The sequence below is a fragment of the Limosilactobacillus portuensis genome, from assembly GCF_014838735.1.
Lineage (GTDB): Bacteria > Bacillota > Bacilli > Lactobacillales > Lactobacillaceae > Limosilactobacillus > Limosilactobacillus portuensis.
In genome coordinates, this window is the sequence record NZ_JABUXQ010000013.1 from 1 (window position 1) to 57671 (window position 57671).

The 57671-nt window shown below is 40.5% G+C and carries 59 protein-coding genes and 2 pseudogenes (1 of these 61 running past the window's edge); 3 read left to right on the forward strand and 58 right to left on the reverse strand.

What is annotated here, in order from left to right:
• Positions 1 to 549: 549 nt before the first annotated feature.
• On the reverse strand, positions 550 to 1776 hold the full coding sequence (locus tag HUK49_RS05490) for a DUF389 domain-containing protein (RefSeq protein WP_191912975.1): 1227 nt from the start codon (positions 1774 to 1776) through the stop codon (positions 550 to 552).
• Positions 1777 to 1973: 197 nt separating this feature from the next.
• Between HUK49_RS05490 and HUK49_RS05495 the strand changes: the two are divergent.
• Positions 1974 to 2681 (forward strand): annotated as a pseudogene (locus HUK49_RS05495) (MFS transporter); the annotation flags it as partial.
• Positions 2682 to 3187: 506 nt separating this feature from the next.
• On the opposite strand, the gene rlmD reads toward HUK49_RS05495, so the two are convergent.
• From rlmD to rpsJ, 47 genes are all read right to left on the reverse strand, one after another.
• Entirely contained in the window at positions 3188 to 4564 is a 1377-nt protein-coding gene (gene rlmD, locus HUK49_RS05500; protein ID WP_191912977.1) for a 23S rRNA (uracil(1939)-C(5))-methyltransferase RlmD, read from the reverse strand.
• 97 nt (positions 4565 to 4661) lie between these two features.
• Positions 4662 to 5681, reverse strand: coding sequence for a diacylglycerol kinase (locus HUK49_RS05505; protein ID WP_191912978.1), 1020 nt, complete (start codon positions 5679 to 5681; stop codon positions 4662 to 4664).
• 9 nt (positions 5682 to 5690) lie between these two features.
• Positions 5691 to 7115, reverse strand: coding sequence for an Asp-tRNA(Asn)/Glu-tRNA(Gln) amidotransferase subunit GatB (gene gatB / locus HUK49_RS05510; RefSeq protein ID WP_191912979.1), 1425 nt, complete (start codon positions 7113 to 7115; stop codon positions 5691 to 5693).
• 1 nt (position 7116) lies between these two features.
• Positions 7117 to 8589: an Asp-tRNA(Asn)/Glu-tRNA(Gln) amidotransferase subunit GatA gene (gatA, locus tag HUK49_RS05515; RefSeq protein ID WP_191912980.1), complete on the reverse strand. Its 1473-nt coding sequence runs from the start codon at positions 8587 to 8589 to the stop codon at positions 7117 to 7119.
• Positions 8589 to 8906 carry an Asp-tRNA(Asn)/Glu-tRNA(Gln) amidotransferase subunit GatC gene (gene gatC / locus HUK49_RS05520; RefSeq protein WP_003716693.1) on the reverse strand — a complete coding sequence of 106 codons (318 nt, stop codon included), beginning with the start codon at positions 8904 to 8906 and terminating at the stop codon, positions 8589 to 8591. The genes gatA and gatC overlap by 1 nt, the downstream gene beginning before the upstream one ends.
• A 393-nt stretch (positions 8907 to 9299) precedes the next feature.
• Positions 9300 to 10415, reverse strand: coding sequence for a CamS family sex pheromone protein (locus HUK49_RS05525; protein WP_191912981.1), 1116 nt, complete (start codon positions 10413 to 10415; stop codon positions 9300 to 9302).
• A 3-nt stretch (positions 10416 to 10418) separates the two neighbouring features.
• On the reverse strand, positions 10419 to 12461 hold the full coding sequence (gene ligA / locus HUK49_RS05530) for an NAD-dependent DNA ligase LigA (RefSeq protein ID WP_102168770.1): 2043 nt from the start codon (positions 12459 to 12461) through the stop codon (positions 10419 to 10421).
• A 19-nt stretch (positions 12462 to 12480) separates the two neighbouring features.
• The gene (gene pcrA, locus HUK49_RS05535) at positions 12481 to 14766 is read right to left on the reverse strand and encodes a DNA helicase PcrA (RefSeq protein WP_191912982.1); all 2286 of its coding nucleotides are present in this window, start codon (positions 14764 to 14766) and stop codon (positions 12481 to 12483) included.
• A gap of 128 nt (positions 14767 to 14894) precedes the next feature.
• The gene (locus HUK49_RS05540; RefSeq protein ID WP_191912983.1) at positions 14895 to 16064 is read right to left on the reverse strand and encodes an ATP-grasp domain-containing protein; all 1170 of its coding nucleotides are present in this window, start codon (positions 16062 to 16064) and stop codon (positions 14895 to 14897) included.
• 24 nt (positions 16065 to 16088) lie between these two features.
• Entirely contained in the window at positions 16089 to 16664 is a 576-nt protein-coding gene (locus tag HUK49_RS05545) for a xanthine phosphoribosyltransferase (protein WP_102168773.1), read from the reverse strand.
• 18 nt (positions 16665 to 16682) lie between these two features.
• Positions 16683 to 17312, reverse strand: coding sequence for a glycoside hydrolase family 73 protein (locus tag HUK49_RS05550; protein ID WP_040530818.1), 630 nt, complete (start codon positions 17310 to 17312; stop codon positions 16683 to 16685).
• 205 nt (positions 17313 to 17517) lie between these two features.
• Entirely contained in the window at positions 17518 to 18291 is a 774-nt protein-coding gene (locus HUK49_RS05555; protein ID WP_003716686.1) for a (S)-acetoin forming diacetyl reductase, read from the reverse strand.
• 149 nt (positions 18292 to 18440) lie between these two features.
• Positions 18441 to 18842 (reverse strand): 30S ribosomal protein S9, encoded by a 402-nt coding sequence (rpsI, locus tag HUK49_RS05560; protein ID WP_191912984.1) that lies wholly within the window; start codon positions 18840 to 18842, stop codon positions 18441 to 18443.
• A 7-nt stretch (positions 18843 to 18849) separates the two neighbouring features.
• A complete protein-coding gene (rplM, locus tag HUK49_RS05565) occupies positions 18850 to 19293 on the reverse strand; it encodes a 50S ribosomal protein L13 (protein WP_040530816.1) in 444 nt (147 codons plus the stop codon).
• A 105-nt stretch (positions 19294 to 19398) separates the two neighbouring features.
• A complete protein-coding gene (truA, locus tag HUK49_RS05570) occupies positions 19399 to 20169 on the reverse strand; it encodes a tRNA pseudouridine(38-40) synthase TruA (RefSeq protein ID WP_191912985.1) in 771 nt (256 codons plus the stop codon).
• 17 nt (positions 20170 to 20186) lie between these two features.
• On the reverse strand, positions 20187 to 20987 hold the full coding sequence (locus HUK49_RS05575; RefSeq protein WP_191912986.1) for an energy-coupling factor transporter transmembrane component T family protein: 801 nt from the start codon (positions 20985 to 20987) through the stop codon (positions 20187 to 20189).
• Complete coding sequence (locus HUK49_RS05580) at positions 20980 to 21843, reverse strand: ATP-binding cassette domain-containing protein (protein ID WP_191336939.1); 864 nt, start codon at positions 21841 to 21843, stop codon at positions 20980 to 20982. Before HUK49_RS05580 ends, HUK49_RS05575 begins: the two co-directional genes overlap by 8 nt.
• Positions 21819 to 22646, reverse strand: a complete 828-nt coding sequence (locus HUK49_RS05585) for an energy-coupling factor transporter ATPase (protein WP_191912987.1) — start codon at positions 22644 to 22646, stop codon at positions 21819 to 21821. Before HUK49_RS05585 ends, HUK49_RS05580 begins: the two co-directional genes overlap by 25 nt.
• A gap of 200 nt (positions 22647 to 22846) precedes the next feature.
• Positions 22847 to 23230 carry a 50S ribosomal protein L17 gene (gene rplQ / locus HUK49_RS05590; protein WP_191912988.1) on the reverse strand — a complete coding sequence of 128 codons (384 nt, stop codon included), beginning with the start codon at positions 23228 to 23230 and terminating at the stop codon, positions 22847 to 22849.
• Between the two features lie 34 nt (positions 23231 to 23264).
• Positions 23265 to 24209, reverse strand: coding sequence for a DNA-directed RNA polymerase subunit alpha (locus HUK49_RS05595; protein WP_191912989.1), 945 nt, complete (start codon positions 24207 to 24209; stop codon positions 23265 to 23267).
• Between the two features lie 82 nt (positions 24210 to 24291).
• Positions 24292 to 24681: a 30S ribosomal protein S11 gene (rpsK, locus tag HUK49_RS05600; RefSeq protein ID WP_003716676.1), complete on the reverse strand. Its 390-nt coding sequence runs from the start codon at positions 24679 to 24681 to the stop codon at positions 24292 to 24294.
• A 33-nt stretch (positions 24682 to 24714) separates the two neighbouring features.
• The gene (gene rpsM / locus HUK49_RS05605) at positions 24715 to 25080 is read right to left on the reverse strand and encodes a 30S ribosomal protein S13 (RefSeq protein WP_003716675.1); all 366 of its coding nucleotides are present in this window, start codon (positions 25078 to 25080) and stop codon (positions 24715 to 24717) included.
• Positions 25081 to 25111: 31 nt separating this feature from the next.
• Entirely contained in the window at positions 25112 to 25231 is a 120-nt protein-coding gene (gene rpmJ / locus HUK49_RS05610) for a 50S ribosomal protein L36 (protein ID WP_003714521.1), read from the reverse strand.
• A 35-nt stretch (positions 25232 to 25266) separates the two neighbouring features.
• The gene (infA, locus tag HUK49_RS05615; protein WP_040530804.1) at positions 25267 to 25485 is read right to left on the reverse strand and encodes a translation initiation factor IF-1; all 219 of its coding nucleotides are present in this window, start codon (positions 25483 to 25485) and stop codon (positions 25267 to 25269) included.
• A gap of 129 nt (positions 25486 to 25614) precedes the next feature.
• The gene (locus HUK49_RS05620) at positions 25615 to 26265 is read right to left on the reverse strand and encodes an adenylate kinase (protein ID WP_278557020.1); all 651 of its coding nucleotides are present in this window, start codon (positions 26263 to 26265) and stop codon (positions 25615 to 25617) included.
• A gap of 5 nt (positions 26266 to 26270) precedes the next feature.
• Entirely contained in the window at positions 26271 to 27593 is a 1323-nt protein-coding gene (secY, locus tag HUK49_RS05625) for a preprotein translocase subunit SecY (RefSeq protein WP_003716672.1), read from the reverse strand.
• Positions 27594 to 28028: a 50S ribosomal protein L15 gene (rplO, locus tag HUK49_RS05630; RefSeq protein ID WP_003716671.1), complete on the reverse strand. Its 435-nt coding sequence runs from the start codon at positions 28026 to 28028 to the stop codon at positions 27594 to 27596.
• 32 nt (positions 28029 to 28060) lie between these two features.
• Positions 28061 to 28243: a 50S ribosomal protein L30 gene (rpmD, locus tag HUK49_RS05635; protein ID WP_003716670.1), complete on the reverse strand. Its 183-nt coding sequence runs from the start codon at positions 28241 to 28243 to the stop codon at positions 28061 to 28063.
• A gap of 14 nt (positions 28244 to 28257) precedes the next feature.
• Positions 28258 to 28767, reverse strand: a complete 510-nt coding sequence (gene rpsE, locus HUK49_RS05640; RefSeq protein WP_003716669.1) for a 30S ribosomal protein S5 — start codon at positions 28765 to 28767, stop codon at positions 28258 to 28260.
• Between the two features lie 22 nt (positions 28768 to 28789).
• Entirely contained in the window at positions 28790 to 29146 is a 357-nt protein-coding gene (gene rplR, locus HUK49_RS05645) for a 50S ribosomal protein L18 (RefSeq protein WP_191912990.1), read from the reverse strand.
• Between the two features lie 65 nt (positions 29147 to 29211).
• Positions 29212 to 29748 (reverse strand): 50S ribosomal protein L6, encoded by a 537-nt coding sequence (rplF, locus tag HUK49_RS05650; protein ID WP_191912991.1) that lies wholly within the window; start codon positions 29746 to 29748, stop codon positions 29212 to 29214.
• Positions 29749 to 29777: 29 nt separating this feature from the next.
• Positions 29778 to 30176 carry a 30S ribosomal protein S8 gene (gene rpsH, locus HUK49_RS05655; RefSeq protein ID WP_040530800.1) on the reverse strand — a complete coding sequence of 133 codons (399 nt, stop codon included), beginning with the start codon at positions 30174 to 30176 and terminating at the stop codon, positions 29778 to 29780.
• Positions 30177 to 30206: 30 nt separating this feature from the next.
• Positions 30207 to 30392, reverse strand: a complete 186-nt coding sequence (locus HUK49_RS05660) for a type Z 30S ribosomal protein S14 (RefSeq protein ID WP_003716665.1) — start codon at positions 30390 to 30392, stop codon at positions 30207 to 30209.
• A 15-nt stretch (positions 30393 to 30407) separates the two neighbouring features.
• Positions 30408 to 30950, reverse strand: a complete 543-nt coding sequence (gene rplE, locus HUK49_RS05665) for a 50S ribosomal protein L5 (RefSeq protein ID WP_003716664.1) — start codon at positions 30948 to 30950, stop codon at positions 30408 to 30410.
• A 30-nt stretch (positions 30951 to 30980) separates the two neighbouring features.
• The gene (rplX, locus tag HUK49_RS05670; RefSeq protein ID WP_003716663.1) at positions 30981 to 31289 is read right to left on the reverse strand and encodes a 50S ribosomal protein L24; all 309 of its coding nucleotides are present in this window, start codon (positions 31287 to 31289) and stop codon (positions 30981 to 30983) included.
• Between the two features lie 34 nt (positions 31290 to 31323).
• On the reverse strand, positions 31324 to 31692 hold the full coding sequence (gene rplN, locus HUK49_RS05675) for a 50S ribosomal protein L14 (protein WP_003716662.1): 369 nt from the start codon (positions 31690 to 31692) through the stop codon (positions 31324 to 31326).
• Positions 31693 to 31756: 64 nt separating this feature from the next.
• Positions 31757 to 32023 (reverse strand): 30S ribosomal protein S17, encoded by a 267-nt coding sequence (gene rpsQ, locus HUK49_RS05680; protein WP_003716661.1) that lies wholly within the window; start codon positions 32021 to 32023, stop codon positions 31757 to 31759.
• A 25-nt stretch (positions 32024 to 32048) separates the two neighbouring features.
• Complete coding sequence (rpmC, locus tag HUK49_RS05685) at positions 32049 to 32255, reverse strand: 50S ribosomal protein L29 (protein ID WP_191912992.1); 207 nt, start codon at positions 32253 to 32255, stop codon at positions 32049 to 32051.
• The gene (gene rplP / locus HUK49_RS05690; RefSeq protein WP_003716659.1) at positions 32245 to 32679 is read right to left on the reverse strand and encodes a 50S ribosomal protein L16; all 435 of its coding nucleotides are present in this window, start codon (positions 32677 to 32679) and stop codon (positions 32245 to 32247) included. The genes rpmC and rplP overlap by 11 nt, the downstream gene beginning before the upstream one ends.
• A gap of 2 nt (positions 32680 to 32681) precedes the next feature.
• Entirely contained in the window at positions 32682 to 33341 is a 660-nt protein-coding gene (rpsC, locus tag HUK49_RS05695; protein WP_003716658.1) for a 30S ribosomal protein S3, read from the reverse strand.
• Between the two features lie 12 nt (positions 33342 to 33353).
• Positions 33354 to 33701: a 50S ribosomal protein L22 gene (gene rplV / locus HUK49_RS05700; RefSeq protein ID WP_003716657.1), complete on the reverse strand. Its 348-nt coding sequence runs from the start codon at positions 33699 to 33701 to the stop codon at positions 33354 to 33356.
• 18 nt (positions 33702 to 33719) lie between these two features.
• Entirely contained in the window at positions 33720 to 33995 is a 276-nt protein-coding gene (rpsS, locus tag HUK49_RS05705) for a 30S ribosomal protein S19 (protein ID WP_003716656.1), read from the reverse strand.
• A 40-nt stretch (positions 33996 to 34035) separates the two neighbouring features.
• Entirely contained in the window at positions 34036 to 34881 is an 846-nt protein-coding gene (rplB, locus tag HUK49_RS05710) for a 50S ribosomal protein L2 (protein ID WP_191912993.1), read from the reverse strand.
• A 25-nt stretch (positions 34882 to 34906) separates the two neighbouring features.
• Positions 34907 to 35200, reverse strand: a complete 294-nt coding sequence (gene rplW, locus HUK49_RS05715) for a 50S ribosomal protein L23 (protein ID WP_003716654.1) — start codon at positions 35198 to 35200, stop codon at positions 34907 to 34909.
• On the reverse strand, positions 35200 to 35823 hold the full coding sequence (gene rplD, locus HUK49_RS05720) for a 50S ribosomal protein L4 (RefSeq protein ID WP_191912994.1): 624 nt from the start codon (positions 35821 to 35823) through the stop codon (positions 35200 to 35202). Before rplD ends, rplW begins: the two co-directional genes overlap by 1 nt.
• Before the next feature lie 22 nt (positions 35824 to 35845).
• Positions 35846 to 36508, reverse strand: a complete 663-nt coding sequence (rplC, locus tag HUK49_RS05725; RefSeq protein WP_191912995.1) for a 50S ribosomal protein L3 — start codon at positions 36506 to 36508, stop codon at positions 35846 to 35848.
• A 37-nt stretch (positions 36509 to 36545) separates the two neighbouring features.
• On the reverse strand, positions 36546 to 36854 hold the full coding sequence (gene rpsJ, locus HUK49_RS05730; RefSeq protein ID WP_003716651.1) for a 30S ribosomal protein S10: 309 nt from the start codon (positions 36852 to 36854) through the stop codon (positions 36546 to 36548).
• Positions 36855 to 37198: 344 nt separating this feature from the next.
• On the opposite strand from rpsJ, the gene HUK49_RS05735 reads away from it, so the two are divergent.
• Positions 37199 to 40096, forward strand: coding sequence for a YfhO family protein (locus tag HUK49_RS05735; protein ID WP_191912996.1), 2898 nt, complete (start codon positions 37199 to 37201; stop codon positions 40094 to 40096).
• 61 nt (positions 40097 to 40157) lie between these two features.
• Here HUK49_RS05735 and HUK49_RS05740 read toward each other — a convergent pair whose 3' ends face one another.
• From HUK49_RS05740 to rpsL, 5 genes are all read right to left on the reverse strand, one after another.
• Positions 40158 to 41483, reverse strand: a complete 1326-nt coding sequence (locus HUK49_RS05740; protein WP_102168788.1) for a uracil-xanthine permease family protein — start codon at positions 41481 to 41483, stop codon at positions 40158 to 40160.
• Between the two features lie 13 nt (positions 41484 to 41496).
• Positions 41497 to 42837: a guanine deaminase gene (gene guaD, locus HUK49_RS05745; protein ID WP_191912997.1), complete on the reverse strand. Its 1341-nt coding sequence runs from the start codon at positions 42835 to 42837 to the stop codon at positions 41497 to 41499.
• Between the two features lie 155 nt (positions 42838 to 42992).
• Positions 42993 to 45077 carry an elongation factor G gene (gene fusA / locus HUK49_RS05750; RefSeq protein WP_102168790.1) on the reverse strand — a complete coding sequence of 695 codons (2085 nt, stop codon included), beginning with the start codon at positions 45075 to 45077 and terminating at the stop codon, positions 42993 to 42995.
• A 139-nt stretch (positions 45078 to 45216) separates the two neighbouring features.
• Complete coding sequence (gene rpsG, locus HUK49_RS05755) at positions 45217 to 45687, reverse strand: 30S ribosomal protein S7 (RefSeq protein ID WP_003716646.1); 471 nt, start codon at positions 45685 to 45687, stop codon at positions 45217 to 45219.
• Between the two features lie 21 nt (positions 45688 to 45708).
• The gene (gene rpsL / locus HUK49_RS05760) at positions 45709 to 46128 is read right to left on the reverse strand and encodes a 30S ribosomal protein S12 (protein WP_040530789.1); all 420 of its coding nucleotides are present in this window, start codon (positions 46126 to 46128) and stop codon (positions 45709 to 45711) included.
• Between the two features lie 266 nt (positions 46129 to 46394).
• On the opposite strand from rpsL, the gene HUK49_RS05765 reads away from it, so the two are divergent.
• The gene (locus HUK49_RS05765; RefSeq protein ID WP_191912998.1) at positions 46395 to 47081 is read left to right on the forward strand and encodes a prepilin peptidase; all 687 of its coding nucleotides are present in this window, start codon (positions 46395 to 46397) and stop codon (positions 47079 to 47081) included.
• Here HUK49_RS05765 and HUK49_RS05770 read toward each other — a convergent pair.
• The 5 genes and pseudogenes from HUK49_RS05770 to HUK49_RS05790 all read right to left on the reverse strand — a co-directional run.
• A pseudogene (locus tag HUK49_RS05770) lies at positions 47037 to 48254 on the reverse strand (DUF998 domain-containing protein). The gene HUK49_RS05765 and the pseudogene HUK49_RS05770 sit on opposite strands and share 45 nt — an antisense overlap.
• A gap of 127 nt (positions 48255 to 48381) precedes the next feature.
• Positions 48382 to 52017 (reverse strand): DNA-directed RNA polymerase subunit beta', encoded by a 3636-nt coding sequence (gene rpoC, locus HUK49_RS05775; protein ID WP_191912999.1) that lies wholly within the window; start codon positions 52015 to 52017, stop codon positions 48382 to 48384.
• 49 nt (positions 52018 to 52066) lie between these two features.
• On the reverse strand, positions 52067 to 55687 hold the full coding sequence (gene rpoB / locus HUK49_RS05780) for a DNA-directed RNA polymerase subunit beta (RefSeq protein WP_191913000.1): 3621 nt from the start codon (positions 55685 to 55687) through the stop codon (positions 52067 to 52069).
• Between the two features lie 224 nt (positions 55688 to 55911).
• Entirely contained in the window at positions 55912 to 56505 is a 594-nt protein-coding gene (locus tag HUK49_RS05785) for a TetR/AcrR family transcriptional regulator (RefSeq protein ID WP_191913001.1), read from the reverse strand.
• Positions 56506 to 56739: 234 nt separating this feature from the next.
• On the reverse strand, positions 56740 to 57671 hold the end of the coding sequence (locus HUK49_RS05790; protein ID WP_191913002.1) for an ATP-dependent Clp protease ATP-binding subunit. It continues 1546 nt past the right edge of the window; the window shows 932 of its 2478 coding nt (coding positions 1547–2478); the start codon falls outside the window, past its right edge; its stop codon occupies positions 56740 to 56742.

The following is a 57671-nucleotide window of genomic DNA, read 5'->3' on the forward strand; positions in this document are numbered from 1 at the left end:
AATCAATTGGTATCTGAATTCACGGCCACTTAAATGTCTTAATTGGCATACACCAATCGAGATCTTCTTGCTTAATCTACGTCACTAAATTCGTTCAAGTTATTTCTTGCAATCTGCCAAACCTAATTTACAGTAAGTTCGTGTTACTTAATAGTAATGAGTAGTTAAAACATTCTTAAATTTATTAAGTATCTTTGGTTTATCAATGGTTATCCCTAATTTTTGTAAAATAAAGATTCTAACCATAAAGCCGAATATTTTTGTCATATACGTCGAGTATACAACTCTCCTGCGAATTTTCGATATGATTATAAAACAGATACGCATCGAATCGCTTTCGAGTTAAATATCACAGACTGAAAAAGGAGACAGAACTAGCTTGCTAGTTCGTTTTTCGACACGAAGCTAGCCTGTAGGGAACCCTCCGTCGAAGCGAAGCAAGTCTTTAGAAATCACAAAGAGATCGACATAGTAATTGGATTACTATTTTGTGTTTCATTACGCTTTATGACAGATATTAAGCAATAATCTTTGTTAATAGTGGCTTTTTTAGGAATCCTCTAATACATATTCAATTTTATCAATATGAGGAAAGTTCTTTTTTATTTTTATCGTCAATTGTTCCTTCTGTTCACGATTTATTTTCTTGTGAAGTTCCACAATGATGGAATGATTGTTGTTAGTGTCACTAACTGAAGTGACAGAATTAATATTATGTGATAACTTAGCAATTTTCTTGTTTTGTTTATTTTGCTTGATTAAACGCCTTTTATTCTTCTCATCTTCTGTTTGTCTTTGTCGGTTAATGATACTTGTTACCTGATTATTTAGCTGCGTCTCAGTTGCTGCATTAAGCTGCGCTACCTGGATAACATTTAATGAATAGTCTTTAAGGTTATAATTGGTTAAGCTTTTTTTGATACGTTTAATTTTTTGAGAATTTTCTTTGGAGCCAGAGATTGTCAGGTTAATAGTTTTATTTTGGTTATCAATATCTTCTTTAATAACTAGTGAATCAGCAAATTCGGACGCAACTAATTTATGGACATTATTTTCAATAATTGATTGTTGTACCATTTGTTTTGCAGAAAATATACTTGGAATAGTCAATGATAATATGGCAATTATAAAGAAAAACTCTTTTCTAGTAGGCAAACGAAAAAAGCTAGTAGAATAATTATTAGCATGGCTTAAATACCGCATAGCCTTAACTCCTAAAAATGCAGTTAAAATGATAAATACTGCATTAATTAAAAAGAGATAAGAGGCACCTAGAAAGAATGTTAAATTATGCGAAGCAATTCCATAGCCAACTGTACAAAGCGGGGGCATTAATGCCGTAGCGATAGCAACGCCTGGTACAATGTTAGTAGCTTCTTTTTTGCTAGCACCAATAATTCCTGCTACTCCTCCGAAGAATGCAATCATTACGTCCCAAATAGTTGGGCTAGTTCGAGCGATAATTTCTTTACTTGCATAAGAAATCGGTGAAAAAAAGAAATAACTGGTTGAAGCTAAAAGACTAATAATGATTTCTACGATGATTGTCGTACTACCGTTTTTAATTAATTTTATGTCGTAAATAGCCAGTCCAGTACCAATAGCTAATAAAGGAGACATAAGTGGTGAAATCAACATTGCCCCGATAATCGTTGCTGTTGAGTTCATGTCCAATCCAATACTAGCAATGAATATTGCACATGTTAGGATTACAAGATTCTCAATATTTAGTTTACTGTCATTCGTAAGCTTTTTGATAAAAGTATTGGTTAACATAATGGTCCTGCCTCCTTGTAATTTTAATTACTTATTGACTAACTGATAATAAGGTCCCGCCATTAAAAAATAGCGAGATGTATTAAGACTTGTTAGTTATGTATAGCCAACTATCTGGAAATTTTAACATATGGTACTTATTTTTGCCCATTGCGTTTTATTAAGTTGATCGAAGAAAGGAGAAGATAAAGATTACGATAATTAATCAAAACTATTCTAAAAAGAATTATAAAAGGGCACCAATAAAGAAGGTTCACTTAAAGGTACTATTAGCTATTATCCTTGGACAGATGGCGTGTGGATATGCATTAGGTATTAGTGGAACCGCCCTCAGCGAAGCCCAAAATTATATCCATATTAATGACTTTTGGGTTGGCCTAATTGGAGCTGGTAGTTTACTGGGATTGATGGGGAGTGCCATTATAGGTAGAATTGTAGACCGTATTGGTCGGCGAAAAATGCTTATGATTGATATGTATGTATTTTCTCTTTTCTCCCTTCTTCAGCTGCTAAAAATAAATCAATTGGCTTTATTTCTGATCTGCTTATTTATTGGATTAATGATTGCTATTGATTACACTGTTGGTAATTCATTGTTAGTGGAGTGGCTGCCACTCAATGAAAGTGGAAAAAAACAGAGCCAATTGATAATCTATTGGACTATTGGTTTTATCTTTTCTTACATAGCCGGAATAACAATTCATGGCTTTGGTAGCCGCAATTGGCAAATTATTTTAGCTTCATCAGCCATTTTAGGCTTAGTGACTGCTGTTTTTCGTTCGGTTGCTAAACTACCAGCCTCGCCAAGTTGGTTGGCTAGTCAAGGTAAACATAAAAAGGCCCAGAAATTAATTCAAAAACATATTGGTAAAAAATGGGGACTTCCATCGAAATTCTTAAAGGCCATTTTAAAAAACCGTAAGAGCCGGAATTTTGATTGTCATTAAGAAACCAGTAGACCTTTACCTCAAAATTCTGAAACATATTCTTATCACTTATTTTATTTTTCATGAAAGCACCTTCGTTCGTAATCATCATGTTTATTCTATATGTATTTAAAAAGAATAATTTTTGTCATATACGTCGAGTATACAACTCCCCTGCGAATTTTCGATATTCTAACCGAATTAGCATAAATTCAATATTATTTTTGTTAACTCAATCCTTAGTACAAAACTGACCGATTCGTACATACCACAAACGCTACCATATCAAGGCTCACCTCTACTTCCACTACCCTAATCGACACGACCTGCCAAACTGGACAATCGTCTACTCGACTATCGAAATAGGACATAGAACACTCGACCCGCCAGCTTCAAATAGAAGAAGTGTACTATTTCCAATAGTTCAGAAGGAAAAAAGTACACTTTCAATCATCTATAAATACCGTCAGAGCGCGGTTTATCGGCTATTTTTCTGTACGTTCAAGGACAGTAACACTCTCGACATGCGTCGTCTGAGGGAATTGATCCACTGGCTGAATTGGTTTCGTCACATGGTACCCTTGTTCAGCAAAGCGTTGAATATCACGAACCAAAGTAGCTGGATTGCAACTCACATAAATAACCTTCTCTGGTGCCATCTTACCAGTAGCCTCAATCAACGATTCAGCAAGGCCTTTGCGTGGTGGGTCAACGATCACGACATCCGGCTTCAAACCTTCTTCTTGCCATTTAGCGAATTGCTCTTCCGCCTTGCCAACAACAAATTGGGCATTCTTAATCCCGTTCCGCTTGGCATTGTGCTTGGCATCATCAATCGCTGCGGGAACAATTTCAACCCCGTAGACCTGCTTAGCATGTTTAGCAACTGCCAACGAGATCGTCCCAATTCCACAATAAGCATCAATGACTGTTTGACTGCCATCTAAACCAGCATTATCAATGGCTGTTTGGTAAAGACGTTCGGTTTGTTGCGGATTAACTTGGTAGAACGATAATGGGGAAATAGCAAAATCAATGCCAAGTAATTGATCATGAATTTCATCGGCACCCCAGAGCGTTTTATTCTTGTCACCAAGCAAACGGTTAGTCTTCTTGTCATTGATGTTTTGAACAATTGACTTTACTTCGGGTACGCTCGCTACGATGCCATCAACAATCTGTTCTGCCATCGGTAACCGCTTTGTATTGGTAACCAATACTACCATGACTTCATGACTGTAATATCCTCGGCGAATCATTACCGTCCGGATAACACCTTTACCAGTTCGTTCATCGTACGGTGTTACATGATATTTCCGTAATAAATCACGGACAACCATAATTGCCTTATCAATAGCCGGATCTTGAATATAGAAGTCTTCAATTGGCACAAGGGTATGACTTCCACGCTTATAAAAACCTGTTTCTAATTGACCACGAACCATCTTGACCGGTACCTGGGCCTTATTTCGGTAATGGTATGGTTTGTCCATCCCCATCGTTGGCAACACCTCAATTTCATCTAAGTGCGCCTTAGCTAGCAACTCAGCAATTTGGTGCTGTTTAAACTTTAATTGGGCTTCATATTTAAGGTGACCAAGTGGTGCAATTCCCGTCTGGATATACTTCTTATCCTTGACATCAACCCGGTCAGGACTCTTTGTTTGCCAGGCCATTACGCGACCCCAAGCAAAATGACTAGCAACTTTTGTAATACGGACAGTGATCTCTTCCCCAGGCAAAGCATTCGGAACGAAAACAGGAAAATCAGCAATCTTCACAACCCCATTTCCCTCGTAGGTCAAATCAACTACCTTAGCGGGGTACTCTTCGTTTTTATGTACTGGAATATTTAATTTCAACGTTATTCCTCCATTAATTTCAACGTGACAAGCTTTCCCTATTATAACAAAAGAAACGGCTAACTTCCTATTTTTAGGATGCTAGCCGTTTAACTATTTAATTTTGCTTTTCTTCATGATCCTTAATGTCATCAACACTCTTCACGAAGTCTTGTTCAACCCGCTTAAAGTCATCAGAAACCGTAATGGCATCATCAGGGATTTCATCCAGGCTAGCAACAACCTCAATGTGCTGTTTCAGGTCATGAAATTTCATTGGCGCATCGCCACCATATTCACCATCAAGATTAACCATTAAGCGATCATCCTTATTTAGTGGAATTACTTCAATATCGGTTGCCTTCTCATAGATAATTCGTGGGTCATCTAAATGCTTTCCTTGCAAGGCTTTTGCCATCAGACTCAACATATCAATCATGTTCGTCTTCTTCACGATAATCATCGTAAACTTACCGTCATCAAGAGAAGCATCGGGAACGATTTGTTCAAAACCACCAACAGAATTTGTTAGGGCAATCATAAACATCGTTGCGCTACCCCGATATTCTTTGCCATCGTACTTAATCTGCATCTCAATTGGCTTGATCCGCGGGATAAGTTCCGCACCCTTAGCAAAGTAGGCAGCGTAACCAAAGAGGGACTTCATTTGAGAAGGAACCTCGTAGGTTAACTCAGTCATCGTTCCTCCAGCGGCAATGTTCATAAGGTAGTTCTCACCGGCTTTACCAATATCGATCTTGAACTTTTTATTTTTCTTCAAAATCAGCTTAGCAGCGGCAATCGGATCATCACGGGGAATCCGTAATGCCCGCGCGTAGTCGTTCGTCGTTCCAGCAGGAATAATTGCCAAGGTTGGCCGATGCTCTAATCCGGCAATTCCGTTAATTACTTCATTAAGGGTTCCATCACCACCAGCGGCAACAATCAGGTCAAAGCCTTCCTTAGCTGCGCGAGTGGCCTCATTCTTCGCCGAATCAGGTGCTGGCGTTGTGGCAAAAGCACTAGTTTCATAACCAGCTTTTTCATAGATTGAAAGAATATCAACCAGATCGCTCCGAAACGTTTCACGACCAGAAGTAGGATTATAAATTATCCGGGCACGTTTTCGCACGGTCATCCCTCCAAACTACTTAGCGTTTAATGACTTCATCAACAACTTAGTAACAACTTGTGGGTTAGCCTTACCACGAGTTTGCTTCATAATTTGACCCATTAAGTAACCAACAGCCCGATCCTTACCGTTCTTAAAGTCTTCAATTGACTGTTCGTTGTTTGCTAAAACATCATCAACGATTGGTTGCAATTGAGCAGGGTCAGATAATTGAACTAAACCATGTTCCTTAGCGTAGGCGCTTGGTTCTTCACCATCAAGAATTCCCTTGAAGACCTTCTTTGCCATCTTGGATGAAATGGTGCCATCCTCAATCAACTTAACCATTCCGGCCAAATTAGCTGGAGTCAACTTAGTATCAGGTAAGTCGACCTGCTTATCATTTAAGTAGGAGTTCACATCATTCATTAAGTAGTTAGCAACCCGCTTAGGATCGCCGCCATCCTTAACTGCTTCTTCAAAGAAGTCAGACATTTCCTTGGTTTGGGTTAAGACCATCGCATCATAATCAGTTAAACCAAGATCCTTAACGTAGTGCGCCCGCCGTTCACCTGGCATTTCAGGCATTTCGGCTTCAATTTCGTCAATCCACTTTTGATCAACGTTTAAATCAGGAATATCTGGTTCTGGGAAGTAACGGTAGCCATCGGAACCTTCCTTAGTCCGCATTGAAATTGTTTCACCAGTGGCTTCATCATAACGCCGTGTTTCCTGAGCAATATGACCACCAGAAAGCAAGACATTTTGATGCCGCTTTTGTTCAAATTCCAATGCTTTCCGAACATAGTTAAAGGAGTTAATGTTCTTCATTTCAGTCTTAGTACCAAACTGGTCAGAGCCAACTGGACGAATAGAAATGTTAGTATCGACACGCATTGAACCTTCTTCCATCTTCACATCAGAAATCCCGGTAAACTGGATCCGTTGACGGAGAGCTTCCAAGTACGCAACCGCTTCTTCAGGTGAAGCAATATCCGGCTTAGAAACAATTTCGATTAATGGTGTTCCTTGACGGTTTAAGTCAACATATGAGTACTTGCTGGTGTGAGTGTTCTTACCAGCATCTTCTTCAATATGCATTTCTTCAATTCCGATCTTTTTCTTCTTACCATCAACTTCAATCTCGATCCAACCGTCATGAGCAATTGGTGTTTCTGATTGAGTGATCTGGTAAGCCTTTGGGTTATCTGGGTAGAAGTAGTTCTTCCGGTCAAAGTGCATGTGACGAGCAATTTGGGCATGAAGAGCCAGGCCGGCCATGATCCCGTCACGAACAACACCCTTGTTCAAGGTTGGTAAAACACCAGGGTAACCCCAGTCGATCACGTTAGTATTTCTGTTAGGCTGGTCACCATATTCTACTGGTGATGGACTGTAAATTTTTGAATTAGTCTTCAATTCGACGTGGACTTCTAGCCCAATCGTTGTTTCAAAGTTCATCTTAGTTTTGACCTCCTAACTTAGGTGCCTTCTTGTGAACATCAGTAGTTTGTTCAAAGACATAAGCAGTGTTGTAAACTGTTTGTTCATCAAATGGCTTCCCAATGATTTGTAAACCAACTGGCATGCCGTTCTTTGCTGAGAAGCCAGCTGGAACTGACATTGCGGGAAGACCTGCCATGTTAACAGGAACGGTCAAAACATCGTTCATGTACATGGTTTGCGGATCATCAATTTCGGCACCAATCTTGAATGCTGTTGAGGCACCAGTAGCACCAAGAATAACGTCATGATCCTTAAAGACATTGTCAAAGTCTTGAGCAATTAAGCGACGAACCTTAGCGGCCTTGTTGAAGTAAGCATCGTAGAACCCAGCCGAAAGTGAGAAAGTTCCCAACATAATCCGCCGTTTAACTTCTTCACCAAAACCTTCAGTCCGGGAACGAACATAAACATCTTCAATGTTCTTAACATCTTGTGCCCGAAAGCCATACCGAATCCCATCATACCGTTGAAGGTTTGATGAAGCTTCAGATGAGGCCAAAATGTAGTATGCAGGAACACCGTACTTGGTGTGTGGTAAGGAAACTTCATCAATAATGGCACCGAGTGATTCAAGGTGATCAAGGGCGTTCTTAATTACTTCATGAACATCATCATTAATTCCTTCGAAGTATTCCTTAGGAACAGCAATCCGCAAGCCCTTAACGTTAGTATCGTCGTTTAATTGAGCTGCCCAGTTAGGAACTTCCTTTAAGGATGATGTCATATCGTGTTCATCATTGCCACTAATCATTTGAGTTAACAATGCGTTATCCTTAACCGTTCGCGTCAACCAACCAACTTGGTCAAAACTTGAACCAAAGGCAATGATTCCCCAACGAGATACCCGGCCATATGTTGGCTTCATTCCAACAATTCCGTTAAATGAAGCTGGCATCCGAATGGAACCACCAGTATCAGTCCCCAATGCACCAAGGACATCCCCAGCAGCAACCGCGGCAGCAGAACCACCTGAAGAACCACCAGGAACCCGGGTAAGATCCCATGGGTTATGAGTGGTGAAGAATGCCGAATTTTCAGTTGATGAACCCATGGCGAATTCATCTAGGTTTGTCTTCCCCACATTAATAAAGCCGTTGTTATTTAACTTTTCAACAACCGTTGCATCATAAACAGGGTTAAAGTTTTCCAAGATTTTAGATGCTGCAGTGGTCTTTAATCCCTTAGTTAAGATGTTATCCTTAACTGCCAATGGGACCCCGGCAGTTAATTGGTCTTCACTGATTCCTTGTTGATCAACTTCAGCAGCCTTTTTCATTGCTGCTTCTTCGTTTAAGGTAATGAAGGCCTTTACTTGATCTTCATTTTCCTTAATGTGATCAAAGGTTTCTTTCGTTAATTCGGTTGCACTGATCTTCTTGTTTTTTAAATCATCATGCAACTGACTTAAGTCGGTTTGATAGAAATCCATTATTCGCCGTCCTCACTTTCATCGATGATTGCAGGAACTTTAATGTACCCATCATCAGTATCAGGAGCGTTATTAAGCAGTGCATCAGTCTCTTCTTTAGAGCTCTTAACTGCCTTATCCTCACGCATAACATTTTCCCGATCTGAAGCTGAAGTCATTGGTTCAACGCCCTCGGTATCAACATTAGTGAGGTCTTCAAACATATCAATAATGCTTCCTAATTGAGTGGTAAACTTGGTAAGTTCTTCATCTTTAAATTCCAACTTAGCAAGTTCAGCAACGTGTTCTACTTGTTGCTCAGTGATCTTACTGGCCATTCTCTCTACCTCTTTTCCAGTAATTATGGCTTAAATATAGTACATACATTTAATAATTTTAGCACAGAATACTAATGGTTTTAACTATTCATCCCTAAATATTCAAGGGAAAAGAAAGTGTTTCATAATTGATGAAGAAGTGAAACTTCATGTTATGAAACACTTAATTTTATTATTTAGTTAAATGTGTTCGCCGTGACCGCAACTTCCGCCTAATGCAACATAGTCGAAATTCGTTCAGCCTAAGCTCCCTCAAGCTATCTCGGCAACATAGCCGAAATGTGTTCGCCAGGGACTTGCTAGGGCTAGCAAACTCCTTCCTAGGCGTTTCCGCCTTTGTCAGGAGAAATTGCTAGCCTTCCGCAAGTCCTTTGCTGGCTCACACTCTAATTTTTAATACGAATCAAACACGTGGCTTTGGAATTTATCGGAGCCGGAATTACGGTAAACAACGGCTTGCATTTCAGAACTAGATTGAATCTTGATATCAATTGGGATTCCGCTTGGCAAGTATTTTCTTGCGGCTCGTACAATGTATTGAGTAAAGCTGGTAATTTCAGTTTGACTGTAGAACTGTGTTGTAATGGTAATATGCATTCCAATCAATGAACTACCGTTGTATTGGGCTTGAGCAGTAACCCCACTTAAGTTAGGGAAGAAACTCTGAACCTGACTCTTAAAGTTAGAGAAGCTATCGTTATCCGTTTGATCGGACTTGGTTTCTTGATCAGTTCCGTTAGCCTTTGGTAATACAGCAGTCCGGTAATCAAGCTTATGCCAACTGCTAATCTTGTTCCCATTATTCTTACTATAAGCAAAGAAGCTTCCACCAACTAAACTGTCATCTGGTGCCTGCTTATATAGAGCAATCACAATCGGAACATTCCGCAATTCTTTTTTCTTCCGCAACCGGGTTAAGACCTTTTGAGCAGCAATTTCACCCTGACGCTTAACCTCAGCATCGCTAATGTTCTTAGTATAGTTTGGTCCATCGGTCTTCTTCTGGTAATTATATTCGGAATTAATCCCAATCCCAATAGTAATACCGTGAAGTTTCATTGAATTACCGCTTTCCTGCATGTAATCCTGTTCTTCAATTTGTTGAATGTACTCTGGATTTGGATCACTCTTCTTCCCTTCAGCAGGGTTGAGGCCTTCCGGATTACTCTTACTCTTCCGTCCTAGCCAATTCTCAACTGTACTAGTATCAAGATACTGACCTTCCTGGAAGATATAATTTTTGGTTGAAAAAACCCGTTTTGATACTTGAGTTAAGCCACTTTCAAAACTTTTAAGGTTATAGGGATTACTATTTTGACTAACATTTACTCCCCGCGCTTTACTTGTCTTATAGTGACCGTCCTTAATAACTCCCTGATAAGTTCCACTTAGAGATCCAGTAGTACTATAATCTTTTGATGACTTATGACCAAATCCGCATGAAGTCAAGACAAGCGTTGACATCAAGAGAGCAATCCCAACAGTCAATTTTTTCACTTTATTCTTCAACGTTTATTGTTCCTCCTTCATTGCCTGGCTAAAGCGTTGTTCATCCCAAACATCAACTCCAAGCTCTTGAGCCTTACTGAGTTTGCTTCCTGCTTTTTCTCCGGCAATGACAATATCAGTCTTTTTCGAAACACTGCCTGTTACTTTAGCACCATGGGCCTCTAACCAGTCTTTTGCTTCTGTCCGAGTCATTTCTACTAGTTTTCCAGTTAAAACAACCCGTTTACCATTCCAGTCACTTGATTCATCGACTGAAGTAGTTGTGCCAAGATAGGTAAAGTTGAGACCGGATTGACGAAGCTCTTCAATTAATGACTGAACCTGTTCATTGGCAAAGTATGTTTCCACACTTTCACCAATTGTCGGGCCGATTCCATCAACAGCGGAAATCTCATCAGCATTAGCTTCTATTAGTCGGTCCAAATCATTAAAGTGGGCCATAATCAAACGTGCTGCTTTAGCACCAACATGACGAATACCAAGTCCGAATAAAAGGCGCTCGACAGAATTATTACGACTATTATTGATCGATGTCAATAAGTTTGTCGCTGATTTTTCACCAAATTTATCTAAAGTTAATAATTGGTCTTCAGTTAAGGCATAGAGCCCCGCAACGTCATGAATTAGCTTCTTATCCCACAGCTGTTCAATTATCTTTGGCCCGAGCCCCCCAATATCCATTGCATTTCTTGAAGCAAAGTGAGCTAATCCTTCTTTAATCTGCGCTGGGCACATTGGATTGATGCACCGGAGAGCCACCTCATCATCAAGGTGAACTAGTTCAGATCCACATGCAGGACACTTTGTCGGAATTTGGTATGGTTCACTATCAGCTGGTCGTTTACTTAGATCAACTTTAGAAATTTCGGGAATGATATCACCGGCCTTATGAAGATAAACAGTATCGCCTAATCTAACATCCTTTTCTTTTAAGTAATCGGGATTATGAAGAGAGGCGCGACTAACCGTTGTTCCAGCTAATTGAACCGGATCCATTACAGCAGTCGGCGTTACATTCCCGGTTCGCCCTACAGTCCACTCAATGTCACGGACAACTGTCGGCTGTTCTTCTGGAGGAAACTTGTAGGCAATTTCCCACCGGGGTACCTTAACGGTATTCCCAAGTGCTTCTTCAGTCTCAAGATCGTTAACTTTCTCCACAATTCCGTCAATTCCATAAGCTAGTTGATCACGTTTAGCAGTGTATTCATTAATGTAATCCTCTATTTCTTGCCGATTATGAACAACCCGGTTATGCGGATTAACTTTAAAGCCAAGTTCACGCATCTTATCTAGGGCTTCTGATTGGGTCGTAACTCCCAACTTTTGGTACTCGGGAACATAGTACATAAATGTATCTAAGTCACGTTTGGCCGTAACAGTTGGATCTAATTGTCTGAGACTTCCGGCAGCTGCATTGCGGGGATTGGCAAAAATTGGCTGCCCATCAGCCTCACGTTGAGCATTTAACTTAGCAAATGACTCCTTAGGCATATAACATTCACCACGAAATTCAACGGAGAGTGGTTCAGGAAGCTCACGCGGTACTGACTTGATCGTTTTTACGTTTTCAGTAACATCTTCCCCAATATTACCATTGCCTCGAGTCGAACCTTGAACCAGCTTCCCGTTCTCGTAAACAAGCGATAACGATAGACCATCAATTTTCAATTCAAGGTTATATTCTGGCTCAACATCAACGTCACGGTTTTCCTGCTGGCGATGGTTAAAGTCCATTAGCTCTTCAATTGAGAATACATCCCCCATTGACAACATCGGAATCTCATGACGAACCTTCGTCAGCTGACTTTCAGCTTCACCACCAACTTGCTGTGTTGGTGAATCCGGCGTTTGCAATTCGGGAAAGCGTTGTTCAATTTGAACAAGTCGTTGATATTGACGATCATAAACATAGTCTTCCACAGTAGGACTATCCTGTTCATAGTACTCTTTCCCCCATTGAGCAATTTGCTTTCGTAATGGAGCAATTTCTTTTTTTGCCTGATCCAGTGTTAATTGTGCAACCGGGATTGATTGATTATCCATTTTATTGGCCTCACTTTAATTAATCAGTAACCTTCTTAATAGGAGCAAAACTAGCTAACAGCCGCTTAACTCCCTGTTGAGGGAAGGCAATGTCAAGTTCCTTATCGTTACCGTTTCCGCTAACTTTAACAACAGTTCCTTCGCCCCACTTCTTATGGGTCACCTTATCACCAGTCTTCCAGGAAACTTGATCAGCTCCTGTTCCAGTATTAGTTACTGGCTTTACTCGCTTCCCCGCACTTCGGTATTGGCGACGTTGCTTCTGTTCTCGATAAGTAGTTGCAGTAGCAGCCTCACCACCGAATGGTAATTTTTGTCCCCCAAGACGATCAGCAGGTTGGTCATTTTCAAACTTAAGTAAGTCGGGATTAATTTCTTCTACAAACCGAGATGGCTGATTTCGCTGAATTCGTCCGTAAAGAAGTCGCGAAAAGGCATTTGTCAGGTAAAGCTTTTTCTTTGCCCGGGTAATACCAACATATGCAAGCCGTCGCTCTTCTTCCAGCTCATCATCTTCCAAAATTGCTCGGGAAAGTGGGAAAATTCCTTCTTCCATCCCCACAAGAAAGACTACCGGGAATTCCAGTCCCTTAGCAGCATGAAGAGTCATTAACGTCACTGCTGGTGCCTGTTCGTCAACGTCATCCTGATCGGAAACCAGTGCAAGATCAGCAAGGAAGTTGGTAATCTTTTGAATATTATTATCATCGTCATCCTTATGCTGTTCGTCATATTCTTGGGTAACGGATTTAAATTCATCGAGGTTTTCACGTCGAGCTTGTGCTTCAAGACTTTTATCCTGTTCAAGCGCTTTATTGTACCCACTCTTATCCAAGATTTCTTCCGTTAAATCAGTTAAGTTTAGAAATTCCGCTTGCTTAGTTAGGTTACGCATTAACTGACCAAACTCATCAATTTTAACCCGCGTCCGTGCGGAAATGTTATTGGCAATATCAACATTTTCGGCTGCTTCAAGAAGGGACCAATTATTATCATTGGCAAATTCTCGCAAATGATCAACACTGGTCATCCCAATTCCTCGCTTAGGGGTATTAACCACTCGTTCAAAACTCATTGAATCTTGAGGATTAACAATCAATGTCAAGTAAGCAAGAATATCCCTAATTTCTTTCCGGTCGTAGAATTTATGACCACCAACCATGGTATAAGGCACACTACTCTTTAAGAAAGTTTCTTCGATCATCCGTGATTGAGCGTTAGTACGATAAAGAATAGCAAAGTCGTTGTACTTGTAATTATTCTTTTCTCGCTCCTCCTTAATCTTAGAAACAATGAATTGAGCCTCGTCATGCTCATTTTGAGCTCGGTAGTAAGAAATCTGATCTCCCTTGCCATTTTCTGTCCATAAATTCTTTTTCTTTCGGTAAACATTATTATCGATCACTTCATTAGCCGCATCCAAAATTGTCTGGGTTGAACGATAATTTTGTTCCAGCATTACTGTATGTGCTTGTGGATAATCATGTTCAAAATTTAAAATATTATTCATGTTTGCACCACGCCAACCATAGATACTTTGGTCAGCATCCCCAACAACGCAAAGGTTCTTGTATCCCTGGGCAAGCATGTTAACTAATTTATACTGAGCATCATTGGTATCCTGGTATTCGTCAACATGGATGTAGTGGAACTTATCTTGATAAAATTCCAAAGTCTCTTGATCCTTTTCAAAGAGCTCAATTGTTTTCATAATCAAATCGTCAAAGTCTAAGGATTGATTAGCCTCTAGTTCCCGTTGATAGAGCTTGTATGCACGAGCAACCATATTTTCAAACATGCTATTGGCTTCTTTTGAGTAGTCATCAGGAGTTTGTAATGCATTTTTCGCGTTAGAGATTGCACTAAGGATACTTCGAGGATCGAATTTTTTGGTATCAATATTTAATTCTGCACAAATCCGTTTCATCAATGTTCGTTGTTCACTGGTGTCAGCGATCGTAAAAGCCCGGTTATAACCCAGCTTTTCAATATCGCGTCGCAGGATCCGTACACAGAGGGCGTGAAATGTGGAAACCCAGATGTCACGGGCACTTTCACCTAAAAGTTTACCAACACGTTCTTGCATTTCTCGTGCGGCCTTATTCGTAAAAGTAATCGCAAGAATGTTCCAAGGGAGCACACCCTTTTCTTCAATCAGATATGCGATTCGATGGGTTAATACCCGAGTCTTTCCTGAACCAGCTCCAGCCATTACTAAGAGTGGTCCCTCTGTTGTTAAGACTGCTTCGGTTTGCTTATCATTCATGCCGTCTAAAAGTGCTTGACTATTCACGCCTATTTCCATCCTCTCTAAATTTCAGTCGGCTCATATTATACCAAATTTTCAACTTCTTTTGGCTACTTTCGAACATATGTTGCAAAAATAAAACTGAGCCTAAGACTTTCCGTGAGCAGTCTCAGCTCAGTTTTTATTTATTTTTCTTGCTCTTCGTTATCTGACGATGAATTGGGCAATGTTTTATTCCAAACCTCAGTATCATCAACCTGATTTTGTAAAGCATTCAGGTCGGTATCGCCAGTAACCCAAACAAAGCCAAGAATTCCTGCTGGATCATCTTTATCCGTATTATTAAAGAACCGGAACTTCCAATTATTCTTAAGGAGCCACTGACGACGAATAGCAACAGCTTGGTAATTCCGAATAATCATTAATAACGCCGTCTGTAACTGTCTGATAACATGAAGCGGCATCCCAACACTTGCTCGCAACTGTTGTTCGTACTGATCCACATTTGTCGTGTTGTCATAGACATTGGCAATTGATGTTAGCCCTAATTCAATGTTCTTAACATATAGTGTTCCAGTTGAGGTCACATAAAAGTTAACCGAGAAAACACCAGTATATTGAAGTGAATCAGCAACGCTCTTAATAATACGGTGCATTTCTTGTAACATATCATCCGCAACTTCAGCAGGTGAAGCTACTGAAATTAATTGCCGGTCTTCGTTATATTCCAATTGCGCTAAGGGGAAGATTTCAACTTCGCCGTTAGCACAAGCAGCAGTTAGGGTATATTCTGCCGTGTGGTCGATCCATGATTCCAGTAAATAAGTTCCTGTATCAATAAAGTCCGCAGCTCTAGTAATGTCAGATTGACGCTTAATCATCATTGATTGTTCGCCAATTCCCCGTTGAATCGGCTTCAAAAGGGCCGGATAACCGATTGAATCGATTGATTGATAGACATCATCTAATCCGATAACGGTAACATAGGGAGCAATATTAATATTGATTTGATCCAAAAATGCGCGTTCCATTAACCGATCCTGAACAATCTCCAAGCCGTTAATTCCTTGTGGGATTGCTGCATATTGACCAAGAAAACGAATTACAGTTGAATCAATGTTCGGCGTTTGGTAAATAATAGCATCACAGGCTTCACCAAATTCGGTAAGTTTTTGCTTGTCATTATAAGCACCATCAATTGTAAAGTCTGCCATTTTAGTGATTTCTGGTTGAGAATGATCAACATAGACACCAACATTGAATCCCGCTTTTTTAGCAGCTGCAATCATAGCTACTCCATTACGGTTAATTCCAATAATCCCTAAAGTACTCCCAGGAAAAATTGTATTACTCATTTAATTCTCCTCTCCACTTCATCATTAATCTTCCATAAAGGTTACTTTACCATCTGCTAATGACTTAATCCGTGCTAGTGATTCAACGCGAATGCCCCGATCCTTTAACTCTTGCGCACCAGGTTGGAAACTCTTCTCAATAACAATTCCTGCACCAGCAACGTCAACCCCGGCTTGATCAGCAATTTCCAGCATTCCTTCGACCGCTTGACCATTAGCTAAGAAGTCGTCAATCATTAAAATCTTATCATTAGCATCGACATACTTTTTAGAAATTGAAATTCGGTTAGTAGTCTTTTTAGTATAAGAATAAACATCTGCGGTATACATATTTTGATTCAGAGTTAAACTCTTATGCTTCCGGGCGAAAATTACAGGAACTTTAAGTTCTAATCCTGTCATTACAGCAGGAGCAATCCCTGATGATTCAACCGTCCAAACCTTAGTGATTCCCTCATCTGCAAACAATTTTGCAAACTCTTGACCAACTTTAAGCATTAATTCTGGATCAACCTGATGATTAAGAAAAGCATCCACTTTCAAAACATTTCCTGGAAGAACCGTTCCGTATTGTTCAATCTTCTCTTGTAATTCTCTCATAATATAAACCCCTCTTGATTATTTATCATAATTATATAACTTATACGTTTGAATGACTGAAATAAGCTTCTTAGCATAGTCTGGATCGGTAGCGTAGCCAGATTGCTGCAGAGCTTTTGCTGCCTCTTCATAATTAGCAGCCTTAACAACTCGATCATAATTCTGCCGATTCATATCAGTTCCCTGAAGCATTAGCCGGGTATGATCCTTAATCGATTCATCCCAACTACTATAAACACGAAAACGGTCCTTAATGACAATCCATTTACCACCAGTATATTCTTTAGTTGTCATAACTTTTGAATTAGCACCAGTTCCCTTAATTCCGAAAAGATTATGATACTGAGTAGCTAATTTACTGGTACCCCAATTAGATTCAAGGATCGCCTGAGCAATCGTAATTGACGCATAAACATGATATGTGTTCTGCATTGCTTGAGCCTCTGGAGCTACCTGCTTAATAAACAACTCTTTAGCTTCACGGTCCCGTTTCAATGCAGCCTGTTCGATGCGTTGTTGGTTCCATATTCGGTAAAAGTGATGACCAACGTAGACGCCTAGGAACAATATAACAATAACCAATAGCCACACAAAAATGCTTCCCTGTGATCTTTTCTTCCTCGTTCTTCTCCGCCGCCGTTTTGCCAAAAGCTATGCCTCCCTTATTTTCACTACTAACTATTGATTGTAGCAAAATAAGTCTTGTTTGGGAGAATATTTTAGTATTTTAAATTTAAAAATAAGAAAAGGGCTGGAATTTTATCCAACCCCCGTTAGTTAATATGATTGAAATTTGCTCCTCAAAAACTCGCTAGTCTTCCGCAAATTCTTCACTGGGTTACGATCACTCATTCTAGTGGAATTGCATCCCACCATCAACAATGATCGTCTGTCCAGTAATGTAATTTGAATCAGGGCCAGCTAAGAAGCCAACAGCATTGGCAACATCTTCTGGTTCAGAGAGCCGTTTTAAAGCAATGTTCTTAGCAAATGTCTGCATTCCCCATTCATCACTCTTACCAGCATTCTTTCCTACTTGGTGGGCAATATCAAACATCATTGGTGTCTTAACAATTCCTGGAGCGTATGCGTTAACAGTAATGCCTTCATCAGCCAAATCACGAGCGGCTACTTGGGTAATTCCCCGAATAGCGAACTTAGTACCAGAATAAAGTGCTAAGTTTGGATTACCGACAACCCCAGCTTGTGAGGTGGCATTGATGATCTTTCCACCGTGACCTAACTTATTAAATGCTTGGTGTGCAGCTTGGATTCCCCAAAGAACACCCCCAACATTTACTCCATAAACCTTTTCGAATTGTTCAGGAGTAATTGTGTCAATTGGTGTAGTTGGACCAAGGCCAGCATTATTAACAACTACATTTAAATCACCAAAATGATCAACGGTCTTCTTAACCGCAGCAAATACAGCATCACGATCAGAAACATCCGCAACGATTGGTAAAGCTTCACCACCCTTTTCTTCCAGTTCCTTAGCAGTTTCCTGTAGTTTATTTTCTTCTAGGGCAACTAAAGCAACGGAAAAGCCATCGTTAACTAACCGTTCTGCAATTGCCTTACCAATACCTTGACTACCACCAGTAACTAAAGCAACACGTTTTGCCATAATTTAGCCTCCTTATATTAGTAAGCGGTTACAACAACTATATTATACGTCTTTTAAATTAAAGATAAAAGAAATACGATTGTGTATGTGTATAAAAAAAGAAGTTGGACAAAAATCCAACTTCTTTTTTGGAAGCGATAAATCGAATATTAACGCTTACTAAATTGAGCAGCCTTACGAGCCTTCTTAAGACCTGGCTTACGACGTTCCTTCATACGAGGGTCACGAGTCAAGAGACCGGCCTTCTTCAAAGCGTCACGGAAGTCAGGGTCAACTGCGAGTAATGCACGGGCGATACCGTGACGTACTGCACCAGCTTGACCAGAGAAACCACCACCATTAACGTTAGCTAAAACATCGTATTGACCGTCAGTCTTAGTAACGTTAAATGGTTGGTTAACAATAGCACGTAAGTTGGCAAATGGAATGTAGTCTTCAATTGCCTTGCCGTTCATTGTAATCTTACCAGAACCTGGTACTAAGCGAACACGCGCAGTAGTGTCTTTACGCCGACCAGTACCACTGTATTGAACTTGTTGAGCCAATTCCATTCCCTCCTTAAATTAAGTTAGTAATATCGAGTGCTTCAGGCTTTTGTGCTGCATGACTGTGATCTTCACCAGCGTATACATGAAGCTTTAAGCCCATCTTACGACCAAGAGAATTGTGTGGAAGCATACCCTTGATTGAGTGTTCCAATAACTTCTCAGGTTCCTTAGCACGGAAGTCACCAGCAGTCCGTTGCTTCAAACCACCAGCGTAGTCTGAGTGACGGTAGTAAATCTTGTCAGTAGCTTTCTTACCAGTTAACTTAACTTGCGCAGCGTTGATAACAATAACATTGTCACCAGTATCAACGTGTGGAGTGTATGTTGGCTTGTTCTTACCACGCAAAATTGATGCGACGACAGCAGAAAGACGACCCATTGGGACATCCTTTGCATCGACAACGTACCACTTGCGATCAACTTCACCAGGTTTTGCGATGTATGTCGTTCTCACGATTAAGTCCTCCAATTTTGTTTTTCTTTTACATATAATAGTGTACCGAGTTATTAGATGGAAAAGAAATACCAAGTGCTAGTATACCTTGTTACAACCACTTCGTCAATCACTTTCCCGATCATTCCCGTAATCTACTGAAACTAAATATAGGCCGCTTGCGGGAGCAGTCATCCGAGCTTGTGTCCGATCTTTAGCTGCTAATACACGTTTAACATCATCAACAGGTCGTTGCTTACTGCCTATTTCTAAAAGGAAAGCCACCATAATGCGAATTTGATTATAGAGAAAACCATTCCCAGTAAAATCAAAAACAACCTCATTTCGCAGTTCATCTCGTTTAATGTCTATTTTATAAACAGTTCGGACGTTGCTTTTAGCTTGACTCCCTGAGGCTACAAAACTAGTAAAATCATGCTCGCCAATAAAGTCTTTAGCGGCTTTTCGCATTAACGTTAAATCCAATGGATATTTAAAATGTGCTGTATAGTTTCGCTTAAAGGGATTAACAAATTCTCCTTGATCCACTCGGTAACGATAAGTTTTATTATGAGCACTATACCGGGCATGAAAATCGTTATCTACTAATTCTGCTTTTTTTATCAGAATATCAAGCGGCAAAATACTATTTAATGCCTTGCGCATTGATTCATTACTCAGGTGGTATGGAATATCAAAATGCGCAACCTGATTTAAGGCATGAACCCCAGCATCAGTTCTCCCTGATCCAATTACTGGAATTTCAGGGATTGGATGCTTAGCAATCTTGTTAACCGCATTTTTTAAAACCTGCTCTACCGTTCTCTTATGCGGCTGAATTTGAAAGCCGGAAAAATTTGATCCATCGTAAGCAAATGTTATTTTGTAACGATACACAATAAAAACTCTCCTCGCTAAATTAAGTTTAAAATTTCAATTCCAACATCAGCCATAAGCATCAATAATAATGCAACGGTATCTCCTTTGTGCCAGGATAACTGACGATATTGAGTTCGTGGACGCTCTAATGAATATCCCCGCGCTTCCATTGCCGTTGCTAAGTCTTCCGAATGCTGAAACGAATTTACAAATAATGGGATAATAATTGGAATAAGGTGCTTTAGCCTCGTTATTAAGTTTCCTTGGTGGAAATCCATTCCCCGTGACCGCTGAGCATTCATAATTATCTTAATATCTGCCATAATTGTCGGAACAAATCTTAATGCAATTGATAACATCAGGGAAATCTTATCTACCGGAACTCTTAACCATTTTAACGGAAAAATTAACCAGGAAAATGCTCCAGCTAACTGCAGAGTTGGCGTGGTTACCGTGAGGATCGTGGATGCTGTAATAATTACCGTAAACCGATAAAAGATTAAAAATGCATTCTTTATTCCGTCACTTGTTATCGAAATCCAGCCATAATGCCAATACATCTGACCGCCGCTACTGAATAGGACCTGTAGACAAACAGTTATTAGGATCACAATTAAAAATGGCTTTATCCCTGTCCAATACATCCGAAGAGGAACCCGGCTTATAATCAGCGTAATTAGCAAAACAAATGATATCCAAATCGCTGGCCATAAATGATTAGCAAAAAAAACACTGATAACATACCAAATACAAAGAATTAATTTAGTCCGGGCATCTAAACGATGAATTGGTGAATTTAGCGGAACATAGCTTCCAAAGACAACCATGTTACCCATTTGCCATTCCCCCATTCTTTAATCGTTCAATCAGGTTTGCAGACAGTTCATCCAATGATAGAGGCAATCCGCTCAAACCAATTTCCCGGGAAATTTGAATGCTTTTAGGAGCCAACAAGTTACTCTTCTTTAACAATTGCTGACTACTAAAAAATTCTTGTGGACTACCATCAAACGTAATCTGCCCATCGTGAAGTGCAACAATTTGGGTTACTAATGATGTAACCATTTCTAAGTAATGAGTAATCATAATAATGGTAACTCCACGTTGGTTTAATTCTTTAATAATGTTGAGTAACCGTTGAACAGCCAAGGAATCAAGGCCAACTGCGGGTTCATCTAAAATTAAAACTTCAGGATTCATTGCCAGTACTCCAGCAATTGCAACTCGTCGTTTTTGTCCACCAGATAGTGAAAAAGGAGATTGTTTAAGAATCGTCGGTGATAATTGAACGGTTTCTAACGCCTTCATAATTGACTTATTTATTTTTTTCTGAGGCCAACCAAGATTCTGTGGCCCAAACGCTAAATCATCACGAACAGTTTGCGCAAATAGTTGGCGCTCAGGAAATTGAAAAACAAAACCAATTTTTTGGCGAAATAGCTCCTGTTCTCTTTTGGATGTTTGATTATTAATTAACCGTCCATTGACGACTACCTGTCCTGATGTTGGAAGAGTCAAGGCATCAATTAAGTTGACCAGAGTTGATTTACCACTGCCAGTTTGGCCAACCAACACAGTAAATGCTCCATCCGCAATCTTTAAATTAATATTACGCAGTGCTTGATGAGCGAGAGGCGTCGTTGGCTGGTAAATAAAGTTAACATTCCTTAATTCAATTTTTGCTTTAGCCATCGAACCATTTCCCCCGTTGTTATGTATTCTTGAGGAGCCTTTATTCCTGCATGGATTAACTCCTCTCTAATTTGCTCACCAGCTGCTGGTGTCAGTTGAAGCTTTCTTAATAATTGATGATTTGATAAAACCTTTTTAGTAACATCATTTGCTACTACTTTACCTTGATCAAGGATCAAAATATGATCAGCCAGTTCTGCTTCATTAAGATCGTGAGTAATCATGATGATTGTATACCCCCCATCATGATGAAGAGTTTCTAGTAGCTTCATAATTGATTCTCTTCCCACTGGATCAAGCATGCTAGTAGCCTCATCAAAGATAATTATTTTAGGCTTTACTGCTAACACTCCCGCAATAGCAATTCGTTGTTTTTGACCACCAGAAAGCTCAGCAACTAAACTATCTTCATAATCAATCATTCCAACACTCTTTAAAGCTTGCTTAATGAGCATCGGCATTTTTTCCGGAGCAACATTATAATTTTCTAAACCGAAAGCAACATCTTCAGCAACCGTTGAGCCAACAAATTGATTTTCTGGATTTTGGAAAACCATTCCCACCAGCTTATGAACTGTTTCTAAATGCTGTTCATTTACCTCTAAATCATCAATCAGAATTTTCCCTTTATTTGGCTGAAGGAGCCCATTAAGAAGGCGAACAATCGTACTCTTCCCACTTCCATTATGTCCAACAACCGCGATCCACTTATTTACTGGCAAGACAAAAGATTGATTATCTATTAGCACCTTATCAGAATCAGGATATTTAAATGTGACATGGTTAAATTTAATCTCTTGCATCTTTTTTATCCTTTACATTAATACCTATTATTTTAACAGAGAAAGTAAAAGAATTTAAAAATAAAAAATCACTTACCAGAGAAGTGCACGGTTAATCCGCATTCAAGCTAGACTAGGGAATAATCCCACCATCATAACGCTCTATACTTCAATGATAGTGATTCTTTATTACGTATTAATAAACTCTGATTAACGAAATGTTAGTCAACGAATTCTAAGATAACCATCTTAGCACCGTCACCACGACGAGGCATAGTCTTCAAAATCCGTGTGTAACCACCATTACGTTTAGCATACTTAGGTGCTAATTCTTCAAATAAGTTTTGAAGAGCAGATTGAATACGGATGTTGTCGCCATCTTCCTTAACATCAGCAACGACATTCCGAACAAAAGCAGCTGCCTTACGACGTGAAGCTAAATTGCCACGCTTTGCAAGGGTAATCATTTGATCAGCAGTCTTACGAACTTCCTTAGCACGAGCTTCGGTAGTAGTAATCCGACCATTAACAATTAAATCAGTAGTTAAATCACGTAATAAAGCCTTACGTTGTGAACTTGTACGTCCTAATTTACGGTAACTCATGAAGTTGTCCCTCCTTTTCCATTGGTTTGATTAATTAATCATCTTGACGGAATGAAACGCCGAGATCGTTTAATTTCAACTTAATTTCTTCAAGTGACTTTTGGCCTAAGTTCCGTACCTTCATCATGTCAGCTTCGGTCCGATCAGTCAATTCCTTAACGGTATTGATACCCGCACGCTTGAGACAGTTGTATGAACGAACTGATAGATCAAGTTCTTCAATTGTCATTTCAAGCATCTTTTCTTTATGGGTTTCTTCCTTTTCGACCATCACTTGTGCATTTTGAGCCTCTTCAGTAAGGTTAACAAACATTGCCAAGTGTTCGGTTAAAATTTTAGCACCCAAGCTAACAGCTTCAGTCGGTGTTAATGAACCATCAGTCCAAACATCTAAGGTTAGCTTATCGTAATCATTACGTTGACCAACCCGAGCATTTTCAACTGTGTAGTTAACACGTTCAATCGGGGTATAAATGGAGTCAATTGGCAATACACCAATTGCGAGATCATCCATTCGAGCTTTGTTATCATTTGCAGAAAAGTAACCACGACCCTTGTCAGCAGTCATCTTAATGTGCAGTTCGGCACCATCTGCAACGGTAGCAATGTACAAGTCAGGGTTAAGAACCTCAACTTCACCATCGCCTTGAATATCACCGGCGGTAACTTCAGCAGGACCTTTAACATCAATCTCAAGATCCTTTCGTTCTTCTGAATCCAGTTTTAGAGAAACTTTCTTCAGGTTCAAAATGATTTGAGTTACATCTTCAGTAACACCTTCAACAGTACTGAATTCATGTAAAACACCATCAATTTGAATACTAGTGATGGCAGCACCAGGTAATGATGCCAGTAAAACTCGTCTTAATGAATTACCAAGTGTAGTTCCATAACCACGTTCGAGCGGTTCAACAACGAACTTACCGTAGCTATCAGTTTCTTCAACCTTGTGAATGTTTGGCTTTTCAAATTCGATCATTCTATCTCTGTACCCCTTTCAAACGCAGTTCGTATTTTAGACTAAAAGGCCATTGATGGATTCGTAACTCCAGCAATGTCAATTAAACACGACGACGCTTTGGAGGACGAGAACCATTATGAGGAACTGGAGTCACATCACGAATAGCAGTGACTTCCAAACCAGTTGCTTGAAGAGCACGGATAGCTGATTCACGACCAGAACCTGGACCCTTAACTTCAACTTCAACGGTCTTCATGCCATGTTCCATAGCTTGCTTAGCAGCAGCTTCTGAAGCCATTTGAGCAGCGAAAGGAGTTGACTTCCGTGAACCCTTAAAGCCCAATACACCAGCTGATGACCAAGCAACAGCGTTACCTTGAACATCAGTAATCATGATCAAAGTGTTGTTAAATGTTGAGTGAATGTGAGCAACACCAGTTTCAACATTCTTTTTTGCACGACGCTTACGCGTACCTTTTTTGGTTGCCATATTAAGTACTAACCTCCTTTATATTAAAATAGATTACTTCTTCTTGTTAGCAATAGTAACTGCCTTACCCTTACGAGTACGTGCATTGTTCTTAGTGTGTTGACCACGAACTGGTAAACCACGACGGTGACGCATTCCACGGTATGAACCAATTTCTTGGAGCCGCTTAATGTTCAAAGTAACTTCACGACGTAAGTCACCTTCTACTTGGTATTGGTCAACTTGAGTACGGATTTGTTCTTCTTGTTCAGGAGTTAAATCACGAACACGAATATCTTCAGAAACACCAGCATCCTTCAAAATCTTTTGAGCACGTGTGTTACCAATTCCGTAAATGTATGTTAAGCCGATTACGATTCGCTTGTCACGAGGTAAATCGACACCTGCGATACGAGCCATTTATTTACACCTCCATCCTTATTTAAATAAATTACTTACCTTGACGTTGCTTGTGCTTTGGATTAGCAGAGCAAATAACCATAACACGTCCGTGACGCTTTACGATCTTGCAGTGTTCGCACATTCGCTTGACTGATGGTCTTACTTTCATTTTATTAATCCTCCTAGAGAGTTACTGTTTAATTACTACTTAAACCGGAAGGTAATCCGACCCTTGGTCAAATCATATGGTGACATTTCAACCTTAACACGGTCACCAGGTAAAATCTTAATGTAATGCATCCGGATCTTACCAGAAACGTGTGCTAAAATTTCAGCACCATTTTCCAATTCAACTTTAAACATCGCATTAGGTAAGGTTTCAGTAATCTTACCTTCAACTTCAATCACATCGGCTTTTGCCACAATTGGTTCCTCCTTGCATAACCAAGAAATGACGTAAAAACGGTGGAAAACGACATCATTTCCCACTGTAAGCTATATAAACCTTACAAAGTTTAGCATAACTATGTAAACTTCGCAAGGTTTAACAGCTTAAAGGTTATCTAATACCTTTTTAACATCTTCATAAACCTTGTCAATGTCTTGTTGACCATCGATTGTGTACAAAACACCTTTCTTTTGGTAGTAGTCTACCAGTGGTGTATTTAACTTGATGTTAACATCTAACCGATTCTTTACGGTTTCAGGTTTATCATCATCACGTTGATAAAAATCATGATGACCACAAACATCACAAGTACCTTCAACCTTAGGTGGGTTGTATACTCGGTGATAAGTTGCACCACAATTACGACAGATAAATCGACCACTTAGTCGTTCTACCAATACATCTGGTTCGACGTGAATATTGATAACCGCATCTAGTTGTCGATTACTTTCAGCCAACATCTTATCCAATGCTGCTGCTTGGTTAAGATTACGTGGGAAGCCATCTAACATGAAGCCTTTTGCCGTATCATCTTTCGAAAGACGTTCCTTAACAATACCATTGGTAACTTCATCAGGAACAAGTTCTCCCTTATCGATGTACTTCTTTGCCTCAATTCCCATTGGCGTTTCATTCTTAATTGCTGCCCGGAAAATATCTCCGGTAGAAATGTGAGGAATATCAAAATCCTCAACAATCTTTTGAGCTTGTGTACCTTTACCGGCACCAGGCAAACCCATTAAAACAAGATTCATTGTCATTATACTTCTCCTCCTTCTGGTCTTGGTCCACGAATAAATCCAATATATTCACGTTTCATTGTCAAACCAGTTAATTGACGGACAACGTCAAGAGCAATTTGAACAATAATCAGTAAACTAGTACCACCTAATCCAATTGATTGACTTAGGTTCCATACATTGCTGGCTACTAATGGAATTAATGAAATCAATCCCAAGAAAAGTGAACCAACAGTACTTAACCGCATTAATAATGCTGAAATATATTGCTGAGTACCCTTTCCAGGACGAACTCCTGAAATATAACTCCCTTGTTTTTGCAAGTTTTCCGCAAGCTTTTCTGGATTGACTTGAACAAAGGCATAGAAGAAGGTAAATACAACAATTAAGAAAATATATAATGTAATTCCTGGTCCAGACTGCATGTTAAATATTGTAGATAACACTTGGTACCAGGTATCTCCACCATGATTTTGTTGGAATGCCATTAAGATTGTTTGCGGTGTAGAAATGAATGAACCAGCAAAAATAACCGGAATAACACCAGAAACGTTAATCTTTAATGGTAAGTAACTACTAGCAGGTGAAGTGGTAGTCCGTCGAGTATACTGAATTGGTAAGCGTCGTTCAGCCTGTTGTACCCAAGTAACAAAAGCAACAATGATAATCAATGCAATTATTACTAAGGCAACAAAACCGATTCCCATCCAAAGTGCCGATCCAGATTCACCAGCAATTTGGTCTTGCCATAGTTGGTAAATACCACCTGGCATCTGAGCAACAATACCAGCGAAGATTAGCATGGAAACCCCATTTCCTAATCCTCGCTCAGTAATCATATCACCCATCCAAGTTGCAAACATTGTCCCTGCAGTTAGAATTAATCCAATTGTCAAGTATGTTGTAACATTTGGATGATTGACAAGCTTTATCGAGCTTAAAGCATTAAAACCTGCTGTAATCCCGATTGACTGAATAAATCCGAGAACAATTGTCAGCCATCGGGTTGCTTGATTCAACTTTCGCCGACCAACTTCACCTTGTTTACTCCATTCAACAAATCGTGGAACAATATCCATTTGTAGTAATTGAACAACAATTTGTGCAGTGATGTATGGAGAAACACCCATCGCAAATAGTGAGTAATTTTCTAGTCCACCACCACTAAAGGTATTAAGGATTGAAGCCAATCCAGTCGATGAAATTTCCTGCAAAGCAGCAGCATTAACACCAGGAACTGTGATCGCCGCCCCAATCCGGTAAACAATTAATACAAATAATGTAAAGAATATTTTTTTACGAATATCCTTAACCTTAAATGCATTTTTGACGGCTGTAAACAATTACATCACCTCAGTTTTACCGCCAGCAGCTTCGATAGCTGACACTGCTGAAGCAGAAAACTTATTAGCCTTAACAGTTAACTTCTTAGTAAGCTTACCGTTACCAAGAACCTTAACACCGCTCTTCAAGTTCTTAACAATGCCGCTTTCCATCAATAATTGTGGAGTAACTTCAGTACCATCTTCAAACCGATCTAAAGTACTTAAGTTAACAATAGCATATTCCTTACGGTTAATATTAGTGAAACCACGCTTTGGAATTTGCCGGTAGAGTGGCATTTGACCCCCTTCAAAGCCTAAACGTGTCTTACCATGAGCCTTTTGACCCTTAGTACCACGTCCAGAAGTAAAACCATGACCTGATGAAAGGCCACGACCCTTACGAAGACGCTTTGAACGAGAACCTGCAGCAGGTTTTAATTCGTTTAACTTCATTTAGTAGGCACCTCCTTATTATTTAGTTGTAATTACTTAACTTCTTCAATAGAAACTAAGTGAGCAATCTTAAAGATTTGGCCACGTGTTGCAGCGTTATCTGGTAAGATAACAGAACTGTTAATCTTACCAAGACCCAAAGCCTTAACAGTCCGGCGTTGAGTTGGCTGACGGTGGGCAACACTGTGGATTAAAGTAACTTTAACTTGAGCCATAATTAGTGCCCTCCTTATTCTGCTAAGTGGTCTACAGAAACGCCACGAAGTTTAGCGACTTCTTCAGCGCTCTTTAATTGCTTCAAACCTTCGAATGTTGCACGAACAACGTTAACAGGAGTGTTTGAACCAAGACGCTTTGAAGTAACATCGGCTACACCAGCAAGGTCCATAACGTTACGAACCGCACCACCGGCAGCAACCCCGGAACCTTCAACGGCTGGCTTCAACATAATCTTTCCACCACCGTATGTACCGATAACTTCGTGTGGAATAGTAGTACCAACGATAGGAACAGTGATCAGGTTCTTTTCAGCAGCAGCTTGAGCCTTACGAATAGCTTCAGGAACTTCTTGAGCCTTACCAGTACCAAAACCAACATGGCCCTTACGATCGCCGACAATTACTAAAGCGGCAAAACGCATCCGACGACCACCCTTAACAACCTTGGTAATCCGGTTGATGGCAACAACTTGATCGTCTAAGTCCAACTTTGCTGGATCAATGAATTCTGATGATGTCATTGCAGGTTATTCCTCCTTTTCCTTAGAATTTAAGTCCGTTTTCACGAGCAGCTTCAGCTAATGCTTGAACACGACCATGGTAAAGGTATCCACCACGATCAAAAACAACATTAGTGATGTTCTTTGCAGCAGCATGCTTGGCAATTAATTCACCAACACCACTAGCTTGTTCAGTCTTGCTCTTTCCACTAACTTCACTGTCAATTGTGGAGGCACTTGCGAGCGTCACACCCTTTACGTCATCAATTAATTGAGCGTAAATGTTTTTGTTTGAACGGTAAACACTTAAGCGTGGGCGCTCCGCAGTACCAGAAATCTTACCGCGAACGCGCATATGACGACGTTGACGGATCTTATTCTTATCTGGTTTAGAAATCACAACAGTCACCTCTTAATATAAAATATAGTTTAATTTGTCGATAATAACTAGTTAGTAACCAAATATTACTTACCAGTCTTACCTTCCTTACGAATAATGTGTTCGTTTTCGTAACGAATACCCTTACCCTTGTATGGTTCAGGTGAACGAACGGCACGAACTAAAGCAGCAAAATCACCAAGGTGTTGCTTGTTGATTGAGCTTAATTCAATAGTAGTGTTGTCAGGAACCTTAATATCAACATCTTCAGGCTTGTCCATTTCAACTGGTTGTGAGTAACCAACAGTCAAAATAAGCTTGTTACCCTTAAATTGAGCACGGTAACCAACACCGACAAGCTTCAAGGTCTTACTAAATCCATTAACAACACCTTCAACCATGTTGTTGACGTTTGCACGGGTTGTTCCGTGAACCATCTTAACTTGGTTGCTATCTTCATCACGATCAAATTTTACAACGCTGCCTTCAACGCTCATCTTGATCAATGGTGAAATTTCGCGACTTAAAGTACCCTTAGGACCCTTTACAGTCACAACATTACCTTGTTGAGAAATTTCTACACCTTCTGGTAGATCAATTTCCTTGTAACCAATACGACTCATGCTTGCACCTCCTAACTTAATTTAATTAATTACCAAATGTAGGCGATAACTTCGCCACCAATTTTCTTGGCGCGAGCAACCTTGTCAGTCACAACACCCTCAGATGTTGAGATAATGGCAATCCCTAATCCGTTGAGAACCTTTGGCACTGCGTCAGCCTTAACGTATGTACGAAGACCAGGCTTAGAAATCCGCTTTAATCCGGAAATAACCCGTTGACCATCGTTACCATACTTTAAGAAGACACGAATGATGCCTTGCTTGTTATCGTCAACGTATTCAACATCGCGAATGAAACCTTCATTCTTTAAGATTTCGGCGATGTCCTTCTTCATCTTTGATGCAGGTGCTTCTACTGATTCGTGTTGAGCCATATTAGCGTTACGAATACGAGTTAAGAAATCTGCGATTGGATCACTCATAGACATCGATGTTTTCCTCCTTTGTCGGTGATTTGTTTACCAGCTAGCCTTCTTTAAACCAGGAATTTGTCCCTTGTGGGCAAGTTCTCGTAAGCAAAGCCGGCATAAGTGGAATTTACGGTAAACTGAGTGCGGACGTCCACAACGTGCACAACGTGTGTATTCACGACTTGAGAACTTAGCTGGACGGTTGCACTTAGCAATCATTGATTTTTTAGCCAATTTGTGGAACCTCCTTTATTTAGCGAACGGCATACCAAGTTGAGCCAATAATTCGTGTGATTCTTCATCAGTTTGCGCAGTTGTAACAATAACAACATCCAAACCACGAACACGGTTAACCTTATCAAAATCAATTTCAGGGAAGATTAATTGTTCACGAATACCTAAAGTGTAGTTACCACGGCCATCAAATGACTTGTTGCTTACACCATGGAAATCACGAACACGAGGTAATGAAACATTAATCAACTTATCCAAGAAATCATACATGCGTTCACCACGTAAAGTGACCTTGGCACCAATTGACATTCCTTCACGAAGACGGAAGCCGGCGATTGACTTCTTAGCCTTAGTAATTAAAGGCTTTTGTCCAGAAATCAATCCCAATTCTTCAACGGCTTCATCAAGGTTCTTTGAGTTGGTAGTAGCGTCACCAACACCCATGTTTAAGACAATCTTGTCAATCTTAGGTGCTTGCATGATTGATGAATAGTTAAACTTTTCAATCAATGCTGGACGGATTTCACTTTCGTACTTAGCTTTCAAACGATTTTCCATTGGAAGTTATTCCTCCTTTCGTAATTAATTTTAGTCGATAGTCTTGCCAGATTTCTTGGCAAAACGAACCTTCTTACCATCAACGAACTTGAAACCAACACGGGTTGGTTCGTTAGTAGAAGGATCAATCAGCATAACATTTGAAGCACTGATAGCAGCTTCAGTATCAATAACTCCACCATTAGGGTTTGAGTTACTTGGCTTTTGGTGTTTCTTAACCATGTTAATGCCTTCAACGATCACACGGTTTGCAGAAGCAATGGTCTTTTTAACAGTACCTTCCTTGCCCTTGTCCTTACCGGCGATAACGCGAACTTTGTCACCTGTTTTAATGAACATGTTGATAGTGCACCTCCTTATTTTTGGGTAAATCTTACAGAACTTCTGGAGCTAATGAAACGATCTTCATGAAGTCATCTCCACGAAGTTCACGAGCAATTGGGCCAAAAATACGGGTACCCTTAGGGCTCTTATCGTTGTTAATCAAAACAGCAGCGTTTTCATCAAACTTGATGTATGAACCATCCTTACGGTGTAGACCTTGCTTAGTCCGTACTACAACAGCCTTAACAACGTCACCCTTTTTGACAACGCCACCTGGTGTTGCCTGTTTTACAGTAGCAACAATAATATCACCAATATTACCTGTTTTTACTCGGGAACCACCTAAGATCTTGATTACCAAGATTTCGCGGGCACCGGAGTTATCAGCGACCTTCAACCGACTTTCTTGTTGAATCACGGTTAATGTCCTCCTTCCATCTTTGAATAAGAATTAGAATACGAAATTTAGAGTTGTCTGCTAATTAAAGGGTAGCAGCCTTTTCGACAATCTTTACAAGACGGAAACGCTTCTTTGCAGATAATGGACGTGTTTCCATGATTTGTACAGTGTCGCCAGTCTTAGCTTCGTTGTTTTCGTCATGTGCGTAGTACTTCTTAGAATACTTAACACGCTTGCCGTAAATTGGGGCACTCTTGTAAGTATCAATCACAACAGTGATAGTCTTATCCATTTTATCGGAAACAACGCGGCCTTGATAAACCTTACGTGCATTACGTTCTTCACTCATGCGCTAATCCTCCTTTTCGTATTCTTTATTTATTTAATTCTTGTTGACGAAGAACTGTCTTAACCCGGGCAATGTCTTTGCGTACTTGCTTAAGACTTGCAGTGTTTTCCAATTGGCCGGTTGCTAATTGGAAATGTAAGTTAAATAATTGCTCCTTCAGTTCCTTTTCACGGTCAAGTAGCTTCTCAGTGGTTAATCCATTCAGTTCTTGTACGTAATCTTTACTTTTCATTAGATTGTCCACCTACTTCCTCACGTTTTACGATCTTAGTGCGAACTGGCAACTTGTGACCGGCAAGACGTAAAGCTTCACGAGCAGTTTCTTCAGATACACCTGCTACTTCGAACATTACCTTGCCACGCTTAACTGGGGCAACCCATCCTTCTGGGGCACCCTTACCATTACCCATCCGGACACCAACACCTTTGCTAGTGTAGGAAAGTTGAGGGAAGATCTTAATCCAAACCTTACCACCACGCTTCATGTAACGGGTAATAGCGATACGAGCAGCTTCAATTTGACGGTTACTAATCCAGTGGGAATCCAATGCTTGTAAACCAAACTCACCGAATGAAACAGTCTTACCACCCTTGGCTTCACCACGCATGTGGCCACGTTGAACCTTACGGTGCTTAACTCGCTTAGGTACTAGCATGTTTACTTCCCTCCTTCTTCATCGTTGTTCTTCTTGGTTGGCAAAACTTCACCACGGTAAATCCAAGTCTTTACACCAAGAACACCGTATGTAGTATTTGCTTCATCCCAAGAGTAATCAATGTCGGCACGCAAAGTGTGCAAAGGAACAGTTCCGTCTGAGTATGATTCAACCCGTGACATATCTGCACCATTCAACCGACCAGCAACTTGAGTTTTAATACCCTTAGCACCGGCACGCATTGCACGTTGCATAGCACCACGCATTGCACGACGGAATGCGATACGTGCTTCCAATTGACGAGCGATGCTTTCACCAACAAGGTGAGCATCCAAGTCTGGCTTCTTAATTTCCACAATGTTAATGTGGACACGCTTACCAGTTAACTTGTTTAATTCCTTACGAAGTGCTTCAACTTCTGAACCACCCTTACCAATAACCATACCAGGCTTGGCAGTATGAATTGAAACGTTTACGCGGTTAGCAGCACGTTCAATTTCAACGGTTGATACTGAGGCATCAGCAAGTCGCTTTTCAATGTACTTACGGATCCGAAGGTCTTCGTTTAAGTAGTTTGCAAAATCTTTTTCTGCATACCACTTAGCAGTCCAGTCGCGAATGACCCCAACACGAAAACCATTAGGATTGATCTTTTGACCCACTATTCATTCCTCCTATCGTTCTGTAACAACCACTGTAATATGACTAGTCCGCTTGTTAATTGGTGAAGCGGAGCCCTTAGCACGTGGACGGAACCGCTTAAGGGTTGGTCCTTCGTTTGCGAATGCTTCGCTAACAACAAGTGAAGCACGATCTAAGTCAAAATTGTTTTCAGCGTTTGCAACAGCAGAATTTAATACTTTTTCAACATCTGAAGCGGCACCACGAGGAGTGAACTTCAGAATAGCAAATGCTTCAGCAACGCTTTTACCGCGAATTGCGTCTAAAACAAGACGAACCTTACGTGCAGAAACACGAACCATCTTAGCAGTTGCCTTAGCGGATGTAATGTTTTCAGCCATGTCTATTGTTCACCCTCCTTACTTAGTTGCCTTGTCATCAGTAGCGTGACCATGGAAAGTCCGTGTTGGAACAAATTCACCAAGTTTATGACCAACCATATCTTCTTGTACGTAAACTGGCACGTGCTTACGACCATCATATACAGCAAAAGTATAACCGATAAAACTTGGGAAAATTGTTGAACGACGTGACCATGTCTTGATGACAGTCTTCTTATCAGAACCTTCTTGTTCCTTAACCTTCTTTAATAGAGAAGCGTCAGCGAAAGGTCCCTTCTTCAAACTACGACCCATTTAGTGTACCTCCTCTCGGGTATTTAAGCGATATTTAATCTTAACGAGTGTGTGGACCGCGCTTCCGACCACGAACAATAAACTTGTTTGAACGAGCTTTGTGTGAACGGGTCTTCTTACCAGCAGTCTTCTTACCCCATGGAGATAGAGGAGATGGTAAACCAACAGGTTGCTTACCTTCACCACCACCATGTGGGTGATCATTAGGGTTCATAACAGAACCACGAACATGTGGACGTTGACCAGCGTAACGAGTACGACCAGCTTTACCCTTAATCAGCAATGCATGTTCATCATTACCAACAGTACCTATAGTAGCACGGCAAGTTGCAAGAACCATCCGAATTTCACCAGATGATAAACGAACAAGTACATACTTTTCTTCCTTACCAAGTAATTGAGCAGAAGCACCAGCTGAACGAGCTAATTGACCACCCTTGCCTGGCTTTAATTCAATGTTGTGAATAACTGTACCAACTGGAATGTTCTTTAATGGAAGAGCATTACCAACCTTGATATCAGCATCTGGACCAGATTGAACAGTCATGCCAACCTTAAGACCCTTTGGAGCCAAGATGTATGACTTAGTACCATCAGCATAACCAAGTAAAGCAATGTTTGCAGTCCGGTTTGGATCATATTCAATTGCCTTTACGGTTGCAGGTACATTATCCTTAATCCGCTTGAAGTCAATGATACGGTATTGACGCTTTACACCACCACCACGGTGACGAACAGTAATATGACCGTAACTGTTACGACCAGCCTTGTGCTTCAAAGGAGCCAATAATGACTTTTCTGGAGCTGACTTTGTAATTTCTGCAAAGTCATAACCGTTCATATTACGGCGACCGTTAGTAGTAGGTTTGTACTTACGAATTCCCACTATGTTTTCCTCCTTTTTTTAATGATTAGTTTTCGCTGTCATTAAACAGCTTGATTTCATTTGAGTCGGCAGATAAAGTAACAATAGCCTTACGACGACGCTTAGTGTAACCAACGTAACGGCCTTGACGCTTCTTCTTACCCTTTAAGTTCATGATGTTTACCTTAACAACCTTAACACCAAAGATTTCTTCAACAGCATTCTTTACTTGTGTCTTAGTTGCTCGTAAATCAACATCGAATGTGTAACGCTTGTCGTCCATACCAGCCATTGAAGCTTCGGTAACTACTGGACGTAAGATAACTTCGCGTGCTTCCATTATGCGAGCACCTCCTCTACTTGAGAAAGAGCTGACTTAGTGATGACAATCTTTTGACTGTCAACAACATTTAAGATGTTAACACCAGCTGGTGTAACAACTGTGGCATTTGCCAAGTTGCGAGCAGACAAAGCAGCGTTCTTGTCATCATCAGTAACAACAACCAGTACCTTTTCGGCAACCTTAAGTTTATCCATAACTCCTGCAAATTCCTTAGTCTTTGGTGCATCAAAGTTCAATGCATCAACAACAACTAAAGCATTGTCGAGAACCTTTTGAGAAAGGGCAGACTTAATAGCAAGTTGACGAACCTTGCGAGGAAGGCTGTACTTGTAAGAACGTGGAGTTGGGCCGAAGACAATACCACCACCACGGAATTGTGGTGATCGGATTGAACCTTGACGAGCACGACCAGTACCCTTTTGACGCCATGGCTTCTTACCACCACCGCTAACAGCTGAACGATTCTTTACGGCATGAGTACCTTGACGCATTGAAGCGCGTTGACGAAGAATGGCTTCAAACTCAGCATTTTCATTTGGTTCAACACCGAAAATATCAGCATTCAAATCGATAGTACCGTTTTGGCTACCATCTTGCTTGTACAAATTAACGCTAGTCATTATTAACTTCCTCCTTTCTTAATTATTTATTATGTTGCTTGCTCAGGCTCTTCTTAGTGTTAGCCTTCACAGAATTCTTAATAGTAACGTATGACTTGTTAGCACCAGGAACGTTACCCTTAATTAAAAGAACATTGTTATCAAGATCAACCTTAACCACTTCAAGGTGTTGCATAGTGACAGTCTTGCCACCCATACGACCTGGCAACTTCATTCCCTTGAAGACACGATTAATAATTGGTCCTAATGAACCTGGACGACGGTGATAACGAGAACCGTGTGACATTGGTCCACGTGATTGGTTGTCCTTGTGAATGTTACCTTGGTAACCATGACCCTTTGTAATACCCGTAACGTCGACAGTTTCACCTTCATTGAAGACATCAGCCTTAACTTCGTCTCCAACCTTGATGTCATCCCCTAATTCAGCGTCACGGATTTCACCGATGAAGCGCTTAGGGGTCGTGTTTGCTTTTGCTGCATGACCTTGTTCAGGCTTGTTACTCAAAATTTCACGCTTGTCATCAAAACCAAGTTGAACGGCATTATAACCATCGTTTTCAACAGTCTTGATTTGCATAACAACGTTTGGTGTTACGTCAATAACAGTAACTGGTACCAATTCACCGTTGTCAGTAAAAACTTGAGTCATCCCAACCTTTTTACCTAAGATTCCTTTGGCCATGAGTACACCTCCTAAAATAATTTAATTTAAAATATAATTACAACTTAATTTCGATATCAACACCACTTGGAAGATCGAGCTTCATAAGTGAATCAACAGTCTTTGGTGTTGGATCAACAATATCAATCAAACGCTTGTGAGTGCGCATTTCAAATTGTTCCCGAGACTTCTTAAACTTGTGTGGTGAACGAAGAACAGTGTAAATTGTCCGTTCAGTTGGTAACGGGATAGGACCTGAAATTTGAGCACCTGTACGCTTTGCAGTTTCGACAATCTTGTCTGCTGATTGATCAAGGATACGGTGTTCATAAGCCTTTAACCGAATACGAATCTTTTGTTTTGCCATTATATTCCCTCCTTCGTCAGATTTAAAATTTGACTAGCTCCGCGGAAATTACCGCCACATCCTGTGGCAAAGCGGCCGGGTGTGTCGCAACCTTCCGCATCATCGCTTCGCAGCTTAATTTCGTTTGGGGGTATACAAAATATACCTCTTGAACTCAAGCACCTATCCATAATACTAAAGAATGATTGTTATATCAACCTTTTTGAGAAATTAATTTTACTTTTTTCTTTACAAGTTGATTGCAGCCGCGAAATTTTTCTGCAATATTTTTTAGTTTTTGTCGTGTTTGTACTAACAAATGCTAAAATATGATCATTGCACATTTATTTATCAAGGAGTTACTTATGGAGTTTTCGTTTAAGAAAAAAAACGTTACTAAATTATATCTCGAATACACGGTTCTCTTTCTATTCCTTGCTCTGTGTATTTTTGGGACATATTTAGTAACAGGTCATAGTATTATTTGGAGTAAGGACGCTCTGAATCAGCACCTTCCTCTTTTAGCCCAGTACCGGCAAGCAGTAGTTAACTTTCTCCATCATCCTGGAAAACTTAATTTTTGGTCCTGGCAATTTGGATTAGGATCAGATACTTTTCAAGTCTTTTCCTATTATAATATTGGAGATATTTTTTCCTATTTAGCCCTTCTCTTTCCTGCACGTGAAATCACTCGAGCTTACCAGTTCATTAGCGTTATTCGAATGTACTGTGCTGGCTTATCCTTCGTCTATTTTGCACAGCATTTCAAATTTAAGAATACTACCATTCTCGCAGGAACAACTGCTTATTTAGTAAATTCTTTCCTATTATATGCTTGTGTTGCCCAACCGTTCTTTACAACACCTTTTATTCTTTTTCCATTAATTGTGGTTCAAATTGAACGAATTTTACAAGGCGGTTCTGCATGGCCATTGACTGGGGCCTTTACGTGGATGCTCATTAGTAACTACTACCTGGCATTTATTCTCGGGATTGGTTCATTAATCTACCTCATTCTCCGCGTTACAACTAAGTACTTACGGGACCTTAATTACCTCCAAGTATTTATTAAATTAGCCTTTGCTACTATCACAAGTTTACTTTTGTCAGCCATTATGTGGATTCCGGAGCTGATTGCTGTTAGTCATTCAACTCGGCTTGGAGCACAATTTGCTAATGGCTTGAAGGTTTACCCACTATATTATTACCTTTTCTTACCGAAGCAGCTAATCAACGGTGATCAATGGTCCTTTATGTTTTGGAGCGCTCTAGGAATTGTCTCCATTGGTTTCATTGCCCTTGTTTACGTCTATATCCATGCTAAAAAGTACCCATTAATTACAATTAGCCTTGGTCTTGCCCTCATCATGCTCCTTATTCCTGCTGTTGGTGCAGCCTTTAACGGAATGATGGCTGCCTCGAATCGCTGGACACTCTTAATCTATCTTCCTTTAGCAATGGCAATTTGCCTATTGGTTGAAAATGCTACCTCACTCTCTCGCCATTCGCTAAAAATTATTTCCTCAGCAACGGGAATTTATGTAATGATCCTCCTTGTTACGTTTCTCTTTGAAAACGAAAATGATATTGTCATCCCCCTCCTTTTTCTCATAACCTCACTCCTCCTCCTCTGGCTAATTGACTTCCATCGGCTTAATCATCCCCAGCTTTGGCTTCTTGGAATTATCGTTCTTAATGCAGGTTTCAATGCAATCTACGCATCATTCCCGTTTAACGGCGATTTTAGTACTAAGATGCTTAACCGCGGACAATACCAACAAATGATGGCAATGCGTTATGGTGGCCTTGATAAAGGCTTAACTCGTACCCCTACTTACCGAGTATCCACAATTAGTCAAAATCAAATTATTGATGTTCCAACTATTGATAACGATCTTACTTCTGGACTTCATAATATTGATTCATATTATTCATTGCAAAACCAATATTTAGGTAATTTTAGTACAAGCTTGCAAAACAATCAGTACCAAGCAAACGTTCCCCTTCGTCAAGTTGATGATCGAACAGTACTCAATCACTTTTTGGGTGTTAAATACTTATTTGTCCAAAGCGATAGCGAAAATGCTACCAAGATTCCTGCTGGTTATTTTCTGGATCAATCATCTACACCCATTATTAATTACGATTCTGGTCAACCGAGCGATATCAAAGACAAAAAAGACTTTATTCCTACCCAAACAAATCGCTATAAATCAAACAATGCTTTCCCACTAATTTACTGGCAAGATAGCTATATTAGTCAGAAGCGCTACCATAGGCTGTCCCCTACCGAGAAAGAGCGAGCATTGGCAAGCGGGGTGGTGGTTAACCACGAAAACGTTACCAAAGGGATGAAAGCCGCAAATCTTAATAACCACGTTTATAAACTAAAGAGCAATTTAATATCAAATCGATTGAATAAAGTTAATCCCCAAAACTTAAAGTATACGGACAGCGAAGAAAAATACCGGATTGAGCTTCCTCAATTAACAAACTCTGCTTTTAGACGAAAGCTCCGTGGCTCTGAACTTCACATTGAGTTTAGCCAAATCAAGTTCACCCCATTTTCAATGAAGGATCAGCTTAAGTATGAGCAGGAACACCTCCAACAGATGGCAACTAATCCTGGCAGTAGCGTTAATCATAAATATAACCAGTATCGCTATTGGCGTTACCATGTCCTTAACGGCTCTCCTGATATTAGCTTTAAAATTAATGTCGGCAGTCGCTTTGGTACTGCAACCATTAGTCAGCCAAAGCAAAGTACTCTCTCATTCTTTAAGCAGGTTAAAAATTCGACATTGAATATTGGCTACTATACCGGCGGTCTCCCAGATCATCTTTCATTTCAACCAACGAAACTTGGTACTTATCAATTAAAGTACCAGGTAGTTGCTGAAAAGCTTGATAATCATTACGAGAATCAGGTGGCAAGAATTAAAAACCATGCTTTACGTAATCTCAAGTTTAGTCAAAACCAGATTCAAGGCACGATCAGCACTAGCAGAAAAGGAATCCTTACCTCCTCGATTCCTTATTCGAGCGGTTGGCAGGCAACTGTAAACGGTAAAGCCGTTAAGACGGTTAGAACCAACCAAGCATTTCTAGGAATTCCGCTTTCGGCCGGAACACACCGGATAACGTTTACTTATCAATTACCTGGCTTCCGTCCTGGCTTAATCATAAGCATCGTTGGTTTAATCTGGACGCTAGTAGCTGCTTTGATCTCACTAATAATGTTTAATCGCCAAAAAATAAAATAACTAGAAAAGGCTCCCCAACGTCATTTAGACGCTAGGGAGCCTTTTTAGGCTAGAGAATAGATTAAATTTTAGCTCGCTTGGGCATTATAAGATTAAGAACAATTGCTGTAATTGCTGCCATTGCAACTGGCGAACCAAGAAGGTATTGAACCATTTGTGGCGCACCATGAACAATTTTTTGCGGAATTAATACTAACGCAATCGTAATCACAATCGGTAGCCCGATGATGTAGAGGTCACTTTCCCGGACCTTCAAGTTTCGAATAACATTTAACCCATTTAACATGATCGTTACAGTAATGATAGCGAAAACCCCACCGATTACTGGAGCCGGAATAGCTGCAAGAAAGGCTGAAAGCTTCGTACAAAATCCTAGAATAATAAACCATACCCCAGCGGCGACAAACACAATCTTACTGGCAACACCAGTGATTGAAATGATTCCGGCGTTCGTAGAGTATCCCGTGACAGGTGTTGTCCCGGTAATCGTAGCGATTAAACAACTAAGACCTTCACCAATAATTCCCCGGTTCCATTGCTTATCAGTAATTTCATGATTTGTTACGGCACCCATTGCAAACCAAGTTCCGGTAGTTTCAGTAGTTAGAATTGCATAAATAATAATGAAGGTAAAAATAGCAGTCATATCAAAGTGAATCCCCCAGTGAAAAATTGTTCGTTGAGGAAGACTAAACCATGGAGCTGCTGCAACAGATGAAGCATCAAAGCGTCCCATTGAAGCACTAATTGCTGTCCCCACTAACAAGGCAATTACAATTGAGCCAGTCTTAAATAACTTTTGAACCCTAGGGAAACGAATACTGATTGCCACACAAATAATTAAAATGGCAGCAGTAATTCCTGCTAATTCCATGTTTTGGTACACATCCCCTTTAGCCTCAAAGATATTATCATTCAATGCTGAAGGGATTAGTGATAAACCAACACAAGTAATAATTGTTCCACCAACAACAGCCGGAACTAACCGATTAATAATTTTTTGGAAGAAGCCACTAAGGCCTAGCAGGATTAACAGAATTGCACCAACAAGCAATGCCCCCATTAATGTTGACATCCCACCACCATGAAGACCACCACTAGCAAGAACAACCCCAGCAGCCGCAGTTAAAGGGACGAATGACGGTCCTTGAGACACGGGCATTTTCATAAAGTAAGCCGTTTGCAAGATTGTACCAATCCCACAAGCTAAAAACGTTGCTTGAAGTAGTCCTGTGGAATCAGCTGCCCCCATTGCCAATAATCCACCAAGAATAATTGGCGGAACATAAACGTCCATTGCCAAAACGTGTTGTAAACCAAGTAATACTGCTTCTCCGGTTGGAACCTTTTCATCAGGTCCAATTAATAATTGTGCCTTTTCATCCATTTAAGATATCCTCCTACTCTCTTCCATAAACTTTTTTACCAGCAACATAAACACTTTGAATATCTTGCTGTTCGGTTTGATACATTAATCGCTGAAAGATATCAGCGCTTGTTAGTTTCATTAATGTTTGGTGCTCATTGACAATCTGAAAGTCAGCTTGAAAACCTGGAATAATTTTTCCAACTTTTAGCTGAAGAGCTTTAGCCCCACCAACAGTCGCCAAGTAGAATGCATTTGCCATCGTTATTCGTGAGCCTTTAACACCACGAACCATCGGCGGTAAAGAACTATCAACCCCATCCATAAGCATCTGTGATGACTTAACTGCTTGCCGGATATTATGGTAAAGACTTGGTGAATAGCCTCCTGAAATATCGCTCCCTAAGCCAACGCAGTTTCCATCAGCTAACATTTTTCTAACTGGTAAAACCCCATTACCAAAATAAATATTTGAAATTGGGCAATGAGCAATCGTAGTTCCTCTTTGTCGAAGAATCGTTAAGTCATCCGCAGTTAGTTGGGTTCCATGAGCCATCACTGATTTTTCTGTTAAAAGATGGAAGTGATCCATTACTGCCGTATCATGGATGCCAAATCGTTTAATTGCATACCCATGCTCCCAATCGCTTTCACTTAAATGCGACTGGATCGGTAAATCATACTGTTTAGCAAGCTGACCTAGGCCCGTCAATGCTTCATCAGTACAGCTTGGCACAAACCGTGGTGTAATCACCGGAACCACTGTTGATGAATTTCTCTTGGCTAATTCAAAGATCTCTTTAATAAATTGCTCCGTTGCATGAAGAGCGCTTGCTGGCGATTGGTTTTGGTAATAATCCGGTGTCTGCTCTGGATTATCCATTACAACCTGACCAACAAAAGCACGTAATCCCTGCATAATCGATTGCCGGGCTAACTCTACGTTGGCGTCATTATGAATCGTGCCAAACATCATTGCAGTAGTAGTGCCGTGACTGAGTAGCTGGTGAACAAACTCTTGATAAACATGACGAGCATAGTGAGAATCAGCAAACTTAGCTTCCAGCGGAAAAGTATAGTGATTCAACCAATCAGCCAATGGTAAATCAAGTGCTAATCCTGCTTGGGGCCATTGTGGAGCGTGGACGTGAAGATCAATGAACCCTGGCAATAAGTACTGGTTAGCTTTTAATTCTATTAGCCTCTCCGCTTGCCGGGCATCATTTAGTATTTGAGAATACTCATCATTAGTTGGTGATAACGTTCGTGTTATAGTTCCACTACGATCAATACAAATTAAATGATCTTCATGAGATTCTACTTCATTTATATTTTTAGAAGTAAAGTAGGTTCCGTGAATAACGAGTTCCTCCATCAAATTATTTCCTTTCAATAAATTTGTATCATTAGGTTAGCACGAACTATTTTAAATGTAAACACTTAATAATTCGTTTTTATTTAAAGAATAAGAAAAGGACTTGAAGACTAATTCGTCTTCAAGTCCTCTCTAAGGATAATTGACAATAATAATTAGTTATTGCCGCTTTCCTTAATGATCTTTTCTTGAACTGCCTTAGGAACAGCTGAGTAGTGATCGAAAGTCATAGTAAAGGTACCACGACCCTGGGTAGCAGAACGAAGGGCAGTAGCATAACCGAACATTTCTGAAAGTGGAACAAATGAGTGGATTTGTTGAGCGTTACCACGTTCTTCCATACCATCAATGGTACCACGACGAGCAGTAACTTGACCCATAACGTCACCCATGTTTTCTTCAGGAACAACGATGTCAACCTTCATAATAGGTTCAAGGATAACTGGATCTGCTTTCTTAGCAGCATTCTTCAATGCGAGTGATGCAGCAACCTTGAAGGCGGCTTCACTAGAGTCGACTTCGTGGTAACTACCATCGTAAAGCTTAGCGTGCATATCAACAAGTGGGTAACCTGCTAATACACCGTTTTGCATAGCTTCCTTCAAACCTTGTTCAACGGCAGGAATGAATTCACGAGGAACAACACCACCAACGATGGCATCTTCGAATTCAAAGCCCTTACCTTCTTCAAGTGGTGTAAATTCAATCCATACATCACCGTATTGACCTTTACCACCAGATTGACGAACGAACTTACCTTGTGCAGATACCTTCTTAGTAAATGCTTCACGGTAAGAAACTTGTGGCTTACCAACAGTAACTTCGGCGTGGAATTCCCGACGAAGACGTTCAACAATGATGTCCAAGTGAAGTTCACCCATTCCGGCGATCAAAGTTTCACCAGTTTCTGGGTTAGTTTCAGCCTTAAAGGTTGGATCTTCTTCAGCCAACTTTTGGAGACCCTTGTCCATCTTATCTTGGTCAGCCTTAGACTTAGGTTCAACAGAAACTTGGATAACTGGGTCAGGGAAGTCCATTGATTCAAGTTGAAGTGGGTGATCAGGATCAGTCAATGAATCACCAGTAGTAGTGTTCTTCAAACCAATAGCAGCGGCAATATCACCAGAGAATACTTCTGGAATTTCGTGTTGTTGGTTAGAGTGCATTTGAAGCAAACGACCAATCCGTTCACGCTTGTCCTTAGTTGCGTTAAGAACATATGAACCTGATTGAAGTGAACCAGTGTAAACCCGTAAGAATGTCAAACGACCAACGAATGGGTCGGTAGCAATCTTAAATGCCAAAGCGGCAAATGGCTTGTTATCACCGGCAGTTAATTCAACTTCATTACCATCAGCATCGTGAGCAACGAATGGCTTAACATCAAGTGGTGATGGTAAGTAGTCAATAACAGCATCAAGCATCATTTGGATACCCTTATCCTTGTAAGCTGAACCAGCTAATACAGGGAAGAGCTTTTGTTCCAAAGTACCCTTACGAATAGCAGCCTTAATTTCGTCAACAGAAATTTCGTCACCTTCAAGGTACTTTTCCATGATGTTGTCATCAATATCGGCTAAGGTTTCGATCAAGGCATCGTGACGCTTTTGTGCTTCTTCCTTCATGTCATCAGGAATATCAACAGTGTCCCAGTTAGTACCAAGCTTATCTTCGTCATAAACATAAGCAACCATCTTAACTAGGTCAACAACACCGGAGAAAGTATCTTCGGCACCAATTGGCATTTGGATTGGTAATGGAGTAACGTTCAAACGGTCCTTAATAGTTTGAACTGAGTAGTCAAAGTTGGCACCAACTTTGTCCATCTTGTTAGCAAACACAATCCGTGGAACGTTAAAGTCATCAGCTTGACGCCAAACAGTTTCGGTTTGTGGTTCAACACCAGCTTGGGCATCAAGAACAGTTACGGCACCATCAAGAACCCGAAGTGCACGTTCAACTTCGACAGTGAAGTCCACGTGTCCTGGGGTATCGATAATGTTAATCCGGTAATCCTTCCAAACGGCAGTAGTGGCTGCAGAAGTGATAGTGATACCACGTTCCTTTTCTTCATCCATCCAGTCCATTTGTGAAGCACCATCGTGGGTTTCACCAATCTTGTGAATCTTACCAGTGTAGTAAAGAATCCGTTCAGTGGCAGTCGTCTTACCGGCATCGATGTGGGCCATGATACCGATGTTACGAGTCTTGTCAAGAGGGTATTCACGTTTGTTAGCCATCTTAAAAGTGTATCTCCTTCCAGAATATGGTTATTTCAAAAATCAAACTTTATTTAGAAAAAGGGATGACGGTTATTCAAATAATCTACGTCACCCCTATATTGTAACTGGTTAGACAACCGGTTTCAATTCGCAGTGCTTACCAACGGTAGTGTGCGAAAGCACGGTTGGCTTCAGCCATACGGTGAGTATCTTCACGCTTCTTAACTGAGGCACCAGTGTTGTTTGAAGCATCGATGATTTCACGTGCAAGACGTTCAACCATTGTGTGTTCACCACGCAACCGTGCGTATTGAACAATCCAACGAAGACCTAAAGTGGTCCGACGTTCTGGACGAACTTCGATTGGAACTTGGTAGTTTGAACCACCAACACGACGAGCCTTAACTTCAAGAACAGGCATAACGTTTTCCATAGCTTGTTCGAAAACTTCTACAGGGTTGTTACCTGTTTCATTCTTAATTTCATCAAATGCTGCATACAAAATCTTAGTAGCAGTTCCGCGCTTACCATCGATCATCAAGTGGTCAATCAAGCTGGTAACCAACTTTGAGTTGTACATTGGATCTGGTAAAATTTCACGCTTTTGTACATGTCCTTTACGTGGCATTACTTAATCCCTCCTAATATTTTACTTCTTGTCCTTAGGCTTCTTGGTACCGTACTTAGAACGTGATTGCATCCGTCCTTCAACACCGGCAGTATCAAGAGTACCACGAACGATGTGGTAACGAACCCCAGGCAAATCCTTAACACGACCACCACGAATTAAAACAACTGAGTGTTCTTGGAGGTTGTGACCAATACCAGGGATGTAAGCAGTAACTTCAATCAAGTTTGAAAGACGTACACGGGCGTACTTCCGCAAAGCTGAGTTAGGCTTCTTAGGTGTCATAGTACCGACACGGGTAGCAACTCCACGCTTTTGTGGTGATGGAGTCTTAACTTCTTCCTTCTTAAATGTGTTGTAAACATATCCAAGAGCTGGTGACTTTGACTTGCCCTTGTGGCTCTTCCGGCCTTTACGTACCAATTGGTTAATGGTTGGCATAATTTTTCCCCTTCCTAGTTTTAAGTCCACACATCCAGGTGGTTCTTTTTTATGAATAAAAAAAGTGCTTGGATGTTATTAAATTATGTGCCTTCGTTGACGCAAAGTCTGCCCAACGACAGACACCGACGTTGCTATAAAAAGCACCTTTAATAGACTATCACGGTCATTCAATAATGTCAACGAAGTCTCGTTAACTTTTCCAAAGATCATTTCACAATTTTTACGTTATAGATTTATAGAGAAACTTTTTGGAGATGATTTGATTGTTCTTTACGTTTATCAATTGTGCTATTCTTACTACCCTAGCCTCTTTCGTTACCCTCTGTGGACAACGGCAACTTAATGGCCAGTTACCATGGTCCCCCAAGTATTCCGTTTGTGATTTTTGCCATCATCCTCTCAGTTGGTGGCAGCTTATTCCGATCCTGGGCTTCATCATTCAACGGGGACGTTGCCATTGGTGTGAAACTCAAATTTCAGCATTCTTTCCATTATCAGAACTCATGATTATTCTTGTCACGGCTAAGACGTTCACTTCCTCCTGGTACCATAATCTGATTTTTACCATTGTCATTCTCACACTTTTATACCTTTCAACAACCGATTTTGTTAGCCAGGTAATCTACCCAATTGCATTAATTGGGTTACTTCCACTTCTTCTCGTTCTACCACGCCACTCATTTTCAATCGGTAAAGTCGTGGTTGAATTAGTTATAATGGGATTTTTCTTTTTTGGATTACAGCATATTACTAAGGGACTGGGAACGGGCGATATTGAATTCATTCTCATGACTGACCTGATTGGAGGCTGGGAACTAACAGCCCAAATTGTTTTAATTGGGTGCCTACTAACACTAATTCCAGCTTTAATAAAAAGAAACAGCAAGCTGCCCCTGATTCCCGGATTAGCGCTTGGCTTCATCCTGAGGCTGCTTTTCTGTTCCAACTAGTGTTTCTTCTTCTGTAGAACTGTTTTTGATTTTAACAAGAAATAGTCGTTCGCCATATTGAGCAAGATTTTCAATGTTTTATAGTAGTAATAATAACCACGAGAATGAAAGAGCAAACTCAATTAGCTCAAAAGCCGTTAGTGATAAATAATTAGCTAGTTTGAAGATTATATACTCTGCTCCCATCACTGCCCCAATTACATAGGAAGTAACCAAAAATTGCTTAGTAACCTCTGGAAGGATCCAGCGAATAGCAACAATTAAAATTAACATAATGTAAACTAGCCACATTGAAATTCGGTCATGAAGAATGTGGAATTTAGGATTATTAGGGAACAATCCAATTGCAGCAATACAAGCTGCTTCTCCATATAGTAGCCACCGTAATAATTGAGTTTTAATCCCCGGATACTTTTGTTGCAGGTTGACAAAGAGATAATCAACTAACGCCATCATTAACAATCCCGAAAATATCAAGGTCACGTTAAATTGTAAATTAGCTGAGTTCTTGGCTGTTCCTAAAAAACTAAAATTATATTTCCACCAATCACGAGTAGAATTGGTTAACATCGAAAATAACATTCCACCAATAATCATTATCGTCAATAGATTAGTGATAATCGCCGAAGAGAGAGTCAGCGCGAGATTAATCATTAAGTAATTGATCACAGCAACGATCACAAAGACAAAGGTAGTCGACGTATAAATATCAAATCGTGCATCCGTAAATAACTTTTCTAATAGCCAGAAGAAAGCTGAAAAAGAAAAAGCAATGATTAGTCCGCAAGCAATGGTAATTGTCGGCAAACTTCGCCAGTAAATATTTTTCGTTGGTCCAGTATTTCGCAATTTTGTAATAATAAAGCTAATTACAAAAACAAACAAACCACTTACCAGACTTAATAACGTTGCACCGTTAGCAATTGAATAATCACCGGTGATCGGAACAGTTTTCATATGATGTTCGTAACAGAACATAAAAAAGCCAATCGTTAAAAGGAAGGCTGGTAAAATATACCAATATAGCCTAATTTTGGGCAATTGATCGATTACTCGTGAAGGCCTAATGGTAATTTCATTATGGTTAACATTTAATTCTAGTTGTTCGTTGGCAGTAAAACCTGTTTTTTCCATAGCTGATGATGGAATTTCAATAGTATATTTCTTTGACATTTTTTCTCCCAATAGTAACAAAGAACCATAGTCTTTTAGCTACAGTTCTCCTCTCTCATTTTCAATATTTAAAATAGCAAAAAGGGCTATGACAATCAAGTCATAGCCCTTTTATGGATTAAGCAAATTAGTTCTGTTTGTCTTCTTCCTTCATCTTAGCTTCTAAGTCCTTGATGGAGTAAGCAGCAACATTAACTTCCTTTGGCTTAATGTTCCGGTATGTACTCATACCAGTACCGGCTGGAATAATCTTACCGATAATAACATTTTCCTTCAAACCAACTAATGGGTCATTCTTACCACGAATAGCAGCATCTGTCAGGACACGAGTAGTTTCCTGGAATGAAGCAGCTGATAAGAAGCTGTTAGTTTCAAGAGCAGCCTTAGTAATTCCTAAGATAACTGGACGAGCAGTAGCTGGGATATTACCTGCTACTAATGTCTTGTAGTTAGCATCACGGAATTGACCAATGTCCATCAATTGTCCTGGCAACATATCCGTGTCACCTGGATCCATGACACGAACCTTCCGCATCATTTGACGAATCATGATTTCAACGTGCTTATCTAACAGATCAATCCCCTGCATACGGTAAACTTTTTGAACTTCAGCAAGAAGATAAGTTTCTGTAGAAAGAACGTCACGAACACGAATTAATTTCTTAGGATCAATTGAACCTTCGTTAAGGGCGGTTCCACGGTGAACAAAGTCACCTTCAGCAACCCGCATCCGTGCAGTAATTGGCAAGGTGTATGTCCGGGTATCAGTTTCACCCTTAACAGTAACATCCTTGGTCCGTTCTGCCGGATTTTCTTCGATTGATTCAACTTCACCAGTAACCTCAGTAATGGTTGCACGACCCTTAGGATTACGTGCTTCCACAATTTCTTGAACACGAGGGAGACCTTGAGTGATATCTTCGTTACCGGCAACACCACCAGTGTGGAAGTTCCGTAAGGTCAATTGAGTACCCGGTTCACCGATTGATTGAGCGGCAACAGTACCTACTGCTTCACCAGCTTCAACCCGGTCACCAGTAGCTGCGTTTCGGCCATAGCATCGTTCACAAACACCGTGTTCAGTGTTACAAGTAAATGCAGAACGAATAGTAACCTTCTTAACGCCCGCATCAACAATCTTTTGCGCCATTGCTTCGTCGATGAGAACGTTCTTCCCAACAATCTTTTCGCCAGTCTTTGGATCGAAGACAGACTTCATAGTGTAACGACCCATGATCCGGTCGTAAAGCGGTTCGATCATTTCGTTACCGTTTGTAATTGCAGTAACTTCAAGACCACGGTCAGTACCACAATCCTTTTCACGAACAACAACATCCTGAGAAACATCAACTAACCGCCGAGTTAAGTAACCTGAGTTAGCAGTCTTCAAGGCAGTATCAGTCATTCCCTTACGAGCACCGTGAGAAGAAATGAACATTTCCAACACTGACAAACCTTCATAGAAGTTAGAAAGAACTGGCAATTCCATAATCTTACCGTTTGGAGATGCCATTAATCCACGCATTCCGGCAAGCTGAGTAAAGTTAGAAATGTTACCACGAGCACCCGAGTCAGACATCATGTTGATTGGGTTATGGATGTCCATGTGTTCAATCAGCTTGTTTTGAACTTCATCCTTAGCATCATTCCAGATACCGATAACTCGATCATACCGTTCATCGTCAGTAATCAAACCACGACGGAATTGCTTAGTAACTAAGGCAACTTGCTTCCGAGCCTTCTTGATAATTTCTGGCTTTTCAGGCAAGTCATGAATATCTGACATTGCAGTAGTCAAACCAGAAATTGTTGATTCGTAGTAACCAAGGTCCTTAATTCGGTCAAGGAATTGAGAAGTCTTAGTAACCTTGTATTGCTTGTAAACTTCAGCAATCAAGTCAGACAAGAAGCCCTTCTTGAATGGTGGAACTAGCGGTGCATTTTCAAGGTATTCATTGATATCTTCACCTGGATCAAGGAAGAAGCGATCATCAACACCCTTAGTAATGTTATCAGCAGTAGGTTCGTTAATGTAATTGAAATCTTTAGGAAGAATCCGGTTAAACAATAACTTACCTACACTAGTTACCATGATCTTGCCACGTTGCTCATCAGTAAATGGCTTATCAGGGAATGCTGAAACTTGTACACCAACACGAGTTTGCAGTGAAACATAATTGTTCCGGTATGCCATTTCAGCTTCATCGGTATCCTTGAAGATCATCCCTTCACCTTCACGAACCTTATCTTCAGTGGTCATGTAGTAGTTACCGATAACCATATCCTGAGATGGAGAAACAATTGGTTCACCGTCACGAGGACTCAAAATGTGGGAAGCGGCAAGCATTAACAACCGTGCTTCAGCTTGTGCTTCGTCTGAAAGTGGTACGTGGATCGCCATCTGGTCCCCATCAAAATCGGCATTGTAAGCTGTACATACCAATGGGTGAAGACGCATCGACTTCCCAGAAACCAGGATTGGTTCAAAAGCCTGAATACCTAACCGGTGCAAAGTAGGGGCCCGGTTAAGAAGAACTGGGTGTTCCTTGATCACATCTTCAAGAACATCAAAGACATCATCATCACGACGATCAATCTTCCGCTTAGCCGCCTTAACGTTGGCAGATAAACCACGCTTAACTAATTCGTGCATGATAAATGGCTTGAATAATTCAAGAGCCATTGGAACAGGAAGCCCCATTTGGTTCATTCGTAATGATGGACCAACATCAATAACTGAACGACCAGAGTAATCAACCCGCTTACCAAGCAAGTTTTGACGGAAACGCCCTTGCTTACCCTTCAGAAGGTGAGAAAGAGACTTCAATGGACGGTTACCAGGACCTGAAACAGGACGACCCCGACGACCATTATCAATCAAAGCATCAACAGCTTCTTGGAGCATCCGCTTTTCGTTTTGAACAATGATTCCTGGTGCTTGCAACTTCAAAAGACGCTTCAAACGGTTATTCCGGTTAATAACCCGCCGGTATAAATCGTTTAAGTCAGAAGTAGCAAACCGACCACCTTCAAGTTGAACCATTGGTCGTAAGTCAGGTGGCATAACAGGAATAACATCAAGAACCATCCATTCTGGCTTATTGCCAGACTTGATGAATGCTTCCAAAATATCCAAACGACGGATAGCACGAGTCCGCTTTTGACCAGTTGCTTCCTTTAGTTCTTCCTTTAATTCGGCAGCTTCCTTATTAAGGTCGACATCTGCTAATAACTTCTTAATAGCAGCGGCACCCATTTCAGCAGTAAAGCGGTCGCCAAATTCAGCCTTCTTATCACGGTATTCTGCTTCAGATAGCAATTGCTTCTTTTCAAGTGGGGTATCACCTGGATCCAAAACAACGTATGAAGCAAAGTAAATAACTTCTTCAAGTGAACGTGGACTCATGTCTAAGACAAGACCCATCCGACTTGGAATCCCCTTGAAGTACCAAATATGGGAAACCGGAGCAGCCAATTCAATGTGCCCCATCCGTTCACGACGAACCTTTGAACTAGTAACTTCAACACCACAACGGTCACAGACACGACCCTTATAGCGAATCCGCTTGTACTTACCACAAGCACATTCATAGTCCTTAGTTGGGCCAAAGATTCGTTCGTCAAACAGACCTTGTTTTTCTGGCTTTAAAGTCCGGTAATTGATCGTTTCGGGCTTCTTTACTTCCCCGTAAGACCAACTACGGATCTTATCTGGTGATGCCAGGCCGATCTGCATACTTTCAAATTTATTGACATCAATCAAAGGATTTTTCCTCCTTATTTTAGTAGTTTACGTTCAGCACTAAGTAAAACTAGTCTTGCTTAGTCTTGTCTTGTTCATCAGTTGTTGCTGCTGATTTATTATCGGCAGACGCTTCGTCCTTCTTTTCTTCAGCGTTATGCTTTGCAGCGTACTTAGCTAAAGCATCAACATTAACAACTTCGTCATCATCTTCATCCATGTTCTTCAATTGAACTTCATTCTGATTGCCATCAAGAACCTTCATATCAAGGCCTAATGCTTGTAATTCCTTAACCAGAACACGGAATGACTCAGGAACACCTGGTTTTGGAATTGGTTCACCATTAATAATGGCATCGTAAGTCCGAACACGACCAACAGTATCATCTGACTTGTAAGTAAGGATTTCTTGAAGAGTGTATGCAGCACCGTAAGCTTCAAGAGCCCAAACTTCCATTTCACCAAACCGCTGACCACCAAACTGAGCTTTACCACCCAATGGCTGTTGAGTAACAAGTGAGTATGGACCGGTAGAACGAGCGTGAATCTTATCGTCAACCATGTGGGCTAACTTAAGATAGTGCATTGAACCAACAGCAATCCGGTTTTCAAATGGTTCACCTGTTCGACCGTCATAGAGAATTGTCTTACCGTCTTCAGGGAACCCGGATTCCTTAACAGCATCCCAAACATCCTTATCGGTAGCACCATCGAATACTGGTGTTGCCATGTGAATTCCAAGACGCTTGGCAGCCATCCCTAAGTGCAATTCAAGCAGCTGTCCGATATTCATACGACTTGGCACACCCATTGGACTCAACATAATGTCGATTGGTGTACCGTCTGGCATATACGGCATATCTTCTTCAGGTACAACAATAGAAACAGTACCCTTGTTACCGTGACGACCTGACATCTTATCACCGACTTGAATCTTCCGCTTTTGGGCAATGTAAACCCGAACCATGGTATTAACACCTGGTGAAAGTTCATCCCCATTTTCACGGGTAAAGACCTTAACGTCTTGAATAATACCGCCACCACCGTGAGGAACACGGAGAGAAGTATCACGAACTTCACGTGATTTTTCACCAAAGATAGCGTGAAGCAGCCGTTCTTCAGCAGATAATTCTGTCATTCCCTTAGGAGTAACCTTACCTACTAAAATATCGCCGTCGTGCACTTCAGCACCAATCCGAACAATCCCATTTTCGTCCAGATCCTTAAGTGCGTCGTCACCAACATTAGGAATTTCACGGGTCATTTCTTCAGGTCCAAGCTTAGTTTCCCGAGCTTCTGATTCGTATGACTCAATATGGATTGATGTATAAACGTCATCCTTAACTAACCGTTCGCTAATTGCGATGGCATCTTCGAAGTTATAACCTTGCCAAGTCATGAAGGCAATCAATGGGTTTTGACCTAAGGCTAATTCACCTTGTTCCATTGATGGTCCATCAGCAAGGACATCATCGGCATCGACATGTTCGCCAACTTTAACAATTGGTCGTTGGTTGTAGTTCTTACCACCGTTAGAACGACGGAACTTCATTAATTTGTAAGTATCAAGAGTGCCATCTTCCTCACGAACACGAACTTCTCGAGCATCAACATATTCAACTGTCCCTGACTTCTTAGCAATCATGGCCACCCCAGAGTCATGGGCTGCTTTATAGTCAATTCCAGTACTTACTAATGGTGCATGAGGGTTTAGCAACGGAACAGCTTGCCGTTGCATGTTGGCCCCCATCAAGGCACGGTTAGAGTCATCGTTTTCAAGGAATGGAATACATGCGGAAGCAACGGAGACAACTTGTTTTGGAGAAACGTCCATGTAGTCGACGTTCTCAACGCTCGTTTCAATGTAATCATCCTTATCACGACACATAACTTGATCTTGAGCAAATGAACCATCATCATTCAAAGGCGTGTTAGCCTGAGCAATGATGTAGTTATCTTCTTCGTCGGCAGTTAAGTAGTCGATCTTATCAGTAACTTTATGAGTCTTCCATGACACACGACGGTATGGAGTTTCGATAAATCCATACTTATTAACACGAGCATATGATGAAAGGCTGTTAATCAAACCAATGTTAGGACCTTCAGGAGTTTCGATTGGGCACATCCGACCATAGTGGGTATAGTGCACATCACGAACTTCATATCCGGCCCGATCACGAGTCAACCCACCAGGACCAAGGGCAGAAAGACGCCGTTTATGAGTCAATTCGCCAAGTGGGTTGGTCTGATCCATGAATTGTGACAATTGTGAAGAACCAAAGAATTCACGAATTGAAGCAACAACTGGTCGAATATTAATCAATTGTTGTGGAGTAACAGTATCAGGATCCTGAATTGACATCCGTTCCCGAACAACCCGTTCCATCCGTGCTAAGCCAATTCGGAATTGGTTTTGTAATAATTCACCAACTGAACGAATCCGCCGATTACCTAAGTGGTCAATATCATCGGTTGTCCCGATACCTTCTTGCAAGTTAAAGAAGTAGTTCAATGAAGCAAGAATATCAGCTGGTTCAATATGCTTGTATTCCAATGGAATGTGACCATTACCGATAATTGGAACAACTCGTTCTGGATCTTCGTGAGAGTAAACCAAAACTTTTTGAAGCTTTACTGGTTCAGTAACCACGGCTTCATCAGAAGGAGTGTAGGTAATCATCTTAAAGTCATCACGATCTAAGTATGGTTCCAACTTCTTCAATACTTCTTTAGTAACCTTATCGCCTTTTTGAGCAAGAACTTCACCAGTGTCTGGATCAGCAAGGGTTTCAGCTAAGGTTTCACCAAGAAGACGGTACTTCAACATCAGCTTCTTGTTAGTCTTGTATCGACCAACTGGAGCCATGTCATAACGCTTAGGATCAAAGAACCGTGCAGTTAACAAGTTCCGAGCTGAGTCGGCAGTCTTAGGTTCACCTGGACGAAGGCGTTCGTAGATATCTTTGAGTGCTTCTTCGACCCGAGAGTCTTCAGCATTCTTGTGAACATCCTTATCCAAAGTCAAGGATAGAGTCTCACTGTTGCCACCAAACATATCAATGATTTCATCATCCGAACCAAAACCAAGTGCCCGGATTAATTCAGTCATTGGCAACTTACGAGTCCGGTCAATCCGAACGTAAGAAATGTTCTTAGCATCAGTTTCGTATTCAAGCCAGGCACCACGGTTAGGAATAAAGGTAGCACCATAACTTGGCCGGCCGTTCTTGCCGGCTTCTTCACTATAGTAAACACCTGGTGACCGAACCAATTGAGAAACAATAACCCGTTCAGCACCATTAATAATGAAGGTCCCTTGATCTGTCATTAATGGGAATTCACCAAAGAAAACATCTTGAGACTTAATTTCCCCAGTCTCATGGTTAGTAAGACGTAAAGTAACGTGAAGCGGTGCAGAGTAATTTGCATCATGTTCACGTGCTTCATCAACAGTATACTTAGGTTCCAAAAGTTGATAGTCAACGAATTCCAATGATAACTTCCCTTGGAAATCATCAATTGGCATAATATCATCAAACATTTCCCGTAAACCTTTATCCATGAACCAGTTATATGAGTCCGTTTGGATTTCAATCAGGTTTGGCAACTCGAGAACTTCTTTGATTCGGGAGTAGCTACGACGGGTACGGTGCTTACCGTATTTAACTAAATGTCCGGCCAAACTGTTCACCTCTCTAATTTATTCAGTGAGTTCAAATATTACAATTTGGTTACAAATTAACTAAAATCATAATTTTGAGCAAAAAAAATCCAAAAACAGTTAAAAACTGCCTTTGGTTTTATTTACTGAGCCTAATGGACAATAGATCATCAGACTCATATGAGAACTCACAATTACATACTTTTGTAGTATATAAGATAATTTATTAAATGTCAATAGAGTTACTCAACTAATTATTTTGTTTTTGAAAGTCCACTAATAATGCAGTCTAAAATTAATTGATCACGCTGATCGTCACTAATGTTATGCCCACCAATTGGTTGGTAAGTACCAAAAATTGGCGAGATACCTGCTAAGAATAATTCAGCAGCCTCTTGTGGCAAAATATCAGGGCGCAATTCAACTTCAGGTTGCTTAAAGTACTCAGCAATCGGTTGAAGATAATTCATTGCGAGAATCATGTTCAATTTTTGTTGGGAACTCTTTGAAAGCAAACTAACTGCTTGGTGGTATTGATCGTAGATACTTACTGGGTGATGTTTCTTCAGTGCAACCGCAATTTGCCACAATTGTTCGTTAGGTGTTAGCTTATGTTTTCGCATTACCTTATTAATATCCTTACGAACCTTACTACTCAAATTAGTCATCACGTCTAGATAGAGGACTTCCTTATCGCTAAAGTGATGGTAAAGGGCCGGTTGAGTAATCCCAACTTGCTTAGCGATATCACGAGTAGAAGTTTCACCGAAGCCTTTTTGTAAGAAGAGCTTAGTTGCTGTTCTTATAATTGACTGTCGTGTTTTTTCAAGCTGTTCAGCTCTCTTCATACTTTACTATCTCCTAACATATTAATCATATTATAAATATATAATGCCACCAAAACTCTGATTTGACAAGCTTTTAAGCAAAATTATCTCCTTTCCAATCAGATATAGATAAAATAATATTTTTATTCTTATTAATTTCAATTGAACAGATGATAACAGAAATGTTTAATAATTTTCCGTAAACAAAAAGGCTTCAACGTTTGGAAAACCAATCGTTAAAGCACATTTTTAGTTTTAATTTTTCACCATTCGCTCATGGTGATCATTTTTTACTTTCAAGGTAATCTTACCTTGGTGCGCACCACCAACAACGTTATCACCAGTTTTAACATTGCCACTTAATAACGCAGTACTTAGCGGATCCTCAATCAAATCCTGCAGTGCCCGTCGTAATGGCCGAGCACCATATGCCGGATCGTAACCCTCAGTTGCAACAACATCAATCGCTGCAGGTGTAACTTTTAGATTAATCCCTTGTTCAGCAACTCGTGCTCTTAATTGGGCAACCATTAATTTAACAATTTGGTGAAGTTCGTCCTTTTGCAAGGAGTGGAAAATTACCGTTTCATCAATCCGGTTCAGAAATTCTGGGCGGAAATGCAATTTTAATTGTTGGCGAATTGCAGATGCCATCGCCTGGTAGTCCTGACTAACATCACGTGCACCAAATCCGACCTCTTTCTCATCCTGAAGCTGTGTTGCACCTAAATTAGAGGTCATAATAATAATGGTATTACGAAAGTCAACTTTTCGTCCCTTAGCATCAGTCAAATAACCATCGTCAAGAACCTGAAGAAGTAAATTAAAAACATCGGGATGCGCCTTTTCTGCTTCATCTAATAGAACAACCGAATATGGGTGTTGACGAACCTTTTCGGTCAATTGACCACCTTCGTCATAACCAACATAGCCCGGAGCAGCACCAATTAAACGACTAGTACTGTACTTTTCCATGTATTCAGACATATCAATTCGAATCATGTTGTCTTCAGAACCAAACATTGCTGCCGCTAACGCTTTAGCTAATTCCGTTTTTCCTACCCCTGTTGGTCCAAAGAACATAAATGAACCAATCGGCCGTTGCGGATCTTTCAACCCGCTTCTTGCTCGGCGAATTGCCTTTGCAACAACTGATACAGCCTCATTTTGACCAATAACACGATTAT

Coding starts and splice junctions, on each gene's coding strand:
- HUK49_RS05490 (WP_191912975.1), bottom strand. CDS start 1,776: ATGTTAACCAATACTTTTATCAAAAAGCTTACGAATGACAGTAAACTA.
- HUK49_RS05505 (WP_191912978.1), bottom strand. CDS start 5,681: ATGACCGTGCGAAAACGTGCCCGGATAATTTATAATCCTACTTCTGGT.
- gatB (WP_191912979.1), bottom strand. CDS start 7,115: ATGAACTTTGAAACAACGATTGGGCTAGAAGTCCACGTCGAATTGAAG.
- gatA (WP_191912980.1), bottom strand. CDS start 8,589: ATGGATTTCTATCAAACCGACTTAAGTCAGTTGCATGATGATTTAAAA.
- gatC (WP_003716693.1), bottom strand. CDS start 8,906: ATGGCCAGTAAGATCACTGAGCAACAAGTAGAACACGTTGCTGAACTT.
- ligA (WP_102168770.1), bottom strand. CDS start 12,461: ATGGATAATCAATCAATCCCGGTTGCACAATTAACACTGGATCAGGCA.
- pcrA (WP_191912982.1), bottom strand. CDS start 14,766: ATGGAAATAGGCGTGAATAGTCAAGCACTTTTAGACGGCATGAATGAT.
- HUK49_RS05540 (WP_191912983.1), bottom strand. CDS start 16,064: ATGAGTAATACAATTTTTCCTGGGAGTACTTTAGGGATTATTGGAATT.
- HUK49_RS05545 (WP_102168773.1), bottom strand. CDS start 16,664: ATGAGAGAATTACAAGAGAAGATTGAACAATACGGAACGGTTCTTCCA.
- HUK49_RS05555 (WP_003716686.1), bottom strand. CDS start 18,291: ATGGCAAAACGTGTTGCTTTAGTTACTGGTGGTAGTCAAGGTATTGGT.
- rpsI (WP_191912984.1), bottom strand. CDS start 18,842: ATGGAATTGGCTCAACAAGTTCAATACAGTGGTACTGGTCGGCGTAAA.
- HUK49_RS05575 (WP_191912986.1), bottom strand. CDS start 20,987: ATGGGTAACATGGTTGTCTTTGGAAGCTATGTTCCGCTAAATTCACCA.
- HUK49_RS05580 (WP_191336939.1), bottom strand. CDS start 21,843: ATGGCTAAAGCAAAAATTGAATTAAGGAATGTTAACTTTATTTACCAG.
- HUK49_RS05585 (WP_191912987.1), bottom strand. CDS start 22,646: ATGCAAGAGATTAAATTTAACCATGTCACATTTAAATATCCTGATTCT.
- rplQ (WP_191912988.1), bottom strand. CDS start 23,230: ATGAGTTACCGTAAATTAGGACGTACAAGTTCACAACGTAAGGCTTTA.
- HUK49_RS05595 (WP_191912989.1), bottom strand. CDS start 24,209: ATGATCGAATTTGAAAAGCCAAACATTCACAAGGTTGAAGAAACTGAT.
- rpsK (WP_003716676.1), bottom strand. CDS start 24,681: ATGGCAACCAAAAAAGGTACGCGTAAGCGTCGTGCAAAAAAGAATGTT.
- rpsM (WP_003716675.1), bottom strand. CDS start 25,080: ATGGCTCGTATCGCAGGTGTCGATTTACCTCGTGACAAGCGAATCGTA.
- rpmJ (WP_003714521.1), bottom strand. CDS start 25,231: ATGAAAGTAAGACCATCAGTCAAGCGAATGTGCGAACACTGCAAGATC.
- HUK49_RS05620 (WP_278557020.1), bottom strand. CDS start 26,265: ATGAATCTTGTTTTAATGGGTTTGCCTGGTGCCGGTAAAGGTACACAA.
- rplO (WP_003716671.1), bottom strand. CDS start 28,028: ATGAAGTTAAACGAATTAAAACCTGCTGCAGGTTCTCGTTCAAAGCGT.
- rpmD (WP_003716670.1), bottom strand. CDS start 28,243: ATGGCTCAAGTTAAAGTTACTTTAATCCACAGTGTTGCCCACCGTCAG.
- rpsE (WP_003716669.1), bottom strand. CDS start 28,767: ATGACATCATCAGAATTCATTGATCCAGCAAAGTTGGACTTAGACGAT.
- rplF (WP_191912991.1), bottom strand. CDS start 29,748: ATGAGTCGTATTGGTTACAAGGAAATTGATCTACCAGAAGGTGTAGAA.
- rpsH (WP_040530800.1), bottom strand. CDS start 30,176: ATGTCTATGAGTGATCCAATCGCAGATTTCTTAACTCGTATTCGTAAC.
- rplE (WP_003716664.1), bottom strand. CDS start 30,950: ATGGAAAATCGTTTGAAAGCTAAGTACGAAAGTGAAATCCGTCCAGCA.
- rplX (WP_003716663.1), bottom strand. CDS start 31,289: ATGTTCATTAAAACAGGTGACAAAGTTCGCGTTATCGCCGGTAAGGAC.
- rpsQ (WP_003716661.1), bottom strand. CDS start 32,023: ATGAGTGAAGAACGTAATGCACGTAAGGTTTATCAAGGCCGCGTTGTT.
- rpmC (WP_191912992.1), bottom strand. CDS start 32,255: ATGAAAAGTAAAGATTACGTACAAGAACTGAATGGATTAACCACTGAG.
- rplP (WP_003716659.1), bottom strand. CDS start 32,679: ATGCTAGTACCTAAGCGAGTTAAGCACCGTAAGGTTCAACGTGGCCAC.
- rplV (WP_003716657.1), bottom strand. CDS start 33,701: ATGGCTGAAAACATTACATCCGCTAAGGCAACTGCTAAGATGGTTCGT.
- rpsS (WP_003716656.1), bottom strand. CDS start 33,995: ATGGGTCGTAGTTTGAAGAAGGGACCTTTCGCTGACGCTTCTCTATTA.
- rplW (WP_003716654.1), bottom strand. CDS start 35,200: ATGGAAGCACGCGAAGTTATCTTACGTCCAGTAGTTACCGAAGCTTCA.
- rplD (WP_191912994.1), bottom strand. CDS start 35,823: ATGACTAGCGTTAATTTGTACAAGCAAGATGGTAGCCAAAACGGTACT.
- rplC (WP_191912995.1), bottom strand. CDS start 36,508: ATGGCCAAAGGAATCTTAGGTAAAAAGGTTGGGATGACTCAAGTTTTT.
- rpsJ (WP_003716651.1), bottom strand. CDS start 36,854: ATGGCAAAACAAAAGATTCGTATTCGGTTAAAGGCTTATGAACACCGT.
- HUK49_RS05735 (WP_191912996.1), top strand. CDS start 37,199: ATGGAGTTTTCGTTTAAGAAAAAAAACGTTACTAAATTATATCTCGAA.
- HUK49_RS05740 (WP_102168788.1), bottom strand. CDS start 41,483: ATGGATGAAAAGGCACAATTATTAATTGGACCTGATGAAAAGGTTCCA.
- guaD (WP_191912997.1), bottom strand. CDS start 42,837: ATGGAGGAACTCGTTATTCACGGAACCTACTTTACTTCTAAAAATATA.
- fusA (WP_102168790.1), bottom strand. CDS start 45,077: ATGGCTAACAAACGTGAATACCCTCTTGACAAGACTCGTAACATCGGT.
- rpsG (WP_003716646.1), bottom strand. CDS start 45,687: ATGCCACGTAAAGGACATGTACAAAAGCGTGAAATTTTACCAGATCCA.
- rpsL (WP_040530789.1), bottom strand. CDS start 46,128: ATGCCAACCATTAACCAATTGGTACGTAAAGGCCGGAAGAGCCACAAG.
- HUK49_RS05785 (WP_191913001.1), bottom strand. CDS start 56,505: ATGAAGAGAGCTGAACAGCTTGAAAAAACACGACAGTCAATTATAAGA.